The organism is Acidimicrobiales bacterium, from assembly GCA_035630295.1.
In the GTDB taxonomy this organism is placed as follows: Bacteria; Actinomycetota; Acidimicrobiia; order Acidimicrobiales; family Iamiaceae; genus Iamia.
Genome location: DASQKY010000002.1, coordinates 1 through 47,022, shown reverse-complemented (window position 1 = coordinate 47,022; position 47,022 = coordinate 1). Strand labels below are relative to the sequence as shown.

Genomic DNA, 47,022 nt, shown 5'->3' with positions numbered 1-47,022 from the left:
GGATTCACGGGCCTCGCCATCTACGTCGGGGTCACCGGGCCGGCAGGCACCATCACCGAATTCGTGGCGCCGTCGCCGAACTGGGGCGTGTAGCTAGCCCAACCGGGCCTTCAGGTTCTCGTCGAGCGCCGCGAGGAAGTCCTCGGTCGTCAGGTACGGCGCGTCATCCGAGATCAGCGTCGCGAGGTCCTTCGTCATCTTGCCGCTCTCGACGGTCTTGATGACGACGTCCTCGAGGGTCGAGGCGAAATCGATGAGCTGCTGGTTGTCATCGAGCTTGCCGCGATGCTGCAGCCCGCGGGTCCACGCGTAGATCGAGGCGATCGGGTTCGTCGAGGTCGGCTTGCCCTGCTGGTGCATGCGGTAGTGCCGCGTGACCGTGCCGTGGGCCGCCTCTGCCTCGACGATGGCGCCGTCGGGCGTGGTCAGCACCGATGTCATGAGCCCCAGCGAGCCGAAGCCCTGGGCCACGGTGTCGGACTGCACGTCGCCGTCGTAGTTCTTGCAGGCCCAGACGTAGCCGCCCTCCCACTTCATGGCCGCGGCCACCATGTCGTCGATGAGGCGGTGCTCGTAGGTGAGGCCGGCGGCATCGAAGTCGGCCTTGAACTCGGCGTCGAAGATCTCCTGGAAGATGTCCTTGAAGGCGCCGTCGTAGGCCTTGAGGATGGTGTTCTTGGTCGACATGTAGACCGGGTAGCGCCGGGCCAGGCCGTAGGAGAACGAGGCCCGGGCGAAGTCCTCGATGGAGCGGGTGAAGTTGTACATGCCCATGGCCACGCCACCGCCCTCGGGGTAGGTGGCCACCACGTGCTCGATCGGCTCGGAGCCGTCGTCGGGCGTGTAGGTGATGGTGAGGGTGCCGGGGCCCGGGACCTTGAAGTTGGTGGCCTTGTACTGGTCGCCGTGGGCGTGGCGCCCGATGATGATGGGCTTGGTCCAGCCCGGCACCAGGCGGGGCACGTTGCTCATGATGATGGGCTCGCGGAACACGACCCCGCCCAGGATGTTGCGGATGGTGCCGTTGGGCGACACCCACATCTTCTTGAGGCCGAACTCGGTGACCCGGACCTCGTCGGGGGTGATGGTGGCGCACTTGACCCCCACCCCGTGGCGCTTGATGGCCTCGGCCGCGTCCACCGTGACCTGGTCGTCGGTGGCGTCCCGGTGCTCGATGCCGAGGTCGTAGTACTCCAGCTCGACGTCGAGGTAGGGGAGGATCAGCTGGTCCTTGATGAACGCCCAGATGATCCGCGTCATCTCGTCGCCGTCGAGCTCGACGACCGGGTTCTGCACCTTGATCTTGGCCATGCCGGCGATCGTAGATGTCTCAGACTTGTCTGCTCAACGGGACCGCCGCCGGGGGCCGGCCCGAGCTCGACCCGGGCCGGGTCGGCCGATCCGGACGGCCCGGAGGGGACCGCGGTCAGGCCCGCAGGGCCGCGCCCCGGCGCCGGGAGGCCACCACGGCCACGGCGCCGCCGGCCACCAGCACGAAGGCCACGCCGGCCAGCAGGGTCACGTCGGTCCCGGTGTCGGGCAGCGGCGCCCCGCCGCCCTCGGAGCCCTCGTCGACCACGGCGGTGCTGGGGGCCGGGCCGTCACCGGTCGGGGGGTACTGCTCGGCCGAGGCGGCCGAGGCGGCCACCAGGGGCAGGGCCAGGGCGACGAGCACGAAGACGATCTTGCGGAGCATGGCGGGACCTCGGTGTGGCGATCAGGGCAACACGGTCGGTGGTGGACACAACGAGACTACCACTGAGCGTGACGCAGGTCGAGGGCCTCGCTCCGCTCCGTGCTGGCCGGGGACCGGACGACGAGCGCCGGGGAGCGTCAGCGGTCGGAGCGGCGGACGTCGGCCACCACCGTGAAGGTGCCCCGGGCGTCGGCCACGCTGGCCCGCAGCCCCCCGTCCACCTCCTCGAGCCCGCCCGGGGGGGCGGGTGACGCCGGCCGGGGGGCCAGGGCGCCGCCCCGCGCCTGGACCACCACGTCGACCCGGTCGGGCCGGGCCATGACCTGGGGCAGGAGGTCGAAGCGGTACCGGCCCCCCGACAGGTCGACGCTGCCGGCGAAGCGGGCCGTGACGTTGGCCGTCTCCCCCGGGCCCACGGTGACGAAGGCCGACCACACGTTGCGACCCAGCTCCCGGCCCCGCTCCAGGTCGAGCGGCCTCCCGTCGACCGAGGCCGAGGTGAGCTCGAACGGCGAGTACACCGAGAGCCACATGCGGTTGGTGCCGGGCGGGGCCCCGACCAGGTTGCCGATCAGGTAGGGCGGCTCGCCGCGGCCGGGGGCCTCGTTGCGGAGCCCGATCTCGGCCGTGGCCTCCACCGCCCCGGTGGCGGCGTCCACGGTGGCCGTGTAGCGGATGGAGCGCTGGAGGAAGGCGTCGATCTTGCCGCCCCCGGTGTTCTGGGTGACCACGCCGAACCCGTCGCCCCGCACCGGGGGCACCGCCCCCGACGCCCCCAGCCGCTCGACCAGGGCCTGGGCCGCGGGGTCCCGCATCCACAGCGTGACGTGGCCACCCCGCACGGCCGGGCCCAGGGTGCGGGCCAGGCGGGCCGGGGCCGGGCCGGGGCCGGAGGTGAGGGCGGCGAAGGTGGCCTCGGCGGCCTGGCCCAGCAGGTCGATGCGGTCCTGGCGCACGGCGAAGAGCCGGTACTGCTCGACCTCCAGGAACTCGACCACGTTGGTGGCGTCCAGGGGGTAGGGCAGGCCCTCGACCTCGACCGGCCCGGTGAGGCGCAGCAGGCGGGCCAGGCCGGTGGGGTCGATGCGGATCACCCCGTCCACCTCCACCCCGCCGGACTGCGGGTACAGCTCGGCCATGACCTGCGCGGCGGTCGGGCCGTCGGGCGTGAAGGTGACGTTCTCCCAGGTGGAGGCCGGCTCGAAGCGTCCGTACCGGGCCAGGTAGTCGGGCGGGCCGGTGATCTCCTTGGTGTCGGGGCCGGCGGCGTTGAGGTCCTTGTTGCGGCCCACCTCCTCCAGCTCCAGGCGCCCGTCGGTGACGGTGAGCAGGCCGTAGTTGCCGAGGAAGCCGGTGCCCCGGGCCTCGGACGGGGTCACGAAGGCCACGAGGTACCGGGCCACGCCGTCCCGGCCCAGCAGGGCGGGGCCCACCTCGGCGGCCAGCACGCCGGTGCGGGCGCTGCCCTCGGCGTCGGCCACCGCGTCGGAGAACCGCTCGAACGCCCGGGCCACCGGGCCCAGGCGCCACACGTCCCCCCCGTCGCTGGCGGCCAGCTCGGCTCGGAGGGCGGCGGTGCGCACGGCCACGTCCCGCAGGACGGGGCCGGCGGCGGCCACCGCCTCGGGGTCGAGCCGGCCGTCGACCAGGCGGAGCCGGTCGGCGTCGAGGCGCTGGGCGCCGGCGGCGGCCACCCCGGCGGTGCGGGCCCCGCCGTCGGCCACCGCGTCCAGGGCCTCCATCTGGGGGGCGACGAGGGGCAGGTGGCGGGCGGGGGTGGCCCACCAGGCCCGGGTCCGGGCCCGGGCGTCCCGGAGGTCGACCTCGGCGGCGGCGAAGTGCCGGTGGGCGGCCTCCTCGTCGCCGTCGCGCACCGCGTCCACACCGGCGTCGGTGCCCCGCACCCCGTCCCGGATGGACGACGCCGCCCCCAGCCCGGCGGCCAGCCCGGTGCCCAGGCCCACCGCCACCACCGCGGCCAGGGCCCACGAGGCCCGGCGCACCACCCGCCGGGTGGCCGGGGCCAGGTGCCGCCGGCCGGACCAGGCGATGGGCAACAGACCGAGGGCGGCCACCGCGGCCGAGCCCCGGGTGGGGGCCGTGAACGGGAGCCGGAGCAGCACCTGGACCACGACCAGGGCCACCACCGCGCCGGCCACCGGCCGCCACCGCTCGGTGGGGGCGGATCGCCGTCCCTCGGCGGGCGGGCCGGCCACGGGCCCGTCCCCACCGTCGGAGTCCCCCGGGCCGGCGCCCTCGGCCCCGGCCCGCCGGCGGTCGGCCACCGCCAGCAGGACGGCCCCGGCCACCGCGGCCAGGCCCAGCCCGCGCAGGAGCACGTCGCCGCCGGCGATGGCGGCCACCGCGGCGCCGATCCCCAGGGCCAGGGGGGTGGCCCGAGCCCCCAGGGCCGTCACCGCCGCAGCCAGCAGGGCGGTCAGGGCCACGTCGGTGGCGTGGACGCCCACCGGGGCGCAGCCGGCCAGGCCGGCCACGAAGGCAGCCACCGCGGCCAACCCGCCGACGGCCAGGGCCTGCAGGTCCGACGGCGACCAGCCGGCGCGGCGCGGCGCGGGGGCGGCCACCGGTCAGGCCCCGGGCCCGGCGGGCCGGGGGTGGGCCCCGGCGCGCCGCCGGCGGGGCCGCAGCGCGCCCGTCACCGTGTCCCCGGCCTCAGGCCGGGGGGCTCCCGGCGTCGGGCGACGGCCGGAGGTCGAGGTCGGTGCACACCTGGCGCACCGAGGCGGCCCGGTTCATGGTGTAGAGGTGCAGCCCGGGCACGCCGTCGGCCAGGAGGGCGGCTCCCAGCTCGGTGGCCACCTCCACGCCCAGGGCCCGGGTGGCGGCCGGGTCGCCGTCGACCGCTTGGAGGCGGGGCTCGAGCGCGGCCGGGATGGCGCTGCCGTTCATGCCGGCCATGCGGCGCAGGCCGGCCACGCTGGTGAACGGGAAGACGCCGGGGATCACCGGGGTGGTGCAACCCAGCGCGTCCAACTCGTCGACCATGCGTCGGTAGTCGGCGGGATCGAAGAAGAACTGAGTGATGGCGAAGTCGGCCACGGCCAGCTTGGCGGCCAGGAAGCGGCGGTCGGTGGCCCGGTCCGGGGACCGGGGGTGGACCTCGGGGAAGGCGGCCACGCCCACCGAGAAGGGGCCCACCTCGGCCACCAGCTCGATCAGCTCGGTGGCGTAGGCGAAGTCGCCCCCGGCCTCCGAGCCGTCGGCCGGCGGGTCGCCGGCCAGGGCCAGCACGTTGTCGATGCCGGCCTGGCGGTAGTGGGTCAGCAGCTCGTGGAGCTCCGCCCGGGTGTGGCCCACGCAGGTCAGGTGGGGCATGGCCGGGAAGGGCCGCTCCTTGTCCACCCGGATGACCACGTCCCGGGTGGTGTCCCGGGTGGTGCCCAGCGCCCCGTAGGTGACCGAGATGAAGTCGGGGGCCAGGCCGGCCAGGTCGTCCATGGCCTCGTCGAAGGCGACGAGGGCCTCGGGGGTCTTGGGCGGGGGGAACTCGAAGGAGACGGTGCGCCCGGCGGCGAGCAGGTCGGCGATGCGCGTCATGGGGCCGCGAGGCTAGGCCAGCATCACCGGGCCCCTGGCTTCCGGGGGGGCCGACGTCGTACCGTCGGGTCGTGTCGCCCCCGGGGCGATGAGTTCCGGCCGGCGGCGCCGTCTCACCGATCGAACCCTGATCGCCCGCGTCGCTGCCGGGCCGGGCCGGCCCACCCCCTGCCCGGCCCTCGACCTCCTGCTCCCACCTGTCCCCCGACGGAAAATCCGACCTCGTGACGATGACCTTCTGCCACCATGCAGGGCCCGGCCCGGGCCCCCACCGCCCCCCCTCCACGGAGCTCCGATGACCTCACCCCCCGCCATCGACGCGCACGGCCTGGTCAAGCGCTACGGCGAGAAGACGGCGCTGGCCGGGGTCGACATCGTCGTCCCCACCGGCACCGTCACCGCCGTCCTGGGCCCGAACGGGGCCGGCAAGACCACCGCGGTGCGCATCCTCACCACCCTGTCCGAGCCCACCGAGGGCACGGCCACGGTGGCCGGCTACGACGTGCGCACCCAGGCCACCGAGGTGCGGCGCCGCATCGGCCTGGCCGCCCAGGACGCCACCGTCGACCCGCTCCTCACCGGGCACGAGAACCTGGTCATGATCGGCGAGCTCCACCAGCTCCCCCGCCGGCAGGCCAAGGACCGGGCCGGCGAGCTGCTGGCCCAGTTCTCCCTGGCCGACGCGGGCGACAAGGTCACCTCGGCCTACTCCGGCGGCATGCGGCGCCGCCTCGACCTGGCCGCCACCCTGGTGGCCCGGCCCGAGGTGCTGTTCCTCGACGAGCCCACCACCGGGCTCGACCCCCGGGCCCGGACCGAGCTGTGGGACGTGCTCGACACGCTGGTCGGGCGGGGCACCACCCTGCTGCTCACCACCCAGTACCTGGAGGAGGCCGAGCGCCTGGCCGACGACATCCTCGTCATCGACCACGGCGCCGTCATCGCCCGGGGCGACGCCCGCACCCTGAAGCGGGAGGTGGGCGGGGACAACATCGGCATCGTGGTCTCCGAGGCCAGCCGCCTGGACGAGGCGGCCGGCATCCTGGCCCGCATCACCGGGTCCGAGCCGGCCATCGACCGGCCCATCCGGTCGGTGGTGGCCCCCACCGCCGACGGCGTGGCCAGCCTGGCCGCGGTGGCCAACGCCCTGACCGACGCCCGGCTGGGGGTGGAGGACCTGGGCCTGCGCCAGCCCACCCTGGACGAGGTGTTCCTCACCCTCACCGGCTCGCCCATCACCGACGACGAGTCCGCACCGACCGACACGACCCCCCAGGAGGCCCTGCGATGACCGCGACCACCGCCACCACCACCGGCGAGCTCGCCGTCGAGGCGGCCGAGCCGGCCACGGACCTCCACCCCCGGCGGGGCCTGCTCCACGACACCTGGATCCTGGCCCGCCGGGGCCTCATCCACATGAAGCGCCAGCCCGAGCAGCTCAGCGACGCCACCATCCAGCCGGTGATGTTCGTGGTGCTGTTCGCCTACGTCTTCGGGGGGGCCATCGACGTGCCCGGCGGCGGCAGCTACCGGGAGTTCCTGATGGGCGGGATCATGGCCCAGACCCTGGTGTTCACCGCCTTCGGCGCGGCCATGAGCATCGCCAACGACCAGAAGAACCAGGCCATCGACCGGTTCCGCTCCCTGCCCATCAGCAAGGGGGCCGTCATGGGCGGCTACGCCCTGTCAAACCTGATGAAGACGATGCTGCCCATCGTCATCATGTCCCTGACCGGGCTGGCCATCGGGTGGCGCATCCGGGGCTCCTTCGTCGACGCCCTGGCCGCCTACGGCCTGATGGTGGCCTTCGCCTTCGCCATGATCTGGGTGGGCATCCTGCTGGGAGCCATCGTCGGCACCCCCGAGGGCGTCACCGGCATCGGGTTCGCCACCATCTTCCCGTTGACCTTCATCGCCAGCACCTTCGTGCCGGTGGCCTCCATGCCCAGCGTGGTCCGGACCATCGCCGAGTGGAACCCGGTGACCACCCTGTCCGACGCCCTGCGGGAGCTGTTCGGCAACCCCAACACCCCGGTGGCCGCCGGCGACCCCTGGTCCATCGCCCACCCGGTGGCCTACACCTGGATCTGGCTGGCCGCCATCACCGCCGTGTGCGCCCCGCTGGCCGTGCGGGCCTACACCAGGAAGAACGCCTCCTAGGCACCCGGGGTCGGGTCGGTCCCCCGGGTGGGGCCGGCCCGGCGGTGTCAGCCCCCGGCGGCCAGGGCCGCGGCCCGGCGCTCGGCCGCGGCCACGGTGTTGGCCATGAGCAGGGCCCGGGTCAGGGGGCCGACGCCGCCGATGCGGGGCGACAGCCAGCCCGCCACCTCGGCCACGTCGTCGGCCACGTCGGAGACCACCCGTCGCCCCTCGAAGGTCACGCCGGCGGCCACCACCGCGGCCCCGGGCTTCACCATGTCGGCCACGATCAGGCCCGGCGAGCCGGCCGCGGCCACCAGGATGTCGGCCTGGCGGGTGTGGGTGGCCAGGTCGGGCACCCCGGTGTGGACCACCGTGACGGCCGCGTTGGCGTGGGGGGCCTTGAGCGAGAGCAGGTTGGCCAGGGGCCGGCCGATGGTCAGGCCCCGACCCACGATGACCACGTGGCGGCCCTCGATGGGCACGCCGTGGGCCACCAGCAGCTCCACGATCCCCGCCGGCGTGCAGGCCCGGGGGGCGTCGACCCCCATGACCAGGCGGCCCAGGTTCACCGGGTGGAGGCCATCGGCGTCCTTGTCGGGCTCGATGCGACGGAACAGTGCCTCGTAGTCGAGGTGGGGGGGGAAGGGGTGCTGGGGCAGGACGGCGTCGATGGCGGGGTCGGCGTTCCACCGGTCGATCACAGCCTCGACATCGGCCGTGGTGGCGTCGGCCGGGAGGCGCTCGTCCACGCTGGCGATGCCCAGCTCGGCGCAATCGGCGTGCTTCATGCTGACGTAGCGGTGGCTGGGCCCGTCGTCGCCGACCAGGAGGGTGCCCAGGCCCGGGGGCGCGCCCGTGGCCTCGACCACGGTGTCGATGCGGGCCCGCAGCTCGCCCTTGATCCGGGTGGCGACGGCTTCGCCGTCCATGGTGATCGCGGTCATGGTCAGCGTCTCCTGCGTCAGTGGAGGAAGTGGCGCTCGCCGGTGAGGAGCATGGCCAGGCCCAGCTCGTCGGCCTTGGCGATGACCTCGTCGTCGCGCACCGAGCCCCCGGGCTGGACGACCACGGCCACGCCGGCCGTGGCGGCGGCCTCCACGCCGTCGGGGAAGGGGTAGAAGGCGTCGCTGGCGCAGGCCCCGCCGGCAGCCCGCCCCGCGGCCTTGGCCGCCGCGATCTGCCCGGCCTCCACCCGGTTCTGCTGCCCGGCGCCGATGCCCCAGGCCACCCCGTCCTTGGCCAGGACGATGGCGTTGGAGGTGACCCAGCCGCAGATGCGGAAGGCCAGCACGGCGTCGGCCCGCTCCTCGGCGGTGGGCTGCCGCTCGGTGACCACTCGCCAGGTGGCCGGGTCGCTCACGAAGCGGTGGGGCTCCTGGACCAGGTAGCCGCCGGTGACCGGGCGGACGTGCAACGGGTCGGGCACCGGGGCCGGGGCCTCCAGGAGGCGGGTGTTCTTGCGCTTGGCCCGCAGGGCGTCGACCACCCCGTCGCCGTAGCCGGGGGCGATGACCACGTCGGCCTGGGCCGCGGCCACCATCTCCTCGACGGTGGCCGGGTCGATGGGGGCCGAGGTGGCCACGATGCCGCCGAAGGCGGAGCGGGGGTCGCAGTCGAAGGCGGCCTGGTAGGCCTCGGCCAGGGTGGGGGCCACCGCCGCGCCGCACGGGTTGGCGTGCTTGATGATGGCGCACGCCACCTGGCCGGTGGCCCGGGCCAGGTCGTGGGCCAGGAGCCAGGCCGCGTCGGCGTCGTAGAGGTTCAGGTAGCTGAGGGCCAGGCCCGAGTGCTGGGCCACGTGCGCCCACCACGGGTCGGCTCCCGCCGTGCGGTACAGGGCGGCCCGCTGGTGGGGGTTCTCGCCGTAGCGGAGGGCCAGGGGCTCGCGGGCCGCGGTGATCTCCAGGACGGCGGGGAGCGGGTCGTCGCCAGCCGGGACCGACCCGACGGCGGGCGGGGCGGCCTCGCCTGCGGCGGCCGCGCTCTCGGGGGCCGGCCCGGGGGCGTCCTCGCCGGAGGAGGCGAACCAGGCCGCGATGGCGGTGTCGTAGGCCGCGGTGGTGGCGAAGGCCTTGGCCGCCAGGCGGCGGCGGGTGGCGGTGGAGATCCCGCCCGGGGCCCGGGCCTCGTCCAGCACCGGCTGGTAGTCGGCCGGGTCGACCACCACGGCCACGTGGGCGTGGTTCTTGGCCCCGGCCCGGATCATGGCCGGGCCGCCGATGTCGATGAGGTCGACGGGGCCGGCCGTGCCGCCGTGGGTGAAGTCGGCCGGGTCGGACCCGAAGGGGTAGAGGTTGGCCACCAGGAGGTCGATGCCCTCGATGCCGTGGGCCTCCATGTCGGCCCGGTGCTCGGGGTCGTGGCGGTCGGCCAGCAGGCCCCCGTGGACCTTGGGGTGCAGCGTCATGACCCGGTGGCCAAGGATGGCCGGCGCCCCGGTCAGCTCGGCCACGTCGGTCACGGCGATGCCGGCGGCCGCCACCTCCCGGGCCGTGCCCCCGCTGGAGACCAGGCCCCAACCGGCGTCGGCCAGGCCCCGGGCCAGGGCCACGATGCCGGTCTTGTCGTACACGGAGAGCAGGGCGCGCACCGGTTCAGGCCTCCTGGGCGGTGGGGGACGGGGGCTCCGGCGCGACCCCGGCCCCGGGGGGCAGGACCGAGCCGCGGGCGATGACGGCCAGCACGGTCTCCGGGTAGAGGCGGCGCTCGACGGCCTTGATCCGCTCGTGCAGGCGGGCCTCGTCGTCGCCGGGGAGGACGGGGACCTCCTCCTGGGCCAGGACGGGCCCGGTGTCCACCTCCAGGCCGGCCACGTGGACGGTGCAGCCGGTCACGGTGGCCCCGTCGGCCAGGGCGTCGCGGACCGCGTGCCATCCCTTGTACGCCGGGAGCAGGGCCGGGTGGGTGTTGAGCAACCGCCCGCCGTAGGTGTCGTGGGCGGCCCGGCCCAGGATGGTGCCGAAGCCGGCCATGGCCACCAACTCGACACCGTGGGCCTGCAGGCGCTGGGCCACCAGGGCCGAGTAGGCCTCACGGTCGAAGCCCGCGTCGTAGCGGTCGCGCTCCACCAGCTCGGTGGCCACGCCCGCCCGCTCGGCCCGGGCCAGCGCCGGGCAGGGCCGGTCGGCCAGCACCACCACGACGGGCACGCCGGCGGCCAGGAACGCGTCGAGGAGCGACCCCGTTCCCGACACCAGCACCCCGACGCGCACGTCGGGCGAAGCTACCAGCCGCCGCCCCTGGCTCCCGGTGCGACAGGGCCTGCCACCCAGACGCGGCGGTGGCGCTCGCCGGCGGCGGGGTCGGGCCCACGACGACGGGGTAGACCGCCGGGGCCGGCCTGCCCCGCCCGGGGCCGGGTGCGCTAGACCGACCTCGACCCCGTCCCAGGAGGCTCGCCCGTGGCCTGGCCCCCCAGCCCTCAACCCGCTCCCCCGGCCCCGCCGGCCCCCGGCCGGGGCCTGGTGGTCCCGATCCCCGCCCTGGTGGCCGGCGTGTCGGGGCTGCTCACCCTGCTCTTCTCGTTCGTTCGCATCTTCAAGTCCGACGGCCCCGGCCCGGACGTGGGCTGGTCGGTGTGGACCACCGACTTCTCCCCCGGCCTCTTCGGGGTCGGCACCTGGATCCCCCTGCTGGCCCTGGCCGCCGGGGGCATCGCCGTGGCCCGGGCTCTCGTCCCCGGCGCCGAGGGCCGGGAGGTCGGCGGCTTCACCCTGCTCCAGCTCCAGCTCGTCTGCCTGGCCATGGCCGTCCTCCTCTGGCTCGGCTACGCGGTGAGCATCCTGGCCTCCGGCGGGGAGAACCTGGGTGGGATCGGCGTGGACTTCGGGCTGGGCATGTTCCTCCTGGCCCTGGGCCTGGCCGGCGTGGCCGCCGGCACGGTGCTGGGCCTGGTCGAGTCCCGACGGCAGGCGGCCGGGCCGAACCCGGCCACCGGGCCGTGGCCGCCCCCCGCCGGCCCGGGCCCGGGCCCGGGCGGGCCGATGGCCCCCCAGGCCGACCCGGGCCAGTGGCCCCAGCCGGCCGCCGCCCCGGACCCGGGAGCGTGGCCGCAGCCGGCCGCAGGCCCCGGCCAGTGGCACGCCCCCGACCCCGGGCCCGCCCCGGCCTGGCACCAGCCCGGTCCCCCACCCGGTCAGGCATCGTGGCCCGCGCCCGGGCCCTCGCCCGACCCGTGGGCCCAGGAGGCGGCCCCCGGCCCCTGGCCCTCCGGCGCCACCGAGGCCCCGGCGGCGTGGGACCAGACCGTCCTCCACGGCCAGCCCGGCGCCGCCGCGACCTGGTCGGCCCCGCCCGAGCCATCGGCCCCCCGGGCCTCGGACCCTGGCGCCCCCCAACCCGCACCGCCGCAGCCCGTGCCCGAGCCGGGGCCGCTCGATCCCCAGCCGGCGCCGCCGCTCGATCCCCAGCCCGAGCCCGCCCCCGCGCCGGGCGGCCTGCACGACCCCGGGACCGAGGTCATCCCCGGGCCGCCCCCGGCACCCCCGGCCGACGAGGCCGCGGAGCGATCGCCCCCTCCGCCGCCCACCGCCTAGGCGGCCCGCCGCTCAGCGCCCGGGTGTGGGGGGCGAGAGGTGGGAGCCGGGCCGGCTCAGGCCAGGCCCAGCTCCTTGACGATGTCGACCATGTGGGCGCCGGCCTCGGTCGGGTTCTGGCCCACCCGGACACCGGCCGCCTCCAAGGCCTCGATCTTGGCCTTGGCCGTGCCCTTGCCGCCGGAGACGATGGCGCCGGCGTGGCCCATCTTCTTGCCGGGGGGGGCGGTGACGCCGGCGACGTACGCCGAGACCGGCTTGGACATCTTGGTGGCGATGAACTCGGCGGCCTCCTCCTCGGCCGAGCCGCCGATCTCGCCGATCATCATGACGGCCTTGGTGTCGGGGTCGGCCTCGAAGGCCTCCAGGCAATCGATGAAGCTGGTGCCGGGGACCGGGTCGCCGCCGATGCCCACGCAGGTGGTGACGCCGATGCCGGCCAGCTTCAGCTCGTAGAGGGCCTGGTAGGTGAGGGTGCCGGAGCGGCTCACGATGCCCACCGGGCCACCGGGCTGGGCGATCTCGCCGGCGGTGATGCCGATGTTGGCCTTGCCGGGGCTGATGAGCCCGGGGCAGTTGGGGCCCAGGATGCGGGTGCCGGGGAAGTCCCGCTTCACCTTGTTGAAGAACCAGGCCTCGTCCTGGGCCGGGACGCCCTCGGTGATGACCACCACCAGCTCCATGCCGGCCTCGGCCGCCTCCATGACCGCCGCCCTCACGCCGGCGGCGGGGATGAAGACGCACGACACGGTGGCGCCGGTGGCCTCCCGGGCCTCGGCCACCGAGGCGAAGACGGGGATGCCCTCGACGTCGGTGCCGGCCTTCTTGGGGTTGGTGCCGGCCACCACCTGGGTGCCGTAGGCGCGGTTGCGGAGGCCGTAGAAGCGGCCCTGGGAGCCGGTGAGGCCCTGGTAGACGACCTTGGTCGTCTCGTCCACGAAGATGCTCATGACAGCGTTCCTCTCGCTCTCGGCCGGCTCAGCGGGCCTGCTCGACGGCGGCCTCGGCGGCCTCGAGCATCGTGGACTTGGACTGGACCTTGCCGCCGGTCTGCTCGGCGATGATCTTCCGGCCCTCCTCGGCGTTGGTGCCGTCCAGGCGGATCACCATGGGCACGCCGATGTCGACCCGGCCCAGGGCCTGGACGATGCCGTTGGCCACCTCGTCGCCCTTGGTGATGCCCCCGAAGATGTTGATGAAGATGCTCTTCACGTTCTCGTCGCCGGTGATCACCTCGAGGGCTCCGGCCATGACATCGGCGTTGGCCCCCCCGCCGATGTCGAGGAAGTTGGCCGGCTTGCCACCGACCTGGTTGATGATGTCGACCGTCGACATGGCCAGCCCGGCGCCGTTGGCGATGACGCCCACGGTGCCGTCCAGGCCGACGTACTGGAGGTCCTTGTCGTGGGCCGCCTGCTCCCGCTCGTCGCGCTCCTGGGTGGCCTCGTACTCGGCGTAGTCGTGGCGGAAGGCGGCGTTGCCGTCCAGGGTGACCTTGGCGTCGAGGGCGTGGACCTGGCCCTGCGGGGTGAGGATGAGGGGGTTGATCTCCACCAGGTCGGCATCGCCGTCCACGTAGGCCCGGTACAGCTGGAGCAGGATGGACACCGCGCCCTCGGTGGCGTCGGGGTTCAGCCCGGCCGCCGCCACCCAGTCGCGGGCCACGTCCTCGGTGAGGCCGTCGACGGGGTCGATCCAGATCTTGGCGATGGCGTCGGGGTCGGTCTCGGCCACGGCCTCGATCTCCACGCCGCCCTGGGCGCTGAGCATGCCCAGGTGCTGCTTGGCCGAGCGGTCGAGGGTGAAGCTGGCGTAGTACTCCTCGGCGATGTCGGAGGCGTGCTCGATCCAGATGCGCTCGACCGTGTGGCCCTTGATGTCCATGCCCAGGATGTTCGAGGCGTGCTCGCGCACGGCGTCGACGTCGTCGGCCAGCTTGATGCCGCCGGCCTTGCCCCGGCCCCCCACCTGGACCTGGGCCTTGACCACCACCGGGTAGTCGGCGATGCGCTCGGCCACGGCCACGGCCTCGTCCACGGTGGTGGCCACGTCGCCGGGCGAGACGGGGATGTCGTAGTGGGCGAAGAACTGCTTGCCCTGGTACTCGAACAGGTCCATGTGGCCTCTCTCACGAAGGGGTCCGGCCGCGGCCGGGCGACTCGATGCCCGCGGGCCCGGGCAGGGATACTACGCAGGTGCCTCTGACGCCGACCCAGCCTGCGCCCCGGTCCCGGTGAGCGCCGTGCACCCCCGTCGGGACGGGCGCCCGTGAGCCCGGTGGCGCGGTCGCGGGGCCACGCCGGCCGGGCCCTGGCCGTCTCCGGGGTGGCCCTGGCCGTGGTGGCCCTGGTCCTGTGGGGCGTGGCCACCTTCGCCTCCAACCAGCCGAGCGTGGAGGTGGGCCTGGGCGACCAGACCTTCCAAGGGGGGCGGGCCACCCGCCTGGCCGAGGAGATCGACGAGCGGGGCCCCATCCTCTACGGCGACGTGTCCGGCTCCAAGGAGCGTGACCTGATCCTCCAGCACCTGGGCGACGACCCGGAGGAGGGCTGGTACGCCTTCCGGGCCCAACCCCCCGACCGCGACCGCGAGTGCGTGTGGGAGTGGCAGCCCGACGAGGAGCTGTTCCGGGCCCGGTGCGACCCCGACCTCACCGCCCCGGCCGACGGGGAGGGCCTGGAGCGCTACCCGGTGGAGGTGGTGGACGGGAAGCTCGACGTGGACCTCAACGTCGAGGATCGGCCCACCACCACGGCCGGCACCACCAGCACCGTGGTCGAGTCGGGCGACGTCCCCGCCACCACCGCCGGCTGAGCGGCGATCCCCGGGTCCACCCCGGGCCGGCCCGCCCCGAGCGGCTACTTGTGGGGGCCCTGGGCCGCGTGCGGGAAGGGGCCGGTGACCTCGTAGGTGACGCCGGGGCTGCGCTGCGAGCTGAAGTACAGCCGGGTGCCGTCGGGTGAGAAGGCCGGCCCGGTGATCTCCGAGCCCTCCACGCCCTCGACCCGGGCCACCGCCTCGATGGTGCCGTCCACGGCCAGGCGGACCACGTCCATGGTGCCGCCGTCCTCGGCCACGTAGCGGTCGCCCCGGGAGTCGACGCAGATGTTGTCGACGCCGGTGAGGAGGGGCTGGCCGTCCTCGGCGACGTCCGTGGTGGCGCCGTCGTAGAGCACGGTGACGTCCTCGCCGTCCAGGGCCCAGATGCGGTTGTCGAGCTTGGTCGCCAGGTAGGTGGTGCCCTCGAAGTGGGCCAGGCCCTCACCCCCGGCGAAGCGGACCACATCGGCCACCTGGTTGCGGGTCGGGCCCGAGGTGCCGGAGGGGTCGGGGACCTCGGCCCACCGGCGCGACCCCTCGGCGCCGGCCAGCACGTGCAGGGCGCCCTCGGAGAGGTCGGGCCACGACGACGGGGTGAACCGGTACAGGGCGCCGTCGGGCTCGTCCTCGCTCAGGTACACCACCTCGGCCGCCTCGTCCACGGCCGCGGCCTCGTGCTTGAACCGGCCCATGGCCGGCCGGGCCACCGCCGCCTCCACGCCCCACGGGTCGGTCTCCCACACCTGCCCCCCGGCGACCTCCTCGCAGGTGAGCCAGGTGTCCCACGGGGTGGCCCCGCCGGCGCAGTTGACGTCGGTGCCCTCGCAGATGCTGGCCGCCTCGACGATCTCGCCCTCGGCGTCGAAGCGGACCATGGACACGCCGCCGGTGTCCAGCTCCTCGCAGTTGGACACGTAGATCCAGCCCCCGTCGTCGGTGGCGAAGCAGGCCCCCCCGTCGGGGTTGCCGTGCCAGGCGTAGCCGGTGCCGGCCACCTCCTCGCCGCTGCGGGCCACGATGCGCGACGTGAAGCCCTCGGGCAACCGCAGGCCGTTGGCGTCGACCTCGCCCAGCGGGCCCAGGGGCCGCGGCGCCGTGGTCGTGGTGGCCGCCGTGGTCGTGGTGGTGGACGAGGCCGCGGCGCCGCCCCCGTCGTCGGAGGAGCACGAGGCCAGCCACGGCGCCACCGCACCGGTCACCAGCCCGGCCCCCATCAGGCGCAGCACGCGCCGGCGATCGATCTCCTGCCCCCGGGACGTCATGGGCCGGGACGCTACCCGTTCACGTCGGTCGGGGCGGCCCGCGCCCGGCCGGGACGGGCGGAGGCGCGACGTTCAGCCGCCGTCGGCCAGGAGGGCCCGGACCTCGGCCCGCTGGACCTTCCGGGTGCCGCTGCGAGGCAGGTCGTCCACCACCCGGATGCGGACCGGGACCTTGTACGAGCTGAGTTGCTCGGTGGCCCAGGCCCGCAGGTCCTCGGGGTCCGGGTCGGCCCCCGGGGCCGGCCGCACCGCGGCCACCGGCACCTCGCCCAGCCGGTCGTCGGGCTGGCCCACCACCGCGGCCTCGGCCACCTCCGGGTGGCGCTCCAGAGCCTGCTCCACCTCGACGGCGTAGACGTTGTAGCCGCCCCGGACGATGACGTCCTTGGCCCGGCCCTCGAAGGTGAAGGCCCCCAGCGGCCCGCGGCGGACCAGGTCGCCGGTGCGGAGCCAACCGTCGTCGGTGAAGGCCCCCCGGGTGGCCTCCCCGTCGCCCCGGTAGCCCTTCAGCACCCCCGGGCCGGTGAGCTGGAGCTCCCCCACCGCCCCCCGGGCCACCGGGGCGCCGTCCTCGTCCACCACTCGGGTGCGGTAGCCGGGCAACGGCACCCCGACCCGGCTCAGGGCCGCGGGCAGGAAGGGCAGCACCACCCGGGCCGCGGCCCCGCCCGCGGTCTCGACCATGCCGTAGCCCTCGGCGACGACGGCCCGGCCCACCGGGCCCAGGCCCGGCACCGAGGCCAGCGCGCCCATGCGGGCGAAGCGATCGGCCAGCTCGGCCGGCAGGGCATCGGCGCCCGAGACCCAGAGGCGGACCGAGGTCAGGTCGCGCTCGGCGGCACCGGCGTCGAGCAGCATCCGGTACATGGCCGGCACGCCCACGTAGATGCCGGCCCGGCGCCCCTCCAGCTCGTCGAGCACGGCGGCGGCGTCGAAGCGGGGCAGGAAGCGCACCGGCACCGCGGCGCAGGCCAGGCCCACGGCGGTGATGAACCCCATGATGTGGGCCATGGGCAGGCTGGCCACGGCCTCGTGGTCGCGGCCGGTGGTGGGCAGGAGGGCGGCCAGGTTCAGACCGCCCAGGATGCCCCGGTGGGTGAGCTCGGCGCCCTTGGGCCGACCCGTGGTGCCAGAGGTGTAGAAGACGGCGCCCACGTCGGTGGGCCCGGCGGGGTGGGCCCGGCCCAGCGGGGGGCCCGGCGGCAGGTCGGCCACGGACCGCAGCACCAGCGAGGCCCCGGCGTCGGCCACCACGTGGGCGATCTCGTCGTCGCGCATGCGGTCGTTGACGGGGGCGGGCACGCACCCGGCCCGGCTGGCGGCCAGGGCCAGGAGCACCTGCTCGTAGCCGTTGGGGGTGGCGACGACCACCACCTCGCCGGGCCGGGCCCGGGCCGCCACCGCCGCCGCCCAGCGGTCGACCCGGTCGGCGGCCTCGCCCACCGTCAGCCGGGGCCCGTCCCGCTCGTCGACCAGGAGGCGGCCGGGACCGGCGGCGGCCAGGCGCTCCAGGACGGTGCCGAGGGTGACGCCCCGATCGAAGGCCAGGAGGGTGCGGCGCAGGCCCCGCAGCACCGGCGTCACCGGGCGCCGGCCAGGCGGTCCAGGAGGGGGTCGGGGGGCTGGGCCCGCTGGCCGCCGTCGAGCGGGGGCGGGGGCTCGTCGCTCGGCGCGGTGAGCAGCTCGGGCCGGCCCCCCTTCCGGTGCAGGGCCAGGAGGGTGAGGTACGGGCCCAGGTAGGCGAAGAACAGGGCGATCACGATCGGTCCCGAGTCGTTGGCCAGGAACCCCAGGAGGCTGCCCGAGATGACGGCCACCACGCCGGCCCGCAGGGCCCCGCCCCGGGGCAGGAGGGCGCTCCACTGGCGCTCGTAGACCAGGACGTAGAGGAGGAAGCCGGCCACGATGGGGATCAGCCACGTCCAGATCGACACCTGCAGGATGCGGAAGTTGGCGTCCTGCTTGCGCAGGAACGTGGTGGTCAGCTCGCTGGGCCCGTTGTCGAGCAGGTCGGCGGTGAAGCGCCCCAGGTGGGTGCGCGACGCCGGCGGGCGGGCCAGGTCGACCCCGGCGGCCAGCGACAGGGCGACCAGCGTGGCCGCCCCCACCACGGCCAGGGTCCGCACCCGCAGCCTCCGCCCGGCCAGCACCCACAGGAGCAGCCCGAACACCGGCACCAGGGTGAGGATGCCGCCCACGTCACCGCCCAGGCTGGGGGCCCCGTCGACCAGCACCACGAAGGCCAGCAGGGCGGTGGCGGTGGCCACCGCCTCCCGGCGCCGGGGGGCGAACTGCACGTGGCTGCAGGCCAGGAGGATGGCCGAGGCGGCCACCACCGCGAACGTGGTGTTGGGCACGCCGTAGAAGCGGCCGGCGCTGTGCAGCGAGTAGCCCAGCCAGCTGTTCACGTGCAGCCACGTGCCGGTGGCGCAGTCGAGGGCGATGATGCCCACGGTGGCGGCCAGCACCCAGTTGAGGGGGCTCAGGGGCGTGCGCCGGGCCCGCGACGCCAGCCAGGCGATGCCCACGGTGAGGCCCACCAGGATGAGGGCGCCGCCGGCCACCGGCAGGTCCGACCACATGGGCAGGGCCCGGAACAGGAACGTGGCCAGCGGGAAGGTGGCGGCGATCATCACCATGAGCCGCAGGACCGGCGCGCTGCGGGGCAGGTTGGCCCGGCGGGACAGCACGAACACGCCGAAGCCGTAGGTGATGGCCTGGAACACGATGAACCAGACGGCCTGCGAGTAGTAGGTGCGCTCCCGCAGGTTGGTGCCCCGGTCGTAGTCGCCCAGGACGTCCAGGTCGACGTCCGCGGCCTGGTACTCCAGGGCCCGGCCGGGCATGGTGGAGGGCACGTCCACGCCCACGGCGTCGAGGATGGTGGGGGCCACGTCGGTGAGGGCCACCAGGCCGGCCCGCTTGGTCGAGGGCGAGACCACGTAGCCGTGGGGGACGCCGGGGCCCACCACCACCATGGGGGTCAGCCGGAAGGTGCTGCCCGGCGGGGCCACCGAGACGACCATGACCGTGACGTCGTCGCCGGCGGCCCAGTCCAGCACCCGGCCCAGGATGGCGTCGGTGTTGAGCATGGCCGCGGTGCGGGCCCGGGACTGGGCCGTCGCCGAGGCGTCGCCCCGGAAGGCGTCGGCCCGGTCCAGGTCCCCGGGGTCCACGAAGATCACGTCGGCCCGCTGGGCCGCGTCGTCGATGGCCGCCATCATCTTGTCGGGGCTGCTGCGCACCCCGTAGGGGGCGCTGGGAACCCGGTTGAGCAGGTCGGCGGGCTGGATCGACCCGGTGGGCACCGAGAGGGTGCTGTCCATGAGGGCCAGCGCCGCCGGGCGGTTGACGGTCCCGTCGGCCGGGCCCACGGGCAGGCGGTCGCCGTTGCCCACCACCGCCCCCACCCGGCCGGCGTCGCCCAGGGCGTCGCCCAGGGCGCCGGGCTTCGAGGTGGTGGTCGAGTCGTCGTTTATGTCGAGGGTGGCGGCGGCGCCGATGACCGCGATCTCGCCGTCGCCGGCCTCGCCGGTGCGGGACCGCAGCACCTCGCCGGCGGTGACGTTGCCGATCTCCTCGTCGGAGGGGTAGGCGATGGACGCCCCCTGCGGGGAGCGCAGCCGGTAGCCGGCGCCCAGGCTCACGTAGCCCTCGGCCAGGCGGGGGCGGCGGCTGGCGGTGCGGACGCTCATGGCCGCCACCGCGCCCTTGTCGATGGCCCGGTCCAGGTTGGGGGTGAGGCCTCGGCCCAGGTCGCTGAAGCCCATGGGGTTGATGGCGAAGACCACGACCTTGTCGGGCTGCTGGGCCAGGGGCGTGCTGCTGGGCTCGGCCCGTTCGCCCTGCCACAGGGCGGCCAGGGCGGCCATGGCCAGCACCAGGCCGATGCCCACCAGCCGCTGGCGGGAGGTGGTGAGGCGGGACCACAGGGCCCGGGCCACGTCCACGCCCTGGCGGGCCCGGTGGAGCCGGCCTCCCCACGATCCCCCGGTGTGGAGGTGGTCCATGGGCACGTCGACCTCGAGGATCCGGGCCCCGGCCCGCTCGGCGTCGATGGTCATGGCCACCTCGAGCCCGAAGCGCTCGGCCGAGGTGAGGCCGACCAGCAGCTCGCGGCGCACGGCCCGCTGGCCCGACAGGGGCTCCCGCACCTGACGGCCGGTGGCCCGGGCGATGCCTCGGCCGGCCAGGGCCTTGACCCGCCCGGACCCGCCCCGGCCGGCGGCCGGGGGCAGGACGCCGATCACCAGGTCGGCCCGGTCGGCCAGCACCGGGTCGAGGAGCGTGTCGGCGGCCCCCGCCGTGGTGGCCAGGTCGGCGTCGATGAGCAGGTAGACGTCGGCCTCGGGGGTGGCCGCCACCCCGGCCAGCACCGCGCCCCCCTTGCCCCGGTTGGACGGCAGGCGCAGCACCTCGGCCCCGGCGTCGCGGGCCACCCGGGCCGTGTCGTCGCGGGACCCGTCGTCGACCACCAGGACCCGGTCGACCCGGGGCAGCCCCCAGAGGGCGGTGACGGTGGCGGCCACCCGGTCGGCCCGGTCCTTGGCCGGGACCAGGGCGACGACCAGCGGGGCGGGGGGGAGGGCGCTCATGGCTGCGGGAGCTGGGACTCGGCGCCCGGGCCGATGCCGTAGTGCCCCCGCCGGTCGCGGCCCAGGTCGTCGAGGCCCAGCACCACGGCGGCCAGGCCGCCGAGGGACTCCAGGTCGTCGACGGTGGTGATGCGGGCCGCCACCACCTCGTCGACCAGGAGCGGGGCGATGGCCACGGTCCGGTCGACCTCGGCCTCGTCGCCCACCGCGGCGGAGGCCACCACCACCGGGGCGGGCTGGTCGTCGGTCATGGCCCGCAGCAGGGGGCGGAAGAACAGCCCGTCGGCCACGTCGGCGTCGGCTCCACTCACGATCACGTAGCGGTGGCCGGGCGCCTCCAGGGCCGTCTCGATGGGCTCGCCCCCGGGGGCGGGCTCGTAGTCCAGGATGCCCTCGTCGACCAGGGCCCGGATGAGCTCGGGGGTCGGGGCCTCGTCGGGTGGGGTGGTGGTGGTCGTCGGGTCGGGCTCGGTGCCGGGGACGGTGGACCCCGGGACGTCGGTCGTGGTCGTCCCGGGCCCGGTGGTGGTGCTCCCCCCCTCGTCCTCCTGGTCCTCGGCCGCCCCGGCCGCGGCCAGCAGCTCCCGGGCCACCCCGACGGCCAGGCCGGAGCGCAGGGCCGCCTCCGAGGCGTCCTCCCGGTCGAGCAGCCGGGCCACGGTGTTGGCGTCGTCGCCGGTGGCCGCCACGCCGTCGGTGATGGTGAGCGTGCCCGCGAAGTCGGCCTGTGAGCTGGTCAGGGCGGTGCGCAGGCGGTCGAGGCTGTCCTCGTCCACCCCGCCCACGGTCAGGACCACCACCGGCACGCCCGCCAGGTCGGCCCGGAACAGGCGGGCCGCGGCCTGGTCCCGCAGCTCCTCGTCGCGCTCCGTGCGCCGCTCCACCTCGTCGCGGAGGCGGCCGGCCTCGGCCCGGGCGGAGCGCGCCTCGTTGCGGGTCGACTCGATGTTGCGGTCGACCTGCTCGACGGCGGCGTCGCTCAGGAAGCTCGACCCCATGGCGATGCCGATCCCCAGGGCCAGGAAGACCGCGGTGATGCTGACGATGTGGTAGCGCAGGTTGATCATGGGGGGGCCTAGTCGAAGGGGAGGAGGAAGCCGCGGGTCAGGACCTTGATGGGCTCGCTGACCCAGGCGATGAGCACCAGCGTGACCAGCGCCGAGGCCACCAGGAGGACGAGGTCGCGCTTGCGGACCCGGTGCTGGTACAGCCGGCTCACACCCTTGGCGTCGACCAGCACGGGGCCCACCTTCATGCGGACCAGGAAGGTCGAGGCCATGCCGCCGCGGCCCTTGTCGAGGAACTCGGCCATCGAGTTGTGGGTGCCCACGGCCACGATGAGCTCGGCCCCCCGCTCGAAGGCGAGCAGCATGGCGATGTCCTCGCTGGTGCCCTCCGAGGCGAACACCACGTGGTCCCGGCCCTGCTCGACCAGGCGCTCGGCCCCCGGGGCCCGCCCGTCGCGGTAGCCGTGGACCACCAGCACCGCCCCGCAGCCCAGGGCCCGTTCGCTGACCGAGTCGAAGTCCCCGATGATCACGTCCGGGACGTGGCCCATGTCGAGCAGGGCGTCGGCCCCGCCGTCCACCCCGACCAGCAGCGGCTTCATCTCGGCCAGGTAGCCGGTGCGGCGCAGCAGCTCCAGGTCGTCCTTGTAGTCGATGCCCCGGACCACGATGAGGACGTGCCGGTCCCGGAAGTCGACGGGCACGTCGGGGATGGTGGGGTCGTCGATGAGGAGGTGGCCCTCGGACTGGATGTACTTCAGGGTGTTGGCCGCGAAGCGCTCCAGCTCGGCCCCCATCGAGGCCTTGGCCGCGTCGAGGCGCTCGAGGATGATCTCCTCGGTCAGGACCGACCCTCGGGCCACCTCCCGGCCGTCGACCAGCAGCGCCTCGCCGACGATCTCCACCAGCTGCCCGTCGGCCAGGGCGGCCATGACCTCGGAGCCCACGTCGTCGAGGATGGGGATGCCGGCCTGGCACAGCATCAGGGGACCGGTGTTGGGGTAGCGCCCGGTGATCGACTGGGCCGCGTTGACGATCCCGGCGATGCCCGCGGCCACCAGGCTGTCGGCCGCCACCCGGTCGAGGTCGCTGTGGTCGACCACCGCCACCTCGCCCGGCCGGATGCGCTTGGCCAGGTCCTTGGTCCGCCGGTCGACGCGCGCCACCGCCACCAGCGGGGCCGGCCGTCGAGGGCGGAACGTCTTCAACACCCGCGGCTCCGGGGGCTGGCTCCACTCTCAGGGGGCACGGGCTCTCGCTTCGGTCGGCGGGGGGGCACGCGCTCCGCCGGTGCGTCACCCCTGGTGGACGCCCACGACCGGGCGGGCATCGTGAAAGGCTGCCACTTGCGCCCCCCGGTTTCCAACCGCTGGGCGGGGGGCCTCCCCCCGGTCCCCTCCCCGGGTCCCGCCCGCCCGGTCCGGGGCCGGGTCAGAGCTTCTCCAGCGGGGCCCACGCCAGGAGCAGGCGCTTCTCCCCCTCGGAGGGGAAGCGGACCAGCACCTCGGTCTTGTCGCCCTGGCCCTCGATGTCGAGCACGACCCCCTCGCCCCACCGCTGGTGGCGCACGTCGTCGCCGATCCGCAGGCCCAGGGGCACGGCACCGGACGGGCCGGCCTCGGCCCCGGCCCGGAGGGCGGCGTCGACCCGGCGCTCGCGGGCCTCCTCCCGGCGGGCCCGGGCCGGGCTCATCTGGCCCCGGTCGGGCCGCTCCCAGCTCCCGGAGCCGGCCTCCCGGGCCCCGGCGCCCCACGTGCCTCCGCCCCGCGACGCCCGGCGCCGGCCCTGGACCTCGGTGACCAGCGACGAGGGGATCTCGTCCAAGAACCGGCTGGGCGGGTTGTACTGGGTGGCGCCGAACATGGTGCGGGCCCAGGCGTGGCTGAGGTGCAGGACCTCGCGGGCCCGGGTGATGCCCACGTAGGCCAGGCGCCGTTCCTCCTCCAGCTCGGCCGGTTCGGTCAGGGCCCTGATGTGGGGGAAGACGCCGTCCTCCATGCCGATCACGAACACCACCGGGAACTCCAGCCCCTTGGCCGAGTGGAGGGTCATGAGCACGACCTGCGACTCGTCGGGGTCGAGCTCGTCGGTGTCGGCCACCAGGCTGATCTGCTCCAGGAACACGTCGGCGTCCTCGACCTGTTGGGCCGCGCCCACCAGCTCGGACAGGTTCTCCAGGCGCCCCTCGGCCTCGATGGAGTGCTCGGCCCGCAGCTCGGCCACGTAGCCGCTGCGGTCCAGGAGGACCTCCAGGATGCGGGCCGGCCCCTCGTCGCGGACGGCCTCGGCTTCGGCCAGGAGGGCCAGGAAGTCCTCGATGCCCTTGACCGCCCGGCCCCCCACCCCGGCCTCGGCCGCGTGGCGGAGGGTCTCGGTGAAGGTCAGGCCGTGGCTGGCGGCCCAGGCGTCGAGCCGGCCCACCGTGGTGTCGCCCACGCCCCGCTTGGGCACGTTGAGGATCCGCTTGACCGCCACCTCGTCGGCCGGGTTGACCACCGCCTTCAGGTAGGCGACGGCGTCCTTGATCTCCCGCCGGTCGTAGAAGCGGGTGCCGCCGATGACCTTGTAGGGGATGCTGCTGCGGGCCAGGGCCTCCTCCAGCACCCGGCTCTGGGCGTTGGTCCGGTAGAAGACGGCCATGTCCCCCCAGCGCTGGCCCTGGTCGTGCAGGGTGGACATGCGGCCGGTGACCCACTGGGCCTCGTCGCCCTCGTCGTCGGCGTGGAAGCGCAGGATGGGTTCGCCGGCCCCGGCGTCGGTCCACAGCTCCTTGGGCTTGCGCGACGCGTTGTGGGCGATGACCGCGTTGGCCGCGTCCAGCACCGTCTGGGTCGACCGGTAGTTCTGCTCCAGCAGCACCACCGCCACCTCCGGGAACGCCGTCTCGAAGTCCACGATGTTGCTCACATCTGCGCCTCGAAAGGCATAGATGCTGTTGTGCACCAGCACGCCGCCGGCCCCGTAGGTGTGAGCCGGGGTGACCTCCAGGTCGTAGACCGGGCCGTCGTGGTCCTCGATCTCCACGTCGTCCACCGTGGTGGGCACGAAGCCGTCGTCGGTCTCGACCAGGACCGTCATCCCCGGCCACAGGTGGGACAGCGGGGTGAAGTCGTAGATGGCGCCCCCCACGCTGGCCCGGCGGCGGATCTGGAGGTCGACGGCGGCGGCCAGGCCCCGGGCCAGGCCCACCGCCTCGGGCCAGCTCTTGCGGGCCGTCTCCATCCGGCGGGACGACTGCTTCTCACCCCGGATGGAGAAGCCAGCGGCCTCGGCCCGGTCGGCCAGGTCCCGCCGGTTGGTGCACCACTGGACCCGGTGGTAGCCAAGGCCGCTGCGGCGGTCGGAGAACATGGTGAGGTTCAAGGTCTGGCGCCGGCCCCCGTTGGCCGGCCGGTGGTGGGGGAAGTCGGGGTGCAGGTCGAGATCCTCCATCAACGCCTTGGCCCGGCTGGCCGTGTCGAGGCCCAGGTACAGGCGCTCGATCCACTCGTCGTCCAGGGTGAGCCGCCGGCCCAGGCCGTGGAAGCAGGCCGTGGGCAGGCCGTACTCGGCGGCGAAGAAGGCCTCCCAGTAGCCGGCTTCGGCCCGGGTGTCGCAGACCTTCAGGACCCAGGCCCGATCGGCGTGCTCCTGGTTGGTGCGCACCGATAGGCCGAAGGCTCGCTTCCCCTGGCTGTCGGACCGCACGGCCCGGGTCAGGCCCAACCGGAAGCCCCGGTCGGCCCGCTCCATCAGGTAGACGACCCACTGCTCCTCGCTCAGGGTCGGGCGGGCCAGGACCATGTGGTGGGGCGTGCCCCGCACCGCCCGGTCGCCGACCCGGATGGCGTAGGTGCGTCCCTTCCAGCGCCCCTGGCGGGCCTCCGTGACCGTCGAACGGTGCCGGGCCCCGTCGCCCCCGGTGCCCCACACCTCGTCGCCGACCCGCAGGTCCTCGATGGGCCGGGGACCCGACGGGGTGGAGACCAGGGTGCCGGGCACCAGGCACTGGTCTTGGTCGCCGACCACACACACGTTGCGGTGGTTGGCCCCCAGGAGCATGACCAGGTCGTTCTGGACCGGGTTGGTGTCCTGGTACTCGTCGACCAGGATGTGGCCGAAGCGGCGCTGGTAGTGCTCCAGGGCGTCGGGGAACTGGCGCAGCACGTCCACGGTGACGCCGAGCAGGTCGTCGAAGTCCATGGCCCCGGCCTTGCGCAGGCGGGCCTGGTACTCCCGGTAGGCCTCGGCGATGCGACGCTCGAAGATCACCGACGCCTCGGCCTCGTAGCGGTCGACGTCGAGGCCCCGGTTCTTGGCCGAGCTGATGGCCGAGTGGACCATGCGGGCCGGGAACCGCTTGGTGTCGATGTCGAGGTCGCGCAGCACGTAACCGGTGAGGCGCACGGCGTCGGCCTGGTCGTAGATGGTGAACGACGACGGGTAGCCCAGGCGGGGCGCCTCCCGGCGCAGGATGCGCACGCAGGCCGAGTGGAAGGTCGAGACCCACATGCGCTGCGCCACCGGGCCCACCAGGGCCCCGACCCGCTGCTTCATCTCGTCGGCCGCCTTGTTGGTGAAGGTGATGGCCAGCACCGAGAAGGGGGAGGCGTCGTGGTCACGGATCAGGTGGGCGATGCGGTGCGTGAGCACCCGGGTCTTGCCCGACCCGGCCCCGGCCAGCACCAGGAGCGGCCCGTCGACGTGGGTGACGGCGTCGGCCTGGGCCGGGTTCAGACCGGCCAGCAGGTCGCTCTGGCTGTCGCCGGGGAAGGGCTCGGATGGCATCCCGGCCACCCTACCGACGCCCCGCGACGGCGCCCGGTGGCGGCCTCGCGGGCCGTCTGGTCGCCACTGCGGGCCCGTTCCTGGGAGGATGGACCCATCACCGCCGCGGACATCCCCGACGACGACGCTCACCCGCGCCCCGACGACGGGGCCGACGCGGCGCGGGGCGGGACCGACGGCCCGGAGGGCCGCCCTCCCACCGGCGCCGGCGCCGACCGGCCCGGCGTCGACCCTGCCCCCTCGGATGCTCCTGCCCCCCCCGATCGCGACGGCCTGCTGGGCACGTCGGTGACGGCCGAGCGGCTCCGGGTCACCGGGGCCAAGACCCTCAAGCGCACGCCGCTCATCATCGTCTTCTTCCTGGTCTTCAACTACCTGGTCCTGCCCCAGCTCGACGGGTTCGGGGAGGCGATCGAGCGCCTCAGCGCCGTCAACCCGATCCTGCTGCTGCTGGCCCTGGGCCTGGAGTTGGCCGCCCTGGTGGCCTACGCCCAGCTCATGCGGGTGACGCTGCCGGCCGAGCCCCGGCTCCCCCTGGGCGCGGTGCTGCGCATCCAGCTCGCCACCAAGGCCGTCTCCCACCTCGTGCCCGGCGGCTCGGCCGCCGGCAGCACCCTCGGCTACCGCCTGCTCACCCAGGCCGGCGTGGACGGGGCGGCGGCCGGGTTCAGCCTGGCCACGGTGGGGCTGGGCTCGGCCGTGGTGCTGAACCTGCTGCTGTGGGTGGCGCTGCTCATCTCCATCCCCCTCGACGGCTTCAACCCGGTGTACGGCACGGCCGCCATCGTCGGCATGTTGCTCCTGGCCCTCTTCGCCGGGCTGGTGGTCCTGCTCATGCGGGGGCGGGAGCCGGCCGTGCGCGTGGTGCGGTCCGTCGCCGACAAGTTGCCCCTGGTCAAGCCGGACACGGCCGAGCGGTTCGTGCGGGTGCTGGTCAACCGGCTCCAGGAGCTGATCCAGAACCCGTCGTTGATCCGCCGGGGCATCATCTGGGCCACGGCCAACTGGCTGCTCGACGCCGCCGCCCTGTGGGTGTTCATCCGCGCCTTCGGGCCCGCCCTGAACCCGGTGGATGTCATCGTCGCCTTCTGCGTGGCCAACATCCTGGCCGTCATCCCCATCACCCCGGGCGGCCTGGGCGTGATCGAGCTGACCCTGACCACGCTCCTGGTCGGCTTCAGCCTGGACCGCAGCACCGCCACCATCGCCGTGCTGACCTACCGCCTGGCCCAGTTCTGGCTGCCCATCCCGCTGGGCGCCATCGGCTACGCCAGCCTCCGGCTCGGGCCCGGCTCCATCCGCAAGATGCGCAGCCGCCATCCCATCCGCGACCTCACCGGCGACACCGTCGATGCCGCCGGCGTGCGGGTCTGGGACGTGGACGAGGCGCCCTCCCCCGACCGGGCCTGAGGTTCGCGCACGGGCAGCCTCCCCTACCAAGCCCTTCGCAGAGAAAGGGGGTGCGTTCTTCACTGATGAGCCAGCAAAGAACGCACCCCCTTCGACGAAAGAGCTGGGACCTCAGCTCGTTCACTGTGAAGGAGAGGCCCAAGACGGCGAGCTCAGTCGGAACAGTCCTGAACGAACTCAGAGTTCTGATTGGCAGTTCCGTCGTTGCCGTAGAAGCGCCAACCGTTGAACCACCCACCCCCAGGAGCGCTGGGCAACGCCGCGATGGCACCGACGGCATATCGATTGGCCACACCGATGGCTTGGATGTTCCTGTAGGCACCACACCCGTCGATGCCCTCGCTGTACCCGTTGGCGGTGTCGTGCCAGTACCAGTACTTGGTGGCACCGGATTGGCCCTGGACGGCCACGCTGGCCCCGACACACGCCGCGGCCGTGGAGTAGTAGGTCCGGAGCGCGGCGATCGGGACGGCGCCGTAGTTGAGGTACACGATCTTGTACCGGCACCCGTTCACTTGGTACTGCGGGCTCTGGCTAGCGACTGGTAGCTGGATGTAACTGGGGTCCGCGCCTGCGGGACTACTTGCCGTGGAAGACATGGCCACTGCGATCAGAGTCACGAAGAGCGCGGCAAGGAGCCGTCGCGTGATGTTCATACTGTCCCCTCCCTTTCAGTCACTGATTAGTGATAGACGCTGTCAGATCAAAGGTACGATCCGCCTTCGTGCCTGTCAAGGTTCAGATCATGTCAGCAGGTGGAGGCGTTGGGGCAAAGAGGTCTGAACGGACCGACGTCAGCGGCCGGGGCGGGCCGGGGGGGCGGCGCCGATGCGGCAGGCCGGGGTGGCGCCGGGCAGGCGGTGGCGGTTGCGGGCCACCCAGGCGTAGGCCGGCCGGGCCACCGGGGCCACCACCGGCAGGAGCAGGGCGCGCCCCGCCACCACCCACGGGCCGCCCACGGCCAGCAGGGCCCGGCCCACGGCCCGGTGCCCGCCCTCGGGCCGCCCGTGACCCGGCACCCACCACACCTCGGTAGCCACCTGCTCGGCGGTGAGGCCCAGGGCCCCCAGGTCGAGCGTGCTCCCGGCGGCCGCCTCGACCCGCCGGCCCGCCCGGCGGGCCACCCACAGGGCGGAGCGGGTGCAGAAGGCGCAGTCGCCGTCGTGCACCAGGAGGCCGCGCCGCTCGCCGTCCTCGACCGCCCGCCGGGCCGAGCGTCGGCCGCCGCCCCAGTCCAGCAGCACGACCACCACGGCGAGGGCCCACCCCCAGTAGTCGATGCCCAGCGTGGCCCACGTGCCCAGGTGGAGCGCCACCGCAGCGGCCACGAACGGGGGCCGGGCCCGGGCCCAGACGACGATCACCGGGGCCACCAGCTCCAGGCCGAGGATGGACGCCGCCACCAGGCGGGCCAGCCAGCCGTGGTCGGCGATGGTGGCGGTGAGGGCGTCGACGCCGGGCTGGGGCGTCTGGGCCGCCCAGTACATGACGTAGCGCATGTTGTCCGAGAACACCCACGACGGTCCGGTGTGGACCAGCTTGGCCAGGCCGGCGGCGCAGTAGGAGACGGCGATCACGACCACGGCCAGCTCGATGGGCCAGCCCACGTTGTGGCGCCGGCCGGCCGGGGCCCCGTCCGGGCCGACCCGGTTCTCGGGCACGCACAGGATGGGGATGGCGGCCAGCAGCAGCAGCACCTCGTTGTGCTGCACCTTGCCGCCGCTGGTGCGCACGGCGGTGAGGAACAGCAGCGCGGCCCACGCCAGCGGCAGCGCGGCGCCCGCCACCCACCGGCCCAGCCCGCCCGCGGCCCACCGTCCGCCCCCGGTCCGCACCCCCCAGCCCGCGGTGGCCGTCACCGCGGCGGCCAGGCCCAGGACCTGGACCGCCACCAGCACGCCCGTCGAGGGCACGCCGCCCATCCAGGCCAGCACGCCGGGGGGCCGGAACTGGGCGTCGGGCTGGCCGGCCAGCGAGGCGTAGGACCCGGTGGCCAGGCGCAGCCCGATCACCACGGCCAGGCCCCGCCGGACGACCCGGTAGCGCCCGTCAGGGGCGTCGGCCACCAGGCGGTCCCGGGCCCACCGACCGGCGACCCGAAGCCGACCCCCGGCCGAGGCTGCGGGGGCCGGCCCGGGGGCGGCCGGGGGCGGGGTGCTCAGCGCGGTCACGAGGGGCTCCGGTGCAGGACCGGGCGCTCGTGCCCCGGGCGGAAGGATCGGCGGGCGGTCACGACGGGGTGCACCGCACGACCAGGCGCTCGCTCACGGGGCGGGGAGGGTCGGCGGCCCGGGGAGCGGCCCGGTTCACCACCCGCCGGACCCGCACCTCGCCCACCTGTCCGGCGCCCAGGGCGGCCACCGCCGCGTCGGCCCACGCCCGGCACACCCGGGCCCGCTCCTCGGGGGTGACAGCCGGAAAGGTGCGGGCGATGGTCAGCCATCGGCGGTGGCCGGCACCCAGGCGGGAGAACGGGAGGGGGCCGACGGCCCCGTCGGGGGCCACCAGGTCGACCCGGTAGGTGGCCTGCTCGGCCACCCGGGGCCGGCTGAACAGCTCCCAGCTGGTGATGGGCCACAGCGCGAAGCGCACCGGTGCCACCAGGGCCACGGCCATGGCTCCCAGCACCACCACCGCCACCAGGGCGGCCCATCGGGGTGGGGCCACCGCCTCCGACGGCGATCGGTCGGGCTCCGCGCCTGCCACGAGGGCACCGTACCCTCGGCCCCGGCGAGGCCCCGATCCGGTCACCACCTGGGGCGAGGGCGGCGGGCCGCCACCCGTCCTGAGGCGCCAGGGGGCACGAGCACGTGCCGAGGCGCCTCAGAAGAAGGGCTGGCAGCCCGGTCGCTCAGATCCGGCCACCGCCGACGAGGGCCGACCAGTAGTGGATGCTGGAGATCTTGACCACGTCGCCGGTGTGGGGGGCGTGGATCATCTGGCCCCCGCCGATGTAGAGCCCGACGTGCGAGATGGGGCTGTTGTAGAAGACGAGGTCGCCGGGCTGGAGCTGTTCGACGGGGATCTTCCGGCTCATGGCGTAGAGGGCCCGCGACGAGTGGGGCAGCGACTTCCCGCCGTGGGCCCAGGCCCACAGGATCAGGCCCGAGCAGTCGAACCCGCCCGAGGGCGACGCCCCGGCCCAGCGGTAGGGGGTGCCCAGCACGGTGTGGGCCGCGGCCACGGCCGCCGCCGCGCCCGACGTCGGGCCGGCCGGAGCCGGCGGCTCGGGGTCCGGGGCCGGGGGGGTCGGTCCGGTCGGGGCCGGGGGTTCGGGGTCGGGCTCGTCCGGGGCGTCGCCGACGGGGGCGTCGGGGTCGGCGGCCCGGTCGTCGGTGTCGGGGGCGGGTGCCGGGGGGGCGGGTGGGGGCGGCGGGGCCCGGCGGGCGGCCTCCTCGGCGGCCCGGCGACGCTCGGCCTCCCGGCGCTCCTGCTCGGCCTGGACCAGCTGGCGGAGGCGGCCGGAGATCTCGTCCTCCAGCTCCTGGAGCTCGGCGATGCGCTCCTCGGTGCCGTTTCGTCGCTCGGCGATGTCGGCCTCGGCCTGCTCGGCCCGGTCCAGCAGGGCCTGCAGGGTGGCGGCGTCCTCGGCGGCGGAGTCGGCGGCACCCCGGTAGCGGTCCGACAGGTCGGCCCCGTCGCTGCTCACGGCTCGGGCGTAGCCCCGGCGCCGGCCGATGTCGTTGGCGTCACCGGCGCCCAGCACGGCGGCGGCGCCGGAGTCGAGGCCACCGCCGTCCATGTAGCTCTCGACCGCGAACTGGCGCAGGTCGGAGCCGAGGGCGTCCCGATCGGTCTCGGACTCCTGGGCCCGGCGGCGGGCGGCGGTGATGCGCTCGTCGAGCTGGCGGCGGGCCAGCTGGGCGTCGAGGTACTGCTCGGTGAGCACCTCGGCCTCGTGCCGGAGCTCCTCGATGCGATCGGCGATGCGGGCCGCCTCGGACCGGGTGTCGGTGATCTCGTCGGCCGAGATCGGCCCGGCGATCACTCCCAGCCCGAGCCCCAACGCCACCAGGGCCGCGCCCACCCGCCGCCGGGACAGGCCGCGTCGAAGGCGGGAGGAGACAGCGTTCGGGCCCGGCACGAGCGGCGATGCTACCGAACCAAGACGATTGTGACAATCGCGTGTCGGTCGTCCGGGGCGGGGAGCCCTCAGCCGGTCACTCCCACTCGATGGTGCCGGGGGGCTTGGAGGTCACGTCGTAGGCCACCCGGTTCACCCCGGCCACCTCGTTGATGATGCGGCTCGACATGCGCTCCAGCAGCTCGTAGGGCAGGCGGGCCCAGTCCGCGGTCATGGCGTCCTCGCTGGTGACGGCCCGGATGATGATGGGGTGGCCGTAGGTGCGCTCGTCGCCCTGGACGCCCACGCTGCGGATGTCGGGCAGGACGGCGAAGGCCTGCCAGATCTCCCGCTCCAGGCCGGCGGCCCGGATCTCCTCCCGGACGATGGTGTCGGCCCGCTGGAGCAGGGCCACCCGCTCGGGCGTGACCTCGCCGATGATGCGCACCCCCAGGCCGGGGCCCGGGAAGGGCTGGCGCCACACGATCTCGTCGGGCAGGCCCAGCTCCGTGCCCAGCGTGCGGACCTCGTCCTTGAACAGGCTGCGGAGCGGCTCGACCAACTCGAACTGCATGTCCTCGGGCAGGCCGCCCACGTTGTGGTGGCTCTTGATGGTGGAGGCCCCGTCGCCCCCGCCCGACTCGATCACGTCGGGGTAGAGCGTGCCCTGGACCAGGAACCCGGCGTCCTCGATGCCGCCCGAGGTCTCCTCGAAGACCCGGATGAACTCCTCCCCGATGGCCTTGCGCTTCTCCTCGGGGTCGGTGACCCCCTCCAGCTTGGCGAAGAACCGCTCCTGGGCCTGGACGTGGATCAGCTCGATGCCCTGGTGGCGCCGGAAGGTCTCCACCACCTGCTCGCCCTCGCCCTCCCGCATGAGCCCGTGGTCGACGAACACGCAGGTGAGCTGGGGACCGATGGCCTTGTGCACCAGGGCCGCGGCCACCGCCGAGTCCACCCCTCCGGACAGGGCGCAGATCACCCGGGCCCCGCCCACCTGGGCCCGCACCGCCTCCACCCCGCTCTCGATGACCGAGGTCATGGTCCAGTCGGGGGGGCAGCCGCACACCTCGTAGAGGAACCGCTCCAGGACCTGCTGGCCGTGCGGGGTGTGGACCACCTCGGGGTGGAACTGCACGGCGTGGAGGCGTCGCTCGACGTGCTCCATGGCCGCCACCGGGGCGTCGGGGCTGGTGGCGGTGACGGTGAAGCCCTCGGGGGGCACGGTGATGGAGTCGCGGTGGCTCATCCACACCTGCTGGTGGCCGGGCTGGCCACCTCCGAAGACCACGGCGTCGGGGTGGGTGACGTCCAGGGGGGTGCGGCCGTACTCGCCCCGGCCGGTGGCGGCCACCGTGCCCCCCAGCTGGAGGGCCACGAGCTGGGCGCCGTAGCAGATGCCCAGGACCGGCACGCCCAGGTCGTAGACCCCGGGGTCGATGGTGGGGGCGCCCTCGACGTGGACCGAGGCCGGGCCGCCGCTGAAGATGACCCCGGCCGGGTTGCGGGCCGCCAGCGCCTCGGCGGTGATCGACGACGGGACGATCTCGCTGTAGACGTGGGCCTCGCGCACCCGCCGGGCGATGAGCTGGGCGTACTGGGCCCCGAAGTCGACCACCAGGACGGGGCGGTCCTCGGGGGCGGTCGAGGGCGCGGAAGCGGTGGTGGGAGCGTCCGGTGGGGCCACGACGGAACCGTACTCGCCCCCGCCCCGCCCTCCGGCCGGCGATGGGGGCCTCAGGGCCGGGGGGTGACGACCAGCTCGGCCTTCTGGAGCTCCTTGACGGTGGCGTAGCCGGTGAGCGCCATGGTGCGGCGCAGGGCCCCGACCAGGTTGGCGCCGCCGTTGTCGTCACGGGCCGGCCCGTGCAGGATGTCGCGCAGGGAGCCCACCGTGGGGCGGCGGGCCCGGGAGCCCCGGGGCAGGTCGGCGTGCACCGCGGCCAGGCCCCAGTGCCAGCCCCGGCCCGGCGCCTCCCGGGCTGCGGCCAGGGGGGCGCCGATCATCACCGCGTCGGCCCCGCAGGCCACGGCCTTGGCGATGTCGCCCCCGGTGGCGATGCCCCCGTCGGAGATGAGGTGGACGTACACGCCGGTCTCGTCCAGGTGGCGCATGCGGGCGGCCCGGGCGTCGGCCAGGGCGGTGGCCTGGGGGACGCCCATGCCCAGGATGCGCAGGCTCGACGAGGACGACCCGGCCCCCACGCCGACCAGGATGCCGGCCGCCCCGGTGCGCATGAGGTGGAGGGCGGCCTGGTAGCTGCAGCAGCCGCCGACGATGACGGGGAGGTCGAGGCGCCGGACGAAGGTCTTCAGGTTCAGGGGCTCGGGGTTGCCCTTGGTGACGTGCTCGGCGGAGACCACCGTGCCCTGGATGACGAGCAGGTCCAGCTCGGCGGCCACCAGGGCGTCGGCCAGGGCCTCGACCCGGTGCGGGGTGACGGTGCCGCAGGAGACCACGCCGGCGGCCCTGATCTCCTTGACCCGGTCCCGGATCAGCTCGGGCCGGATGGGGGCGGTGTAGGCCTCGCGCAGGCGGGCCCCGGCCTCGTCGTCGGGAAGCCGGGCCACGTCGGCCAGCAGCGCGTCGGGATCGTCGTGACGGGTCCACAGGCCCTCGAGGTTGAGGGCCCCCACGCTGCCCAGCTCGCCGAGGGCGACGGCGGTGGCCGGGCTGACCACGCTGTCCATGCCCGAGGCCATGATGGGCACGTCGAAGCGGAAGGCGTCGATCTCCCAGCTGGTGTCGACGTCGTCGAGGTCGCGGGTGCGGCGGCTGGGGACGATGGCCACCTCGTCGAGCCCGTAGGCCCGGCGGGCGACCTTCCCCAGTCCGATGTCGGTCTCGGGCATGTCTCTCCTCGGGGGCCGCGCCCGGCGGGCAGCGGCGGCGGTCGGTCGGGCGGTGCCGGGGCGGGCGGTGTCAGCGAGGGCGCAGGGACTTCAGGATCTGGCGCGCCACTTGGGCGTTCATCTCGTAGACGGCCGTCTCCGCGGCGTCGCGCACCCGCTTCACGACGCTGCCGCCGGTGACGTCCTCGACCGAGTCGAGGCTGTCGATCAGGGCGTCGCGGGTGGCGTCGGTGGCCTTGTAGCCCATGCCGGTGAGGGCCTTGACCACGTCGTGCTGGGCGATGGGCTCGGGGGCGGCCGCGGCGATGATGCGCAGGGCCTCCTTGGTGAGCTCGGCGCCCTGCTCCACGGCGTCGGCGGCGCCGATGTGCCCGGTGCTGTCGCCCTCGAGCGAGGCCAGCCACCGCCGGACCTTCACCACCAGCTCACCGTGGGTCTCGCCCTCGAACGACAGGGTCGCCATGCCCAGAGGGTAGTGCTGGGCGCCGTGGGCCGGGCCCCCGGGCCCGGGCCACGGCGCCTGCGGTGTCGAGGAGGGCGGGCGGGCGGCATCCTGGGGAGGTGTCGACGTCGCCCCTCACCGGCCGCCTGCTGGTGGCCACCCCGCTCATCGGTGACGACACCTTCCGGCGCACCGTGGTCCTGGTCCTGGCCCACGGCGACGAGGGGGCCCTGGGGGTGGTGCTGAACCGGCCCAGTGACACGCCGGTGGCGGAGGTGCCCGGGGACTGGGCCGAGCGGGCCGCGGCCCCCGGCGTGGTCTTCGTCGGCGGCCCGGTCGACACCGACACGGTGGTGGGCCTGGGGGACCGGGGGGCGGTGGACCTGCAGGCCGCGCCCGACGACCGGGCCGGGCCCGCTCCGGAGGTCCGCCTGTTCGCGGGCCAGGCCGGCTGGGGGACCGGGCAGCTGGAGGACGAGGTGGCCGAGCGGGCGTGGTGGGTGGTCGACGCCGAGCCCGGCGACGTCCTCACCCGTGACCCGGGCACCCTGTGGGAACGGGTGCTGCGCCGCCAGCCCGCCCCCGCCGCCTGGTTCGCCAACCTCCCCGAGGACCTCCGCACCGGCTGATCCGTCGCCGCCCTCGGGCTCGCGGCGGGGTGGCGCCGGTCAGTAGGCTCGGGCGATGGGAGAGACCGAGCGCCCCGCCCGCGACCAGGGAGGGCCGCTCGCCGGCCGTCCCGGCCGCTTCCCCGACGTGCCCGAGGCGGCGTCGGGCCAGCCCCCCAAGTTCGCCAAGGAGGGCCTCACCTTCGACGACGTGCTGCTGGTGCCGGCGGCGTCGTCGGTGGTCCCGACCGAGGTCTCGACCCGCACCCGCCTCACCCCCCGCGTCGAGCTGGCCGTGCCCATCGTCTCGGCGGCCATGGACACCGTCACCGAGGGCCGGCTGGCCATCACCATGGCCCGCCTGGGCGGCCTGGGGATCATCCACCGCAACCTCTCCATCGAGGGCCAGGTGGCCGAGGTCGACAAGGTCAAGCGCTCGCAGTCGGGGATGATCGTCGACCCCGTCACCCTCCCGCCCGACGCCCCGGTGTCCCGGGCCCTGGAGCTGATGGCCCACTACCGCATCTCGGGGGTGCCCATCACCGATGCCGCCGGGCGCCTGGTCGGCCTGCTCACCAACCGGGACCTGCGCTTCGTGGAGGACGTGGACCAGAACGTGGACCGCCCCATCGCCGAGGTGATGCGGACCGAGCCGCTCTACACCGCTCCCCCGGGCACGACGCTGGAGCAGGCCAAGGCCCTGCTGTGGCAGCACCGGGTGGAGAAGCTGCCGGTGGTCGACGACGAGGGGGTGCTGCGGGGCCTCATCACCGTCAAGGACATCAAGAAGCGCACCCAGTACCCGGACTCCACCCACGACGAGAAGGGGCGGCTGCGCTGCGGGGCCGCCCTCGGCGTGGGCGGTGACTCCCTCGAGCGGGCCGCGGCCCTGGTCGACGCCGGGGTCGACGTGCTGGTGGTGGACACCGCCCACGGCCACTCCCAGGGCGTGGTCGACGCCGTGAAGGTCATCAAGGACCGCCACGGCGCCCAGGTCGACGTCATCGCCGGCAACGTGGCCACCGGGGAGGCCACCGAGGCCCTCCTCGACGCCGGCGCCGACGCGGTGAAGACCGGCATCGGCCCCGGGTCGATCTGCACCACCCGGGTGGTGGCGGGGGTGGGCGTGCCCCAGGTGACGGCCATCTACGACTGCGCGGTGGCCGCCGCCCGCCGGGGGGCGACGGTGATCGCCGACGGGGGGCTCCAGTCCTCGGGCGACGTGGCCAAGGCCATCGCCGCCGGAGCCGATGTGGTGATGCTGGGCAGCCTCCTGGCCGGGGTCGACGAGTCGCCGGGCGAGGTCGTCTTCGACCAGGGCCAGCGCTACAAGGAGTACCGGGGCATGGGCTCCATCGGGGCCATGAAGGCCCGCTCGTACTCCAAGGACCGCTACTTCCAGGGCGACGTCACCGAGGCCGAGAAGCTGGTGCCCGAGGGCATCGAGGGCCGGGTGGCCTACAAGGGCCCGGTGGCCAACGTGGTGTACCAGCTGGTCGGCGGCCTGCGGGCCGCCATGGGCTACTGCGGCACCGCCACCGTGCCGGAGCTGAAGGAGCGGGCCCGGTTCGTGCGCATCAGCGGCGCCGGCCTGCGCGAGAGCCACCCCCACGACGTGCAGATCACTGCCAACGCCCCCAACTACGGCACCTGGGGCTGACCCCCCGCCCGTCGAGGCACGGCCCGGCCCGGGCCCTGGGCCGGGAGGCCCGGCCCATGAGGCCGGCCGCTGGCGTGGTGATGCGGCACGGTGACCACCAGCTGAGGTGGCAGCGCCACGGACCGGGACGCCCACCCTTGACCACACAGAGTGATAGATGACAGAGTGTCGTCACTCAAAGTAGTCATCGACTCGGGCACGACAGGACCACGGACCTCCATGCGCACCACCAAGCACCTCATCGCCACCCTGACCATCGCCCTGGCGATGGCCGTCGCCGCCCCCCTGCTGCCCGGGGCCCCGGCCGGGGCCGCCCCTCCGGCCGCCACCCACGCCGGCCTGGTCGCCACCGACCCGGTCGACACCACGCCCCACGTCCTCGACGGCCGCACCGAGGCCGTCCTCGACCTCGGCCCCCGGGTCATCGTGGGCGGCACCTTCACCCAGGTGAAGCGGTACAACCAGCCGGCCACCCTGGGCCGCTCGTACCTCTTCGCCTACGACAAGGCCACCGGCGCCGTCGACACCGCCTTCGTCCCCCAGCCCAACGGCCGGGTCAGCGCCCTGCTCCTCGCCCCCGACGGCGGGGTGCTGGTCTCGGGCCAGTTCACCGCCATCGGGGGCCGGGCCGTGCCCTACGTGGCCAAGCTCGACCCCGTCACCGGGGCCGCGGCCGCCGGCTTCGCCCCTACGCCCGACGGCATGGTCTACGACATGCACCTGGCCAACGGGCACCTGTACCTGGGAGGCACGTTCTCCCGGGTCGGGGGGGCGACCCGCACCAACTTCGCGGTGGTCGACCCGGCCTCCGGCGCCGTCCGGGGCGGGGCCGACGTGGCCTTCGCCGCCGCCCCCCGGGGCTCCACCCGCGTCACCCGCTTCGACGTCACCCCCGACGGGCGGCGGCTGGTGGCCATCGGCAGCTTCGCCCGGGTGGGCGGGCAGGCCCGGCCCAACGTGGCCATGCTGGACCTGGCCGTCGGCGGCGGGGCCACGGTGCGCAACTGGAGCACCACCCAGTTCCGCGACGGCGTGTGCGGCTCGTTCTGGGACACCATCACCTACGACGTCGACATCTCGCCCGACGGGCGCTACTTCGTGATCGTCACCACCGGCGGCCCCGGCGGCACCTCACGGCTGTGCGACAGCGCCACCCGCTGGGAGATCGGCGCCACCGGCACGGCCCAGCCCACCTGGCGCAACTACACCGGGGGCGACAGCCTGACCTCCGTGGCCGTCACCGGCGCGGCGGTGTACGTGGCCGGCCACCAGCGCTGGCTCGACAACCCCCGAGGGGTCGACAGCAAGGGCCCGGGCGCCACCGACCGCCAGGGCATCGGCGCCCTCGACCCGGCCACCGGCCGGACCCTCTCGTGGAACCCGGGACGGGAGCGGGGCCTCGTGGCCCCCCGCCTGGTGCCCACCGCCCAGGGCCTCTACGTCCTGAGCGACTCGTCGCAGTTCGGGGGCGAGTGGCACCCCCGCCTCACCTACCTGCCGCTGCCCGGCACCGCCCCGCCCCCACCCCCGGCCGAGCCCACCGTGACCCCGTCGGCCCCGGGCACGCCGGTGGTGACCCAGGCCACCGCCACCACCGCCAGGCTGTCGTGGGCCGCGCCGGCCGCCGCCGGCACGTCGGCCCTGGCCGGCTACCGGGTCACCGTCCGGGTCGGCTCGGGCGAGACCGTGGCGGCCGTGCTGGAGAAGGGCACCGCCGGGGCGACGACCCTCACGGGGATGACCCCCGGCCGCCTCTACCGCTTCTCGGTGGCGGCCCGCAACGCCTCCGGCTACGGCCCCGAGTCGAGCCTGTCGGGCGCGGCCCTCACCCCGTTCGCCACCCTCGACGCCTTCACCGACCGCCAGGTCCGCGACGTCCTGGGCCGGCCCGCCAACGCCGGCGAGCGGGCCTCCTGGGAGGAGGCCCTGGCCGGCGGCACCGCCACCCCGGGGGAGCTGGTCGACGCGCTCCTCGACGGCACCGACACGATCCCGGCCATCACCCGCCTCTACTCCGCCTACTACCTGCGACTGCCCGACACCTCCGGCCTGAACTACTGGCTCGGGCGGGCCCGGGCCGGCACGTCGCTGCGCAGCATCTCCCAGTTCTTCGCCTCGGCGCCGGAGTTCAGCCACCGGTACGGGCGGCTGAGCAACCGGGACTTCGTCCAGCTCGTCTACCGCAACGTGCTCGACCGGGCCCCCGACGCCTCCGGCCTGGCCTACTGGACCCGCCAGCTCGACCGGGGGGCCAGCCGGGGCAGCACCATGGTCGGCTTCTCGGAGTCGGCCGAGTACCGGGGCGACACCCGGGCCACCACCGAGGTCGTGGCCACCTACCAGGCCCTCCTGCGCCGGGCGCCGGCGTACGGGGAGATCGGTGCCTGGGAGCCGGCGCTGCGGAGCGGCACCCCCCGGGCCGCGCTGGTCGAGGCCATCCTGGCCCTGCCCGCCTACGACGCCCGGGTCTGATCCTCGCGGGCCTGGCGCCTCGTGTCGGCGCCCATCCACGCCCCCACCACCAGCAGCACCAGGGTCACACCCCACAGCTCGCCCAGCCCCCACAGGACGGCGGCCCCGGTGCGCTGGTCGGCGGCCGCCGAGCCGCCCCAGGCCCGTCCGGCCGCCCGGTAGACCTCGGGCGCCAGGGGCCGGTCGGCCCCGGCCTGGAGGGCCAGGCCCAGCAGGGCGTGGAGGGGGATCGTGAGGGCGACGGCCAGGAGGCGGACGGCGTGGGGCGTGCGCCGCCGGTCGGCGTCGACCCCCAGCACCGACCAGCAGAACAGGAAGCCGGACGCCACGAAGTGGAGGTGCACGGCGGTGTGGACCAGGTCGTGGCGCAGCGACAGGTCGAGCAGCGGCGTGAAGTAGAGGGCGAAGAGGCTGAAGCTGAACACCGACCAGGCCACCAGGGGGTGGGTGAGGAGCCGGGCCACCGGGTGGCGGAGCACGCGCAGGAGGGCGACCTGGCCCCCCCGGGGCGCCCCCTGGAGGGCCACCGTCACCGGCGCGCCGAGGGCCAGCAGCAGGGGGGCGACCATGCCCAGCAGGAGGTGCTGCACCATGTGCAGGCTGAACAGGGCCGTGTCGTAGCGGCCCAGGCCCGACTGGGTGGCCACCACCAACACGGCCACGCCGGCCCCGAAGGCCCAGGAACGGCCCGGGGCGCCGGGCCGCTCGGGGTGGCGCCGGGCCCGGGCCCGGGCCAGGCCGGCGTAGCCCCCGGCCAGCAGCAGGGCCAGGACCAGGAAGGCGGGGTCGGGCGCCGGGTCCAGCAGGGTGCCCGCCGAGGGGGCGGGGAGGGCGGCCACCACGGGCTCGACCGTACCGCCGGTTTGGGCCTCCTCCCGGGGTGGGAGACGGAGCGGGCGAGGTGACCGCCTCGTCCGGCCCGACCCCGGGTCGGAGGACGCGATAGGAAGGGCACGTGGTCGGCGTCGACACCGCGGCCGATCCGGCACCGGCCGGGGAGCCGACCCCTCTGCCGAGCCGCCAGCCGGGCGACGGGCCGGGCCGGCGGCCCTCCATCCTCGGCGTCGGGGTGGTGGTGTGGCTCTCCTCGGAGCTGATGTTCTTCGCCGGCCTGTTCGGCACCTACTTCACCCTGCGGGCCGGCACCGCGACGTGGCCCCCGCCCGAGGTCCACCTCGACGTCCCCCGCACGGCGGCGGCCACCGCCGTGCTCGTCGCCTCCAGCGCCACCATGCACCTGGCGGTGCTGGCCGCCGAGCGGGGCGACCGCCGGGGCCTGGCCCGGGGCCTGGTGGCCACCGCCGCCCTGGGTGGGCTCTTCCTGGCCAACCTGGTCCTCGAGTACCGCGAGCTGGAGTTCACCATCTCCGACCACGCCTACGGGTCGATCTTCTACCTGATGACCGGCTTCCACGGCCTGCACGTGCTGGGCGGCATCGCCTTCATGGTCGGGGCGCTGGGGCTCGTCACCGGGCGCACCCAGGCGCCGCCGGGGCCGCCGGTGGCGGTGTGCGGCTACTACTGGCACTTCGTCGACGCGGTGTGGATCGCCATGTTCGCCACCCTGTACCTGGTCCGCTGACCGTGGCCCGGGCCCGCCGCCTGCGCCGTGCCCCCGGCCCGTGGCGCCTGCCGGTCGTGGTGGGGCTGGCCGCGGTGGCCACCGGCCTGGCCCTGGCCGGCACCTCGGCCGCGGCCCCGACGGCGGGGCCGGCCCGGCAGGGGCCGGAGCCCGACCTGGTGGCCGAGGGCCGGGCCCTGTACCGCACCAGCTGCGTGAGCTGCCACGGCGTCGAGGGCGCCGGGCAGCGGGCTCCCGACGGCGCCCTCCGCGGCCCGTCGCTGGAGGACGTGGGCCCGGCCGGGGCCTACTACCAGCTCACCAGCGGCCGCATGCCCATCGGCAACCCCGACGACCTGCCGCAGCGCAAGGAACCCGCCTACTCGCCGGAGGAGATCGAGGCCCTCCTGGCCTACATCGACACCATCACCGAGGGCCCACCGGTCCCCGAGGTCGACCCCGAGTCCGGCGACGTGGCCGCCGGGGGCACCCTCTACCGGGAGAACTGCCAGTCGTGCCACTCGGCCACCGGGGCTGGCGGGGCCCTCAGCTACGGCAACGCCGCGCCGCCCCTCGGGCCGCCCGACGCCCGCCAGATCGGCGCCGCCGTCCGGGCCGGGCCCGACCCGATGCCCCGGTTCGGCCCCGACCTCCTCACCGACCAGCAGCTCGACGACCTCATCGCCTACGTCGAGTACCTGGACGACCCCGACGACCGGGGCGGCCTGGCCCTCGGGCGCCTGGGGCCCATCCCCGAGGGCTTCCTGATCTGGGTGGGAGGCCTCGGCCTCCTGCTGGTCGCCGCCTTCTGGATGGGGACGCGGCGCCGCGACGCGCCCCGGGTCGATCCCGAGCCCCCCGGCGACGAGGCCGACCCCGGCACCGCCGGCGTCGACGCCGGAGGCAACGCCCCCCTGGCCCGGGCCGCCGACGGTGAACGGGACGGGCCGTGACCGGCTCCGACGCCGACGACCCGGAGGCGCCGCGGGGTTGCCTGGGTTGCTCGGGCGACGGGCCGCCCCCGCCCGCCACCGGTCCCGCGGACGGGCCCGGGGCCGACCCCCACGCCGCCCGCCGGGCCGAGGTGGCCGTGGCCACCGGCTTCCTGGCCAGCACGGCGGGGGCCATCGGCCTGGCCGTCGTCTACTGGCGCGGTGGCCAGCCCCAGCTCGAGGGGCTCTTCCTGGCCCTGGCCCTGGGCGGCCTGGGGCTGGGCTTCGTCCTCTGGTCCCGCCGGTTCATGCCCCACCAGCCGGTGGTCGAGGCCCGCCACCCCATCGCCTCCACCGAGGAGGAGATCGACCGCTTCCGCGACGAGTTCGAGCAGGGCGAGGTCATCCTCACCCGCCGGAAGCTGCTGGTGCGCACCGCCGGCCTGGCCGTCGGCGCCCTGGGCGCGGCGTTGCTGTTCCCCCTCCGCTCCCTGGGGCCGAGGCCCGGGAAGGGCCTCAAGGAGACGCCCTACGGCCGCGGCGTCTACCTGGTGACGGCGGACAACCAGAGGGTGCGGGCCGAGGACGTGAACCGGGACGGGGTGCTCACCGTGTTCCCCGAGGTGGCGGCCGACCCCGAGGAGGCGGAGGAGCCGCCCCGGCCCGAGCACCAGGCCGACAGCTCCACCCTCCTGATCCGGCCCAGCGGGACGCCCCGCCCCCAGCGGGGCCGGGACGGCTGGACGGTCGACGGCCTGGTGGCCTACTCCAAGCTGTGCACCCACGTGGGCTGCCCGGTCGGCCTCTACCAGGCCGACACCCACCTGCTGCTGTGCCCGTGCCACCAGTCGACCTTCGACGTGCTCGACGGGGCCCGCCCCGTCTTCGGCCCCGCCACCCGGCCCCTCCCCCAGCTGCCCATCGGCCTCGACGCCGAGGGCTACGTGGTGGCCGAGGGGGACTTCGCCGCCCCGCCCGGGCCCGGGTTCTGGGACCGCGACCGCTGATGGCCCGCGACCACCTCGTCACCCGCCGGGTCGCCCGCTGGCTCGACCAGCGGCTGGGCTCGGCCAAGCTGGCCCGCACCGCCCTGGGCAAGGTCTTCCCGGACCACTGGTCGTTCCTGATCGGCGAGATCGCCCTCTACGCCTTCGTGGTCCTCCTGGTCACCGGCGTGTACCTCACGTTCTTCTTCGATCCCAGCATCGAGGAGGTCGTGTACCGGGGCAGCTACGAGCCGCTGCGGGGCGTGGAGATGAGCCAGGCCTACGCCTCGGCCCTGGACATCAGCTTCGACGTGCGGGCCGGGCTGGTCATGCGCCAGATCCACCACTGGGCCGCCCTGCTGTTCCTGGCCGCCATGGTCGTCCACCTCATGCGGGTGTTCTTCACCGGCGCCTTCCGGCGCCCCCGCGAGCTCAACTGGATCATCGGCATCACCCTGCTGATCCTGTCCATCTTCAACGGCTTCGCCGGCTACTCACTGCTGGACGACCAGCTCTCGGGCACGGGGCTCCGCATCGCCTACTCGATCACCCTGTCCATCCCCCTGGTGGGCACGTGGCTGGCCTCGTTCCTCTTCGGCGGCGAGTTCCCCGGGCCCGACATCATCAACCGGCTCTACGTCATCCACATCCTGCTGCTGCCGGCCCTGATCATCGTGCTGCTGACCGCCCACCTGGGCCTGGTGGTGCGCCACAAGCACACCCAGTTCGGGGGCCGGGGACGCACCGAGCGCAACGTGGTGGGCGAGCCGGTCTGGCCCCGGTTCGCCTTCAAGTCGATCGGGCTCATGCTGCTGACCGCGGCCGTGCTGGCCGCCCTGGGGGGCCTGGCCCAGATCAACCCGGTGTGGCTCTACGGGCCCTTCGAGCCGGCCAACGTGTCGGCCGCCTCCCAACCCGACTGGTACATGGCCTGGCTGGACGGGGCCCTGCGGGTCTTCCCCCCGTGGGAGGCCCGGGCCTTCGGCTACACCGTGCCCAACCCCTTCTTCCCGGCCGTGCTGCTGGCCGGGGGGACGTTCGCCCTGCTCTACCTGTGGCCCTTCCTGGAGGCCCGCTTCACCTCCGACACCCTCGAGCACCACCTGCTCGACCGCCCCCGCAACCGGCCGGTGCGGACCTCGCTGGGCGCCGCCACCGTGGCCTTCTACACCGTGCTCAGCCTCTCGGCCTCCACCGACGTCGTGGCCGTCACCTTCGGCACCTCGGTGAACGGGGTGCTGGTGGCCTTCCGGGTGGCCTGCCTGGTGGTGCCGCCCGTGGTCGGGTTGACCACCTACCGGCTGTGCCGCGAGCTCCAGCTCCGGGACGAGGCGGCCGGCATGGCCCCGCCCGAGCGGCCCCGCATCCGGTGGGAGCTGCTGCGGGTGTGGGAGTGGCACGCCCGCCGCCGCGCCCGAGCCGCCCCCACCGACCCCTGACCTTCCCTCCCTCCCCGACCGAGCACGAAAGCGCCCGACATCCCGGCACGTCCGTGCCCGGTCCGTGGTGATCCACGGGCCGGTCGGGGGTGTCGGCGTGCTCGGCGAGACAGGGCGGGGGTCGGTCAGCCCTCGTCGTCGGGGACCAGGCCCTCGGACTCCAGGCGCTCCTCCAGCTCCTCGGCGTCGCCGTGGGCCTCCTGGAGGGCCTCCTCGGCCGCCTGCCTCGCCTCGCGGGTGCCCTCGATGATCTCGTCGGTGGACTCGGTGCCGTTGTCGCCGGTGTCGGACATGGCGCCCAGGCTACGGGGCCGGGCCGGACCTCGCGACGGCCGGCCCCGGGCCCGGGCCGGTCTCAGATCCGGTGGCGGCCCTGGCGGATCAGGCCGGCGACGGCCCAGGCCAGGAAGACCCCCGCCGGGATCACCAGCCAGCGGCCCAGGAGCAGGCCGTTGACCACCAGGGCCATGGCCGCCCCGACGGCGAAGGGCCAGATGCTGGCCTCGGGGAACCACACCCCGTCGTGGGGGTCGTGGCCCGGCTGGTGGGCGTCGCGCCGGCCGCCGTCCTCGCCCCCGCCCTCCGCCGCATGCCCGCCCCGGGGCCAGGCCACGTAGGCCGCGGTCATGAGGGCCACCACCGCGGCCAGGGCCAGCAGCGTGGCGCCGGCGTGCTCGTAGGACACGAACCAGTAGAGGACGGCGATGGCCACGATGAAGGCGCCGACCGTGCCGAACAGGCGGGCCTGGGTGGCCCACCCGGCGTGGGCCGCCCCCTCCGAGCGCCCGGCGTCGTCGCGCTGGCCCTCCTCCTCGGCCACGTTGGGGGCGGTGACGGCCTCGTCGTCGCTCATCGGCCCCCCTCGCCGTCCTCGGGCGGGTGGCGCAGGTCCCACACCGGCCGGTTGGAGCGGATGGGGGGCAGGGTGTCGAAGTTGTGGGGCGGGGGCGGGGAGGTGGTGGCCCACTCCAGGGTCTGGCCCTCCCACGGGTCGTCGCCGGCCAGCTCGCCCCGGCGCAGGCTGCGCCACACGTTCCACCCGAGGGGCAGCACCGAGGCGGCCATGATCAGGGCTCCCACCGTGGAGATCCGGTTGAGGGTGGTGAAGCCGTCCTCGGGCAGGTAGTCGGCCACCCGCCGGGGCATGCCCTCGGCCCCCAGCACGTGCTGGACCAGGAAGGTGACGTTGAAGCCGACGAAGGTCATGGCGAAGTGGAGCCGGCCCCAGCCCTCGTGCAGGAGCCGGCCCGTGGCCTTCGGGAACCAGTGGTAGAGGCCGGCGAAGAGGCCGAAGGCCGACCCCCCGAACATCACGTAGTGCATGTGGGCCACCACGAAGTACGAGTCGTGGAGCTGGAAGTCCAGGGCCGGCAGGGCCAGCATCACCCCGGTGACCCCGCCGATCACGAACAGCAGCAGGAAGCCGATGGCGAACAGCATGGGCGTGGGGAACCGCAGGCGACCGCCCCACATGGTGCCGATCCAGTTGAAGAACTTCACCCCCGTGGGCACGGCGATCAGCAGCGACAGGCCGGAGAAGTAGCCGGTGGCGGCGGCGCCGGTGGTGAACATGTGGTGGCCCCACACCCCCACCGACAGGGAGGCGATGGCGAAGGTGGCCAGCACCAGGCCCCGGTAGCCGAAGACCGGGCGGGACGAGAAGACGGCCAGCACCTCGGTGACGATGCCGAAGAACGGCAGGGCCACGATGTACACCTCGGGGTGGCCGAAGAACCAGAACAGGTGCTGCCACAGGATGGGCTGGCCCCCGCCCTCGGCGTTGAAGATCTGGGCGTCGAGCTGGCGGTCGGCCAGCATCATCACCGCCGCCGAGGTCAGCACCGGGAAGGCGATCAGGACCAGCACGCTGGTGACGAGCATGTTCCAGGTGAAGATGGGCATGCGGAACATGGACATGCCCGGGGCCCGCATGGCCAGCACGGTGGCGATCACGTTCACCGCCGCGGTGATGGTCCCGGTGCCGGTGAGGACGATGGCCAGCAGCCACAGGTCGTGGCCGATGGCCGGGCTGCGGATGGCCTCCGACAGCGGGGCGTAGGCCGTCCACCCGAAGGCGGCCGGGCCGTCGGCGGTGAGGAAGCCCGACACCATGGTGAGGCCCCCGAACAGGAACAGCCAGTAGCCCAGGGCGTTCAACCGGGGGAAGGCCATCTCCTTGGCCCCGATGTGCAGGGGCACCAGGTAGTTGGCCAG

Annotated in this window: 38 protein-coding genes; 12 read left to right on the top strand and 26 right to left on the bottom strand. The window is 74.8% G+C overall.

What is annotated here, in order from left to right:
* Window positions 1-93: 93 nt before the first annotated feature.
* The 4 genes from VEW93_00630 to VEW93_00615 form a co-directional block, all read right to left on the bottom strand.
* A complete protein-coding gene (locus VEW93_00630; protein HYI60288.1) occupies window positions 94-1,311 on the bottom strand; it encodes an NADP-dependent isocitrate dehydrogenase in 1,218 nt (405 codons plus the stop codon).
* Between the two features lie 115 nt (window positions 1,312-1,426).
* Window positions 1,427-1,696: an LPXTG cell wall anchor domain-containing protein gene (locus tag VEW93_00625; protein ID HYI60287.1), complete on the bottom strand. Its 270-nt coding sequence runs from the start codon at window positions 1,694-1,696 to the stop codon at window positions 1,427-1,429.
* Window positions 1,697-1,833: 137 nt separating this feature from the next.
* Window positions 1,834-4,281, bottom strand: coding sequence for a DUF4012 domain-containing protein (locus VEW93_00620; GenBank protein HYI60286.1), 2,448 nt, complete (start codon window positions 4,279-4,281; stop codon window positions 1,834-1,836).
* An 88-nt stretch (window positions 4,282-4,369) separates the two neighbouring features.
* Window positions 4,370-5,254 (bottom strand): methylenetetrahydrofolate reductase, encoded by an 885-nt coding sequence (locus VEW93_00615; protein HYI60285.1) that lies wholly within the window; start codon window positions 5,252-5,254, stop codon window positions 4,370-4,372.
* A 295-nt stretch (window positions 5,255-5,549) separates the two neighbouring features.
* Between VEW93_00615 and VEW93_00610 the strand changes: the two genes are divergently transcribed.
* Together VEW93_00610 and VEW93_00605 are read left to right on the top strand one after the other, a co-directional pair.
* On the top strand, window positions 5,550-6,545 hold the full coding sequence (locus VEW93_00610) for an ATP-binding cassette domain-containing protein (protein ID HYI60284.1): 996 nt from the start codon (window positions 5,550-5,552) through the stop codon (window positions 6,543-6,545).
* Window positions 6,542-7,414, top strand: coding sequence for an ABC transporter permease (locus tag VEW93_00605; GenBank protein ID HYI60283.1), 873 nt, complete (start codon window positions 6,542-6,544; stop codon window positions 7,412-7,414). The genes VEW93_00610 and VEW93_00605 overlap by 4 nt, the downstream gene beginning before the upstream one ends.
* A gap of 47 nt (window positions 7,415-7,461) precedes the next feature.
* Here the strand turns inward: VEW93_00605 and VEW93_00600 are convergent, their stop codons facing one another.
* From VEW93_00600 to purN, 3 genes are read right to left on the bottom strand one after another with little or no spacing between them, the layout of a single operon-like run.
* A complete protein-coding gene (locus tag VEW93_00600; protein HYI60282.1) occupies window positions 7,462-8,340 on the bottom strand; it encodes a tetrahydrofolate dehydrogenase/cyclohydrolase catalytic domain-containing protein in 879 nt (292 codons plus the stop codon).
* Between the two features lie 17 nt (window positions 8,341-8,357).
* On the bottom strand, window positions 8,358-9,986 hold the full coding sequence (purH, locus tag VEW93_00595) for a bifunctional phosphoribosylaminoimidazolecarboxamide formyltransferase/IMP cyclohydrolase (protein HYI60281.1): 1,629 nt from the start codon (window positions 9,984-9,986) through the stop codon (window positions 8,358-8,360).
* A gap of 4 nt (window positions 9,987-9,990) precedes the next feature.
* Window positions 9,991-10,608, bottom strand: a complete 618-nt coding sequence (gene purN, locus VEW93_00590) for a phosphoribosylglycinamide formyltransferase (protein ID HYI60280.1) — start codon at window positions 10,606-10,608, stop codon at window positions 9,991-9,993.
* Window positions 10,609-10,797: 189 nt separating this feature from the next.
* On the opposite strand from purN, the gene VEW93_00585 reads away from it, so the two are divergent.
* Window positions 10,798-11,931 (top strand): hypothetical protein, encoded by a 1,134-nt coding sequence (locus tag VEW93_00585; protein HYI60279.1) that lies wholly within the window; start codon window positions 10,798-10,800, stop codon window positions 11,929-11,931.
* A 56-nt stretch (window positions 11,932-11,987) separates the two neighbouring features.
* Here VEW93_00585 and sucD read toward each other — a convergent pair whose 3' ends face one another.
* Both sucD and sucC read right to left on the bottom strand, forming a co-directional pair.
* Window positions 11,988-12,881: a succinate--CoA ligase subunit alpha gene (gene sucD, locus VEW93_00580; GenBank protein HYI60278.1), complete on the bottom strand. Its 894-nt coding sequence runs from the start codon at window positions 12,879-12,881 to the stop codon at window positions 11,988-11,990.
* A 28-nt stretch (window positions 12,882-12,909) separates the two neighbouring features.
* Entirely contained in the window at window positions 12,910-14,049 is a 1,140-nt protein-coding gene (sucC, locus tag VEW93_00575) for an ADP-forming succinate--CoA ligase subunit beta (protein ID HYI60277.1), read from the bottom strand.
* 150 nt (window positions 14,050-14,199) lie between these two features.
* Between sucC and VEW93_00570 the strand changes: the two genes are divergently transcribed.
* A complete protein-coding gene (locus VEW93_00570) occupies window positions 14,200-14,745 on the top strand; it encodes a hypothetical protein (GenBank protein ID HYI60276.1) in 546 nt (181 codons plus the stop codon).
* Window positions 14,746-14,789: 44 nt separating this feature from the next.
* Here VEW93_00570 and VEW93_00565 read toward each other — a convergent pair whose 3' ends face one another.
* From VEW93_00565 to VEW93_00540, 6 genes are all read right to left on the bottom strand, one after another.
* Window positions 14,790-16,013, bottom strand: a complete 1,224-nt coding sequence (locus VEW93_00565; GenBank protein HYI60275.1) for an alkaline phosphatase PhoX — start codon at window positions 16,011-16,013, stop codon at window positions 14,790-14,792.
* Window positions 16,014-16,085: 72 nt separating this feature from the next.
* Complete coding sequence (locus VEW93_00560) at window positions 16,086-17,597, bottom strand: AMP-binding protein (protein ID HYI60274.1); 1,512 nt, start codon at window positions 17,595-17,597, stop codon at window positions 16,086-16,088.
* On the bottom strand, window positions 17,594-20,608 hold the full coding sequence (locus VEW93_00555; protein ID HYI60273.1) for a glycosyltransferase: 3,015 nt from the start codon (window positions 20,606-20,608) through the stop codon (window positions 17,594-17,596). Before VEW93_00555 ends, VEW93_00560 begins: the two co-directional genes overlap by 4 nt.
* Window positions 20,605-21,675: a copper transporter gene (locus VEW93_00550; GenBank protein HYI60272.1), complete on the bottom strand. Its 1,071-nt coding sequence runs from the start codon at window positions 21,673-21,675 to the stop codon at window positions 20,605-20,607. The genes VEW93_00555 and VEW93_00550 overlap by 4 nt, the downstream gene beginning before the upstream one ends.
* Before the next feature lie 8 nt (window positions 21,676-21,683).
* Window positions 21,684-22,823 (bottom strand): putative cytokinetic ring protein SteA, encoded by a 1,140-nt coding sequence (gene steA, locus VEW93_00545; GenBank protein HYI60271.1) that lies wholly within the window; start codon window positions 22,821-22,823, stop codon window positions 21,684-21,686.
* A 223-nt stretch (window positions 22,824-23,046) separates the two neighbouring features.
* Complete coding sequence (locus VEW93_00540; GenBank protein HYI60270.1) at window positions 23,047-26,382, bottom strand: UvrD-helicase domain-containing protein; 3,336 nt, start codon at window positions 26,380-26,382, stop codon at window positions 23,047-23,049.
* 36 nt (window positions 26,383-26,418) lie between these two features.
* Between VEW93_00540 and VEW93_00535 the strand changes: the two genes are divergently transcribed.
* The gene (locus tag VEW93_00535) at window positions 26,419-27,792 is read left to right on the top strand and encodes a lysylphosphatidylglycerol synthase transmembrane domain-containing protein (protein ID HYI60269.1); all 1,374 of its coding nucleotides are present in this window, start codon (window positions 26,419-26,421) and stop codon (window positions 27,790-27,792) included.
* A gap of 152 nt (window positions 27,793-27,944) precedes the next feature.
* On the opposite strand, the gene VEW93_00530 is transcribed toward VEW93_00535, so the two are convergent.
* The 7 genes from VEW93_00530 to VEW93_00500 form a co-directional block, all read right to left on the bottom strand.
* Window positions 27,945-28,448, bottom strand: a complete 504-nt coding sequence (locus VEW93_00530) for a hypothetical protein (GenBank protein HYI60268.1) — start codon at window positions 28,446-28,448, stop codon at window positions 27,945-27,947.
* Window positions 28,449-28,586: 138 nt separating this feature from the next.
* Window positions 28,587-29,858 (bottom strand): DCC1-like thiol-disulfide oxidoreductase family protein, encoded by a 1,272-nt coding sequence (locus VEW93_00525; protein ID HYI60267.1) that lies wholly within the window; start codon window positions 29,856-29,858, stop codon window positions 28,587-28,589.
* 163 nt (window positions 29,859-30,021) lie between these two features.
* On the bottom strand, window positions 30,022-30,498 hold the full coding sequence (locus tag VEW93_00520) for a hypothetical protein (GenBank protein ID HYI60266.1): 477 nt from the start codon (window positions 30,496-30,498) through the stop codon (window positions 30,022-30,024).
* 145 nt (window positions 30,499-30,643) lie between these two features.
* A complete protein-coding gene (locus VEW93_00515) occupies window positions 30,644-31,876 on the bottom strand; it encodes an NlpC/P60 family protein (protein ID HYI60265.1) in 1,233 nt (410 codons plus the stop codon).
* 76 nt (window positions 31,877-31,952) lie between these two features.
* Entirely contained in the window at window positions 31,953-33,542 is a 1,590-nt protein-coding gene (guaA, locus tag VEW93_00510; GenBank protein HYI60264.1) for a glutamine-hydrolyzing GMP synthase, read from the bottom strand.
* Between the two features lie 50 nt (window positions 33,543-33,592).
* Complete coding sequence (locus tag VEW93_00505) at window positions 33,593-34,708, bottom strand: GuaB3 family IMP dehydrogenase-related protein (GenBank protein HYI60263.1); 1,116 nt, start codon at window positions 34,706-34,708, stop codon at window positions 33,593-33,595.
* Window positions 34,709-34,778: 70 nt separating this feature from the next.
* Complete coding sequence (locus VEW93_00500; protein ID HYI60262.1) at window positions 34,779-35,171, bottom strand: hypothetical protein; 393 nt, start codon at window positions 35,169-35,171, stop codon at window positions 34,779-34,781.
* Window positions 35,172-35,269: 98 nt separating this feature from the next.
* Here VEW93_00500 and VEW93_00495 point away from each other — a divergent pair, with 98 nt between their 5' ends.
* The 3 genes from VEW93_00495 to VEW93_00485 all read left to right on the top strand — a co-directional run bounded on the left by VEW93_00495 (window position 35,270) and on the right by VEW93_00485 (window position 39,890).
* Window positions 35,270-35,779, top strand: coding sequence for a YqgE/AlgH family protein (locus VEW93_00495; protein HYI60261.1), 510 nt, complete (start codon window positions 35,270-35,272; stop codon window positions 35,777-35,779).
* A 55-nt stretch (window positions 35,780-35,834) separates the two neighbouring features.
* Window positions 35,835-37,418, top strand: a complete 1,584-nt coding sequence (guaB, locus tag VEW93_00490; protein ID HYI60260.1) for an IMP dehydrogenase — start codon at window positions 35,835-35,837, stop codon at window positions 37,416-37,418.
* Window positions 37,419-37,637: 219 nt separating this feature from the next.
* Window positions 37,638-39,890: a DUF4214 domain-containing protein gene (locus VEW93_00485; GenBank protein ID HYI60259.1), complete on the top strand. Its 2,253-nt coding sequence runs from the start codon at window positions 37,638-37,640 to the stop codon at window positions 39,888-39,890.
* On the opposite strand, the gene VEW93_00480 is transcribed toward VEW93_00485, so the two are convergent.
* Window positions 39,872-40,732 (bottom strand): cytochrome c oxidase assembly protein, encoded by an 861-nt coding sequence (locus tag VEW93_00480; GenBank protein ID HYI60258.1) that lies wholly within the window; start codon window positions 40,730-40,732, stop codon window positions 39,872-39,874. The two genes, VEW93_00485 and VEW93_00480, sit on opposite strands and share 19 nt — an antisense overlap.
* 113 nt (window positions 40,733-40,845) lie before the next feature.
* Between VEW93_00480 and VEW93_00475 the strand changes: the two genes are divergently transcribed.
* Genes VEW93_00475 through VEW93_00460 form a run of 4 tightly spaced genes read left to right on the top strand, consistent with a single transcriptional unit; the run spans window position 40,846 to window position 44,808 of the window.
* Entirely contained in the window at window positions 40,846-41,472 is a 627-nt protein-coding gene (locus tag VEW93_00475; GenBank protein HYI60257.1) for a cytochrome c oxidase subunit 3, read from the top strand.
* Window positions 41,473-41,474: 2 nt separating this feature from the next.
* Window positions 41,475-42,404 carry a c-type cytochrome gene (locus VEW93_00470; GenBank protein ID HYI60256.1) on the top strand — a complete coding sequence of 310 codons (930 nt, stop codon included), beginning with the start codon at window positions 41,475-41,477 and terminating at the stop codon, window positions 42,402-42,404.
* Window positions 42,401-43,390 (top strand): Rieske 2Fe-2S domain-containing protein, encoded by a 990-nt coding sequence (locus tag VEW93_00465; protein HYI60255.1) that lies wholly within the window; start codon window positions 42,401-42,403, stop codon window positions 43,388-43,390. Before VEW93_00470 ends, VEW93_00465 begins: the two co-directional genes overlap by 4 nt.
* Window positions 43,390-44,808 (top strand): ubiquinol-cytochrome c reductase cytochrome b subunit, encoded by a 1,419-nt coding sequence (locus VEW93_00460; GenBank protein ID HYI60254.1) that lies wholly within the window; start codon window positions 43,390-43,392, stop codon window positions 44,806-44,808. The genes VEW93_00465 and VEW93_00460 overlap by 1 nt, the downstream gene beginning before the upstream one ends.
* Window positions 44,809-44,933: 125 nt before the next feature.
* On the opposite strand, the gene VEW93_00455 is transcribed toward VEW93_00460, so the two are convergent.
* The 3 genes from VEW93_00455 to VEW93_00445 all read right to left on the bottom strand — a co-directional run.
* Window positions 44,934-45,101, bottom strand: coding sequence for a hypothetical protein (locus tag VEW93_00455; protein ID HYI60253.1), 168 nt, complete (start codon window positions 45,099-45,101; stop codon window positions 44,934-44,936).
* Window positions 45,102-45,163: 62 nt separating this feature from the next.
* Window positions 45,164-45,661, bottom strand: a complete 498-nt coding sequence (locus VEW93_00450) for a cytochrome c oxidase subunit 4 (GenBank protein HYI60252.1) — start codon at window positions 45,659-45,661, stop codon at window positions 45,164-45,166.
* Window positions 45,658-47,022, bottom strand: a 1,365-nt coding sequence (locus VEW93_00445; GenBank protein ID HYI60251.1) for a cbb3-type cytochrome c oxidase subunit I, incomplete at its 5' end; no start/stop codon positions are given. The genes VEW93_00450 and VEW93_00445, both read right to left, overlap by 4 nt.

Excerpts from the sequence above, each read along its gene's own strand:
- VEW93_00630 (HYI60288.1), bottom strand. The coding sequence starts at position 1,311 with ATGGCCAAGATCAAGGTGCAGAACCCGGTCGTCGAGCTCGACGGCGAC.
- VEW93_00625 (HYI60287.1), bottom strand. The coding sequence starts at position 1,696 with ATGCTCCGCAAGATCGTCTTCGTGCTCGTCGCCCTGGCCCTGCCCCTG.
- VEW93_00615 (HYI60285.1), bottom strand. The coding sequence starts at position 5,254 with ATGACGCGCATCGCCGACCTGCTCGCCGCCGGGCGCACCGTCTCCTTC.
- VEW93_00610 (HYI60284.1), top strand. The coding sequence starts at position 5,550 with ATGACCTCACCCCCCGCCATCGACGCGCACGGCCTGGTCAAGCGCTAC.
- VEW93_00605 (HYI60283.1), top strand. The coding sequence starts at position 6,542 with ATGACCGCGACCACCGCCACCACCACCGGCGAGCTCGCCGTCGAGGCG.
- VEW93_00600 (HYI60282.1), bottom strand. The coding sequence starts at position 8,340 with ATGACCGCGATCACCATGGACGGCGAAGCCGTCGCCACCCGGATCAAG.
- sucD (HYI60278.1), bottom strand. The coding sequence starts at position 12,881 with ATGAGCATCTTCGTGGACGAGACGACCAAGGTCGTCTACCAGGGCCTC.
- sucC (HYI60277.1), bottom strand. The coding sequence starts at position 14,049 with ATGGACCTGTTCGAGTACCAGGGCAAGCAGTTCTTCGCCCACTACGAC.
- VEW93_00565 (HYI60275.1), bottom strand. The coding sequence starts at position 16,013 with ATGACGTCCCGGGGGCAGGAGATCGATCGCCGGCGCGTGCTGCGCCTG.
- VEW93_00555 (HYI60273.1), bottom strand. The coding sequence starts at position 20,608 with ATGAGCGCCCTCCCCCCCGCCCCGCTGGTCGTCGCCCTGGTCCCGGCC.
- VEW93_00550 (HYI60272.1), bottom strand. The coding sequence starts at position 21,675 with ATGATCAACCTGCGCTACCACATCGTCAGCATCACCGCGGTCTTCCTG.
- VEW93_00540 (HYI60270.1), bottom strand. The coding sequence starts at position 26,382 with ATGCCATCCGAGCCCTTCCCCGGCGACAGCCAGAGCGACCTGCTGGCC.
- VEW93_00530 (HYI60268.1), bottom strand. The coding sequence starts at position 28,448 with ATGAACATCACGCGACGGCTCCTTGCCGCGCTCTTCGTGACTCTGATC.
- VEW93_00505 (HYI60263.1), bottom strand. The coding sequence starts at position 34,708 with ATGCCCGAGACCGACATCGGACTGGGGAAGGTCGCCCGCCGGGCCTAC.
- VEW93_00500 (HYI60262.1), bottom strand. The coding sequence starts at position 35,171 with ATGGCGACCCTGTCGTTCGAGGGCGAGACCCACGGTGAGCTGGTGGTG.
- guaB (HYI60260.1), top strand. The coding sequence starts at position 35,835 with ATGGGAGAGACCGAGCGCCCCGCCCGCGACCAGGGAGGGCCGCTCGCC.
- VEW93_00485 (HYI60259.1), top strand. The coding sequence starts at position 37,638 with ATGCGCACCACCAAGCACCTCATCGCCACCCTGACCATCGCCCTGGCG.
- VEW93_00460 (HYI60254.1), top strand. The coding sequence starts at position 43,390 with ATGGCCCGCGACCACCTCGTCACCCGCCGGGTCGCCCGCTGGCTCGAC.
- VEW93_00455 (HYI60253.1), bottom strand. The coding sequence starts at position 45,101 with ATGTCCGACACCGGCGACAACGGCACCGAGTCCACCGACGAGATCATC.
- VEW93_00450 (HYI60252.1), bottom strand. The coding sequence starts at position 45,661 with ATGAGCGACGACGAGGCCGTCACCGCCCCCAACGTGGCCGAGGAGGAG.